This is a genomic window from Bradyrhizobium sp. BR2003, assembly GCF_009720285.1.
In the GTDB taxonomy this organism is placed as follows: Bacteria; Pseudomonadota; Alphaproteobacteria; order Rhizobiales; family Xanthobacteraceae; genus Bradyrhizobium; species Bradyrhizobium elkanii.
Map to the genome: position 1 here is coordinate 1 of NZ_SMYJ01000033.1, position 56764 is coordinate 56764.

Here is a 56764-nt window from a genome sequence, read left to right on the forward strand (position 1 = left end):
CCGCTGCTCCTCATTCGAGCGGCCAGGTCCAACGAGCGGGATAACCAGCTTGAATGCGCTTTGAGGGAGGGCTCCCCCGGCCCTCCCGTACTCGGTTAATTGCCAACCCACACGTTGCCGTTCGCGTCTAAATCGTTCTTCGGGTTGTAACCGGACTCGCGAAGATTCCGCATACGCATCGCGCGGTCGCTGACATCGCCATTCAGACTGGCGTTGGCGTTGAGCACGGCAGGACTCAGTGCGGTACCCATCACGAGGCGTTGGTGGGTCCGGTGTTGTGCTGTCCGTGCGTCGGCGAATGCCGCCGTGGAGAGCGAAGCAACTGCGATCGAAACAAGAATGATTTTCGTCATGGTCAGCTCCTGTGAAAGTAACCAGCTGAGCTTTCAATCGCTTCCAGAAAATACGTTCTCGCGCCGAATGTGAGAATCGCCACAGCCCGGCGGCGATCACGATCGATCAGACTAGCAGGCAGAAGCCAGCGCTTCTTGGACGCCCGCGCACAGCGTCGCGGGACGTCCGTGCGCAAATCGCAAACGTCAACTTGTAGTGATCCAGATGCGCCGCCGCGTTGATGGCACAAAGTGAATAGTGGCTGACCGCCGCAGTCCACGTCGGCGTTCGCATCGATGAGTCCCGGGTCGCGCTTCCGCCTTCACTCTTCGAGCTTCGGCGAGACAAGTCGATGACCCGGGACGACGTTGGAGTTGGTGACGCCCCTCACCTCGGCGTCAGCGTGATTGCTTCCGCGGTTGCGGCTTCCACCGCGCCGCGGCTGTAGAGCAGCGGCACATACTGACCCGTCGCCCACAGCGGCGCGAGGTCGCGGTAGTGGCCGCTGAAGGGATCGCCGGATTGGCCAGGCGTGTTGACGGCGCGGCTCGCATCCCAATTGCCGACATCGAGCACCATGCGGAATGAAGCGCCGGAGATCAGATGATAGTCGGAGCGGCGATAGGTGGCGGCGCGCGGCACGTTGGCGGCGCCGCCAAAGGCGAGCGGACCGACCTGCATCTGCGCCGCGGTCGCCTTGTCGGCGAGCGGCATCAGCGCGTGATTGAATTGCGCGACGTGCAGCCGGCCCCAGCGCCAGGTCGACGCATCGGGACCGAGCTTGTCGGCAACGTCGGCGACCGCCTCGCCGAGGCTGTCGCGCAGCACGCGGTCGCGCTCGGCTGAGGGATCGCTGCCGAGCGCGGCGTCGGGCTTTTCGAGATAGCCGACAATGGCGGAGATGCTGGAGGCTTCCGGCGCGATCAGCTCGGCCGCCTTCGGCGCGGTGGTCTTGAGCAACACCGGGCCGAGATGGTTTGCGATCCACACCTCGTAGACCGCGGCGGCCGCGCTGTCGGCCGCGTCGCGCGCATCCCACGCCTTGAGCAGATCGAGGCCCTTCCTGACGTTCGCATCATCCGACGTGAGCGGCTTCAGCAGCGCGACGAGGCGCCGCGCGAGCATGCCGGTGTCGTCGTTCTGCAGCGCCATCGCGTCCGCCAGCGTCACCTTGCTGTTGGCCTGCAGCACCTCGGTGATGCGCTGCCAGCGCGCGCTGTCGGCCCATTCGAAGCCGACCCTGCGCTCCGCCACCGGATAATCCGCCGGCAGGTTCATCTGGTTGGCGGTGGCGATGAAGCCCTGCTTCGGCTGATACAGCTTCGGCAGCTCGTCGAGCGACAGAAAGCCCTGCCACTCGTAGCGGCCGTCGCCGGGCACCGGCATCAGGCCGTCAAAACTGGTGCGGCGCGGCGTCTTGCCGGCGGCGACCCAGCCGATGTTGCCGCTGGTATCGGCATAGACCTGGTTCTCCGACGGCGCGCCCCAGCGCCGCATCGCGCCGAGGAAGCCATTCCAGCTTCTTGCCGTCATGTAGTCGGATGAGCCGAAATAGGCCGAGGTGCCCGGCTCGAACCAGATCGAGCGCACGGCGAACGCATGCTTCTTGTCGGCGTCGACGAAGATCACCGGGCCGTGGCGGGTAAACTTCAGCTCGAACTCGCGGTCGGCCTCGCCCTTCACCGCCTCCTTCTCATGCACGATCCTCATGTCCTCCCAGCCGGTGCCGTAAGGGTACTGGTTCGGATTGTCTGACTTGAGCTCGTAGACGTAGAGGTCTTCCTGGTCGACGTTGAAGATGGTCAGCCCGAACGCGATGGTGTCGTTGTGGCCGATCGAGATGCCCGGCAGCGCCGGCTCGCCGGCGCCGATTACGGAGATGCCGGGCGCGTTGAGGCCGACGATGTAGCGCAGCGACGGCACCGAGTGCTCGCGATGCGGATCGTTGGCGAGGATCGGACGTCCGGTCGCGGTGCGCGATGCCGCGATCACCCAGTTGTTGGAGCCGATGGTGTCGCGCTGCTGGTCGGCCTCGGCGAGGTACGTGTCGGGATCATGCGCCAGGGCCGCCTTCTGGTCCTTCGGCGCGGCGAACTTCACGGGCCGCGTGGCAAGATCGTAGGCGGCGAGCACCGCCTTCGGCACGCTGCAGGGATCGAGGCCATCGGGGATCCTGGTGGTCCAGGCCGGCTCCAGCTTGACGCGGAAGCGATCGGCATCGAGGCCGGCAGCGCAGGCCACCCGCGAGCGCTTCACCTCGGAGGCGACGTTGCGGGTCAGACCATGGCTGCGGACGCGCACGACATCCTCCGCCGACCACAGGTCAGGCATCGTGCCTGCGATCCTGAACTCGATCGGCAACGCGCGCTTGCCCGCCTGGACGTCGGCGACATAGGCATTGACGCCGGCGACGAACGCCTCCGCATAGGATTTCGCCTTCGGACCATAGGCGGCCCATTCCGCATTCATGTCGCCGCGATAGAGGAACAGGCGCAGCGCCTTGTCCTGCTCCGCATAGGCGGGCCCAAAGTCCTTCGCCAGCAGGCCGAGTCCGCGCTTGCGCCAGAGATCGATCTGCCAGAGCCGGTCACGCGCGGCGTTGAAGCCTTGCAGGAAGAACAGGTCGTGCTCGTTGCCGGCATAGATGTGCGGGATGCCCCAGACATCAACCAGGATCTGGCCCGGTGCCTTCAGCCCCACGACGTCGGTCTCGACCTCGCGCGCCGCGACGAGCGGGCTCGGCTTCTCGCGCGCGGTGGCGGGTGCGGCGAGTATTGCGGCACAGAGTGCGGCGGTGAGTAGCTTGGCGACGCGGTTGAGATCCGTGTTCATGTTGTTCTCCGATGGTTGTTATTGGTTATGAGGCGTCTTCAGCCGCAGTGGTGGTCCGCCCCCTCTCCCGCTTGCGGGTCGCGACGAGCAAAGCTCGCGCTGAGAGGGCCGGGGTGGGGGTGTCGCTGCGATGGGACTGGTCATGATGCGGGGAGAGCCCCCACCCGCATTGCATCTCCGACGCAATGCGACCTGCCCCGCAAGCGGGAGAGGTGCAGCGAGCTTGCCGCAACATCAGATCATTACTACTCCCCCTCGTCGCTCGCCAGCACGCCCTTCACGGCGCGTGCCCAGCCGGCGAGCTTGCGCTCGCGCGTCGCCTGGCTCATCGCCGGCCGGAAGCGGTGCTCGAGTCGCCAATTGTCGGCGAACTTGGCGGGCTCCGGATAGACGCCGGCGTCGAGGCCGGCGAGGTAGGCGGCCCCGAGCGCCGTGGTTTCCTGGATCATCGGGCGATCGACCGGGGCGTTGAGCAGATCGGCGAGCCGCTGCATGGTCCAGTCCGAGGCGGTCATGCCGCCATCGACGCGCAGCACGGTGTTGGCGGCGTTGGCCTCCGGCCAGTCGGTGCGCATCGCGGCCCACAGATCGAAGGTCTGGTAACAGACGCTCTCCAGCGTCGCATGCGCGAGCTCGGCCGGACCGGTGTTGCGGGTCAGCCCGAACAGCGCGCCGCGCACGCGCGGATTCCAGTACGGCGCGCCCATGCCGACAAAGGCGGGCACCAGGTACACGCTCTGCATGGAGTCGGATTTGTCGGCAAGCGGCCCGGTCTCGGCGGCGTGCTTGATGATGCCGAGCCCGTCGCGCAGCCACTGCACCGCACTGCCGGCGACGAAGATCGAACCTTCGAGCGCATAGGTGCGCTGGCCGCCGAGCTGGTAGGCGATCGTGGTGAGCAGCTTGTTCTTCGAAGCCACCGGCGTGGTGCCGGTGTTAAGCAGCGCGAAGCAGCCGGTGCCGTAGGTCGACTTCATCATGCCGGGCTCGAAGCAGGCCTGGCCGATGGTCGCGGCCTGCTGGTCGCCGGCAATCCCTGAGATCGCGATCGGCCCGCCGAACAGATCTGCGGTGCTCTCGCCGAACCGCGCGGAGGAATCCTTCACCTCGGGAAGCATCGAGCGCGGCACGCGCAGCAGCTTGACGAGGTCATCGTCCCAGGCGCCGGTGTGGATGTTGAACAACAGCGTGCGCGAGGCGTTGGTGGCGTCGGTGGCGTGGACTCTCCCGCCGGTGAGCCGCCACAAGAGATAGCAGTCGACGGTGCCGAACAGCAGTTCGCCGCGCTCGGCGCGCTCGCGCGCGCCCGGCACGTGATCGAGGATCCAGGCGACTTTTGTCCCCGAGAAATAGGGATCGATGATCAGACCGGTCTTCGCCGAAATCGCCGGCTCATGGCCGTCCGCCTTGAGTTTTGCGCAGATGTCGGCGGTGCGGCGGTCCTGCCAGACGATGGCGCGGTGCACCGCTTGTCCGGTGGCGCGGTCCCACACCACGGTGGTCTCGCGCTGGTTGGTGATGCCGATCGCGGCGATGTCCTTCGCCTTGAGGCCGGCCTTCTCAAGCGCCTCGCGGCACACCATCACGGTCGAGGTCCAGATGTCCTCCGGCTCGTGCTCGACCCAGCCGGAGGCCGGGAAATGCTGCGGAAACTCCTGCTGCGCGACGGCGGCGATGGAGATGTCGCCGCGAAACACCATGGCGCGCGACGATGTGGTGCCCTGATCGATGGCCAGCACGAAAGACATGAGCGTTTCCCTTGAGGCTTGGGTGCAGGCGCCAAGGGAGCGGATTACCACGGCGAGGTCAAGATTGGAGGCGGGCGTGGCCGGATGGTCGAGGCAAGAGTCCGCGACGGTATCAGTCCCTCATCCTGAGGTGCGAGCGGAGCGAGCCTCGAAGGATGCACGGCCCCCCAAGTCGGGCCGTCGACCCTTCGAGGGCCGCTGAGGAAGCGGCCACCTCAGGGTGACGGTAATAGAGCGAACGCAAGAGAGAGACAGCGTCCGATCACATCGGCCGGTAGGTTCTGACGTCGGCGGGGACGTTGACGCCGATCTTGATCGCACCGACCGAGCGGATGATGTCGTCGCCGAGCAGCTGGGCGAAGCAGGCGTAGCCCCAGTCGTTCATGTGCAGGCCGTCGGCAGTGACGAAATCGGTGATCGGGATCGCCTGTCTCTCGTGCCAGTCGCGCATCACCTCGAAGCGCGGGAAGATGCCGACATGGCGCAGCGCGGCGATGCGGCCGAGCAGCTTCACCATGCCGCGCGCGCTTTCGGGACGCTCGGTGACGCGCGGCGAATATTGCGGATCGACCAGCACGACGTCGGCGCCGGACGCCTGAAGGCGCGCCACGCCGTCCTCGACCTGTTTGGCGGTCTCGGCAGGATCGAGGTTGCGCAGCACCGCGTTGGTGCCGACCTGCCAGATCACCATGTCGGGATGGACGTCGATCACTTCGGTTTGCAGCCGCGCCATCATCTCGGGCGCGTCCTCGCCGCCCTTGCCGCGATTGAGCACGGTGATGTCGGCGGACGGATACTGCCGGCGCAACTGTCCGGCGAGCCGGTTCGGATAGGTGAATTCCGGCGCCGACGATCCATAGCCCTGGGTCGAGGACGAGCCGAACGCGATGATGACGACCGGCTTGCCGGCGGCGAGCTTGGCCGCGACATGCGGCAGCGAGCCGGTGCTGTTCGGTACGCCCTTGGGCTGATGACAGGGCACGCGGTGGAAGATGTCGCTGGCGGATTTCGCGGCCTGCTTCACCTTGTCGAGCGCCTTCGCCGCGACGCCGGATTGCGGCGGATTGGTCGCATCGGCCGTCGCAGCGGGCTGCGTCGCATCAGGCTTTGCAGCGTCGGTCTTGCCGCCGGACGAAAGCGCTGCATGCTGGTCGGCCTGCCCGGTCTGCGCGCGCGACGGCGCGACCGCGAGCAGTGCCAGCGCCGCAGCGGCGCACAGACTCCGCCCTGCGGAAGCGCGAAAAGGGAAGGCGAAACGCATTTACTCTGCTTCCTCTAGTTCTGCTGCACCGGGCCGAGATGGGCCGCATCGATCACGAATTTCGCCAGTGCGCGGCCGAGACAGGCATGAACCTTCTTGGCCAGATCGACACCATGCGAGGTGCTGAACAGGTCAAAATATCCGGCGTCGCTCCACTGCTTCATAATCGCGAACCGGTCGAACAGCGGAACGTCGTGCTGCTGCGCCACCACCTTCATGTTGTCGAGATATGGCGGCGCAGAGATCATCGTCTCCGTACGCGGGCTGTATTGCAAATTGACCAGCACCACGTCGGTCCCGGCGTCCCGCAACGCAACAACGCCTTCGTTGATGGCGGTACGGAAATCATCGGGATCGACCGCTCGCATAGCATCGACCGTTCCGGTCTGCCAGATAACCAAAGTAGGCTTTTTTGCTTCAACAAGCTTAACAAGAGTTCCCGCGGTCTCCTCGGCGGTGCTCTTTCCCTGTAGTTCTACGGATAAATCGATGGTCGACGACGGCAACGCTTCCTTCAGCGCCTCCTGCAGCGTGGCCGGATAGGCGCTCGCCTCGTTGCCCTGGATGGTCGAGGAGCGGCTGCCGACCACCAGCACGTTGAGCGTCCGGTTGGACTTGATGGCGTCGGTGACCTTGGGCAGCGAGCTATCGCTCGAAAGCAGATAGGCGGGCACGTCGCAAGGCGGCGGCGGTGCCGGCTCCGCCGTGTCGCCGGCGCGCGCGGGCGCCACCGCCAAACCGGCCGTCAGGCAGGCTGCGAGCAGCGTCAGGCCCAGCATCGTCCGTGCGGACTTCATGCTCCCCCTCCCGCCATATCGGCGTTGCCGGCGGCGCCTTTTTTCGAGGCGCCTTTGTCGGCGGAGTGCTTGTACCACGAAATGATCCACGCCATGCCGCACATGATGAGGATGCCGCAGACGCTGATCAAGGCGTGCAGTGCGGCACCGCCGGATACTTCGGCAAGCACGAAGTGACCGGCGAAGGCGAGGAAGACCCCGAGGCAGAATATCTCAAGCGAGTGCTGGCCACACAGGATCAAAGGTCGCAGCCAGGGCGATTTCAGCCCCGGCCAGTCCTTGGGCAGGAAGCGCACGGTGAGCGCAGCGAGCGCCAGGAAGTGCGCGAACCGCAACACGTCCAGGTCAGTCTTGTTGATCGGATACATCCATTGCTCGATCACCTTCGGCATGATGTGGCCGAGCTGCGGCACGTACCAGGTCAGCGTCACGAAGAACGCCGCGACCAGATAGACGATGCAGATCCACATCGTGATGTTCGACGACAGGATGCGCGACATCCGCCGCGCGCCGCCGAGCGCACACCAGGCGCCGAACACGAACAGCAATTGCCAGGCGAACGGATTGAACGCCCAGAAGCCGTTCGGATAGGCCGAGAGATAGAGGTCGAACTGCCAGGTCAGCGCGTAGAGCAGGACCGAGAGGCCGAGCGTGACGTCGGGCTTCCATTTCATCAGCCACAGGATCAGCGGCAGGAACAGCATCAAGACGATATAGAGCGGCAGCACGTCCATGTTGACGGGACGGAAGCGCAGCAGCAGCGCCTGCACGATGGTGACGTCGGGCTGCTTGAGGAAGTCCATGATCCCCATTTCCTCGCTGTAGAGCGGGTTCTCGAACGAGGTCGCGACATAGGAGATCTCGGCGAGGAAGATCGTGAACAGGAAGACATGCGCGACATAGATCTGCCAGACCCGGCGCAGGATGCGCGCGGTCGCGATCACGAAGCCGCCCTCCAGCATGGCGCGGCCGTAGACGAAGGCCGCGGTGTAGCCGGAGATGAAGATGAAGATCTCGGTGGCGTCGGAGAAGCCGTAATTGCGGATCGTCAGCCAGGTCAGAAGATTGGTCGGCAGATGATCGATGAAGATCAGCCACAGCGCGAGCCCGCGGAACAGATCGAGGCGGAGCTCGCGCTCGCCGGTCGCCGGCAGCGTGATCGCGGGCGCAGCAACCTTCGCCTCGGCCTCAGCCTTTACTTCGGCCTTGGTCTCAGCCACCGGCGAACCGGCTATGGGGTCGGCAATCGAGCTCATCAAACACCGTGTCGGCTGCGGACGCCCCGCACGCCGTGCTGAAAAGATAATATCGGTCCGCGAGTTGCCGACAAAGCACGGAGTGCGGCGGCATGCGGCCGCGCTTTAGAGCGGAACTATGTTGAAACCACGATGAACGGACTGCCCTTGGGCCGCCTTTTCAGGGCCCCGCAGGCGATTGGTTCCGGCGGTTCAATTGGCTATGATGGCGCCCTGTTCGAGCATGATCCGGCCGAAAACGGACCATGCGCCAGGACCATCGGATTGAGCCGCATGTACCGCGCCGTTACCCGCCAGATCGAAGTCACCGTCGAGCCGAACTTCATGCCGGAGCGCTCGTCGGTCGACCGGCGCGAATATTTCTGGTCGTACAGGATCGTGATCGTCAATTCGGGCCCGGAAACCGTGCAGCTGCGGACGCGGCACTGGATCATCACCGACGCCACCGGCCGCCGCCAGGAGGTGCGCGGCGAGGGCGTGGTCGGCGAGCAGCCGGTGCTCGCACCCGGCGAGCGCTTCGAATATACGAGCGGCGTGCCGCTGCCGACCGCCTCCGGCTTCATGACCGGCAGCTACCAGATGGTCACCGAAGCTGGCGAGCGTTTCGACATCGACGTGCCGACATTCTCGCTGGATAGCCCGGGCCCGGGCGGCAAAAGGGTGTTGAACTGACGCGCAGCAATGCACGTCATCGCCGGGCTTGACCCGGCGATCCATCGCTTCAAAAACGTTTTCCTATGATGGATGGCCGGGTCGAGCCCGGCCATGACGAAGGTCGCCTATGACTCCACGCCGGCTTCCTGCGGCGTGAACTCATAGACCGACGAGCAGAACTCGCAGGTCACGACGACCTTGCCGTCCTTGACCATCTCGGCGCGGTCGTTCGGCGCGAAGCTCTTCAGCATCGACGACACCGCATCGCGCGAGCAGGAGCACTGCGCGCGCAGCGTTTGCGGGTTGAAGACGCGCACGCCGCGCTCGTGGAACAGGCGATAGAGCAGCCGCTCGCCGGACAGATCGGGATCGATCAACTCGACATCCTCGACCGTCGAGATCAGCGACTGACCCTCGACCCACGCATCGTCATCCGGCACGGAATGCGCGGCGGTGCCTTCCGGCGCATCGCCGGGATGCAGATCGGCCTGCTTGGCGCGCTCGGGCGACTTGGGCAGGAATTGCAGCAGGATGCCGCCGGCGCGCCAGCGCAGCTTGCCACCCTCGCCGCCGCGCATCTCCTCGCCGACCGCAAGGCGCACCCGCGTCGGGATCTGCTCCGAGCGCAGGAAATATTCATGGGCTGCCTCTTCCAGGCCGCCACCGTCGAGCGCGACCAGTCCCTGGTAGCGGCTGGTGTTGGAGCCCTGATCGATGGTCATCGCAAGGTGGCCCTTGCCGAGCAGCTCGCCCGAGCTCTGACCATTCTTGAGGCGCGATGCGTCGTAGCGCGCATAGGCGCGCAGCCGATCAGGCGCCTGGAAATCGACGATCAGGAGCGAGACCGGACCTTCGGTCCGGGTCTGCAGAATGAAGCGGCCCTCGAACTTGACCGACGAGCCGAGCAGCGTGGTCAGCACAATAGCCTCGCCGAGCAGCTTGCCGACCGCGGGCGGATAATCGTGCTTGTGCAGGATCTCGTCGAGCGCGGGGCCGAGCCGGGTCAGCCGGCCGCGCAGGTCCAGCGCGCCGACCTCGAAGGCCAGCACGGCATCGTCGACAGGAATCGCTGAGGGCGCGCGAACCGGCGCCTCGGGCGTGATTTTGATGTCGGGAGATTGTGAAACCATGGCGCTCTATCTGGGGTCTCGGACCGCAAAACGAAAGGGGTTCACCGGAACGGATCTATCCGTCGTCCCTGCGAAAGCAGGGACCCATAACCACCAATGTGAGTTGCTGCATCAAGCTGGGGCCCCAGCCTTCACAACAATTGACAGCGGTGGTTATGGGTCCCGGGTCGCACTTCGCTTGCCCGGGACGACAACGCTTACTGATCTACGACTACACGACCGCGTCGAAACACCAGGCCAGGATGCCCTTCTGCGCATGCAGGCGGTTTTCCGCCTCGTCGAACACCACGGATTGCGGCCCGTCGATCACCTCGTCGGTGACCTCCTCGCCGCGATGCGCGGGCAGGCAATGCATGAACAGCGCGTCCGGCTTGGCGAGCGACATCAGCTTGGCATTGACCTGATAGGGCCGCAGCACGTTGTGGCGGTGCTCGCCCTCCTTGTCGCCCATCGACACCCAGGTGTCGGTGACGACGCAGTCGGCGCCGCGCACGGCGGCCTCCGGATCGCTGCCGAGCATGATCGGCGCGCCGGTCGCCTTGATCCAGTCGCGCATCGGCTTCTTCGGCGACAGTTCCGGCGGGGTCGCGACATTGAGCTGGAACTTGAACCGCTCGGCGGCATGCGCCCAGGAGGCCAGCACGTTGTTGTCGTCGCCGGTCCAGGCCACGGTCTTGCCCTCGATCGAGCCGCGATTTTCCTCATAGGTCATGAGGTCGGCCATCACCTGGCAGGGATGCGAACGCCGGGTCAGGCCGTTGATGACGGGGACGGTGGCGTGGGCCGCGAGCTCGAGCAGCGCGTCATGGTTGAGGATGCGGATCATGATCGCATCGACATAGCGCGACAGCACGCGCGCGGTGTCGGCGATGGTCTCACCGCGGCCGAGCTGCATCTCGGCACCGGTCAGCATGATGGATTCACCGCCGAGCTGGCGCATGCCGACGTCGAACGACACCCTTGTGCGGGTCGACGGGCGCTCGAAGATCATCGCCAGCGTCTTGCCTTCGAGCGGCTTCCTGCCCTTCTCATGCGCCTTCAGCTTCGCCTTCATGGCGGCTCCGGCGGACAGCATGTTGCGCAGCTCGCCGAGCGGCAGCTCGTTGATATCGAGGAAGTGACGGACCGGCTTGCTCATCATCCCGCCGCCTTCTTCGGCTGGACCGCCGACAGCACAGAGCACGCGCGCTCGAGCGCGGTGATCGACGTATCGATCTCGGCCTCGGTCACGATCAGCGGCGCCAGGAACCGCACCACATTGTCGCCGGCGCCGACGGTAAGCAGCTTCTCGTTGCGCAGTGCTGCGATCAGGTCGCCCGACGGCACCACCGCCTTGACGCCGATCAACAGCCCCTCGCCGCGCACCTCCGACAGCACACCGGGATAGCGGTCGACGACGGACGCGAGCTTCTGCTTGAGCAAGAGCGACATCTTCTGCACATGCTCGAAGAAGCCGGGTTTCAGCATGACGTCGAGCACGGCATTGGCGGCGGCGACCGCGAGCGGATTGCCGCCGAAGGTCGAGCCGTGCGAGCCGGGCGCCATGCCTTCGGCCGCTTTCGCGGTCGCCAGCACCGCGCCGATCGGGAAACCGCCGCCGAGCGCCTTGGCCAGCGACATCACATCCGGCGTGACGCCGGTGCGCTTGTAGGCGAACAGCTCGCCGGTGCGCCCCATGCCGGTCTGCACCTCGTCGAATGCCAGCAGCAGGCCATGCTCGTCGCACAGCGCGCGCAGCGCCTTGAAGAACGCCTGCGGCGCCGAGCGCACGCCGCCCTCGCCCTGCACCGGCTCGATCAGGATGCCGGCGGTGTGCGGACCGATCGCCTTCTTCACCGCCTCGATGTCGCCATGCGGCACCTGGTCGAAGCCGTCCATCGGCGGGCCGAAGCCCTCGAGATATTTCGCCGAGCCGGTCGCCGCCAGCGTGCCCAGCGTGCGGCCGTGGAAGGCGCCCTCGAAGGTGATGATGCGGTAGCGCTCGCCATGGCCCTTGGAGAAGTGATAGTGGCGGACCAGCTTGATCACGCCCTCCATCGCTTCCGCGCCCGAATTGCAGAAGAACACGAAGTCGGCAAAGCTCTGCTCGCACAGCCGCGCGGCAAGCGCCTCGCCATCCGGGCTCTTGAACAGGTTCGACATGTGCCAGAGCTTGGTCGCCTGTTCCTGCAGCGCCTTGACCAGATGCGGATGCGCGTGCCCGAGCGCGTTGACCGCGACGCCCGAGGTGAAATCGAGATAACGGTCGCCGTTGGTTGCGATCAGCCAGGCGCCCTCACCGCGCTCGAAGCCGAGATCGACCCTGGCGAAGACGGGGAGCAGATGCGACGTGGCAGCGTTGGTCATGGCGTTCACTGACGGTTTTTAAGCCGACAATTGCCGCGCGCCTTGACGCCAGCGCAGCAACGGCCAGCTTCGGAAAACAAAACGGCCGCCTTTGCGGGCGGCACGTGGCGGGCATTCTATGCTGCGGTCAGTAAGTGTCAATCGCCACGAAGTGGCCTTCCTGCAATGCGAAACGAGCGCAATCCGGAGCATTCCGGTGCGGTGGAAAAGCCTCATCGCAACGCTTAACTGTGTGGGAACATGTGGACGCACGGCCGCGGACTCTTGCGCCAGAGTCACGCCATATTGTAGCGTTTGGCCTGTCGGGTACGACATCTCGTGCGGCAGTACTGGACCCTCTAAGTAGCCTTCGTGTCTCGCGTAACGTTCGGGCGCAACACCGTGCCCGGCGAGGGCTAAGGGATTCTGGCCGCAGGGATATTTGTCCAGATTGGCTCGCAGCGCCGCTCCAATGATTGGCCGGCGCTACGCGAAGGGAAGAATGCGATGACTGTATTGACCTGGTCCGACGATCGCGTCGAGCAGCTAAAGAAGCTCTGGGAGTCCGGCCTGTCGGCCAGCCAGATCGCGGCGGAACTTGGCAATGTGACGCGAAACGCCGTGATCGGCAAAGTGCATCGGCTCGGCCTCTCCGGCCGCGCCAAGGCACCCTCGACGGCCGCGCCGCGGCAGCGCAAGGCCCGCCCTGCCCAGCACATGATGCGGGTGGCGCGGCCGGTGTCGCGCGGCAACACCGCGCTGGCGCACTCCTTCGAGGTCGAGATGGAGCCCGATCCGATCTCCTACGACAATGTGGTGCCGATGAGCCAGCGGCTGTCGCTGCTCGAGCTCAACGAGGCCACCTGTCACTGGCCGGTCGGCGATCCCTCGAGCCCGGAATTCTTCTTCTGCGGCGGCAAGGCGCTCGCCGGCCTGCCCTATTGCGCGCATCACTCGCGCGTCGCCTACCAGCCCGCCGCCGACCGCCGCCGGCCGTCGGCGAAACCGCAGATCAAGTGAGCACTCGGGAAACTACGGAAGACCTGAAAAACAAATCCCCGCGAAAGCGGGGATTTTTTTGTGGCTCGTAGCCCGGATGCATTACCCGCGTCGCCCCGGCGAAAGTCGGGACCCATACGCCGCGGCCGGCGCAATCGGCAAGCGGCCAGACGGCTTTCTAACAACACCCATTGGTGGTTATGGGTCCGGCTTTCGCCGGGACGACGCCATGTCACGGCTTGTGATGGCCACGCGCCCGTTACGGCTGCGGCTCGGCCTTGGCAAAGCGGTCGTCGAGCGCGTAGCCCGCGCCGCGCACGGTGCGGATCGGATCCTGCTCGCGGCCGGGATTGAGCAGCTTGCGCAGGCGGCCGATATGCACGTCGACGGTGCGCTCATCTATGTAGATGTCGCGGCCCCAGACGCTGTCGAGCAGCTGCTCGCGGCTGAACACGCGGCCGGGATGCTCGAGGAAGAATTCGAGCAGGCGATACTCGGTCGGCCCGAGATCGATCGGACGGCCCGAGCGCGCCACGCGGCGCTTCTCGCGGTCAAGCTCGATGTCGCCATAGGTCAGCACGGTCGCAAGCCGCTCCGGGCTCGCGCGGCGCAACAGGCCCTTCACCCGCGCCAGCAGTTCCGGCACCGAGAACGGCTTGACGATGTAATCGTCGGCGCCGGTAGCAAGCCCGCGCACGCGCTCGCTTTCCTCGCCGCGCGCGGTCAGCATGATGATCGGAAGCTGCTTGGTCTCGGGCCGCGCCCGCAGGCGGCGGCACAGCTCGATGCCGGACAGGCCCGGCAGCATCCAGTCGAGGACCACGAGGTCGGGAACGCGCTCCTTCAGCCTCGTGTCGGCATCGTCGCCGCGCCCCACCGTCTCGACATCGTAGCCTTCCGCATCGAGGTTGTAGCGCAACAGCGTCGTCAGCGCTTCCTCGTCTTCGACTACCAGAATGCGTGCGCTCATCGGTTTAAGTTCTTTCTCTGTGGTGATCCGTTGCCCAGACGCAAACCGAAACGCTTACTTCCTCGAGCATAGTCCCCGCGGAAACGATTTGTCGCGAGGATCATCCGTTTCGCTCTTGCCGGTTCCGCGCTTGCCGATCATGCCTCAGTTGCCCGGCACCGTGGTGGCAAAAGTGGTCATGTCCCCCTTCGGGCGCTTGTCGGTGATCTGCTGGCCCTCGATCATGTAGAACACGGTCTCGGCGATATTGGTGGCGTGATCGCCGATCCGCTCGATGTTCTTGGCGCAGAACATCAGATGGATGCAGAACGAGATGTTGCGCGGATCTTCCATCATGTAGGTGAGCAGTTCGCGGAACAGCGAGGTGCAGATCGCATCGACCTCCTCGTCGCCCTTCCAGACGTTCATCGCCGCCGGCAGGTCGTGCGCGGCGTAGGCGTCGAGCACCGACTTGACCTGCGACAGCACGAGGTCGGTCATGTGCTCGAGGCCGCGGATCAGCTTCAGCGGCTGGAAATCGCTCTCCAGCGCCGCGACGCGCTTGCCCATGTTCTTGGCGAGGTCGCCGATCCGCTCGAGGTCGGTCGCGACGCGCATCGCGCTGACGATCTCGCGCAGGTCGATCGCCATCGGCTGGCGGCGCGCGATCGTCAGCACCGCGCGCTCTTCGATGTTGCGCTGCAGATTGTCGATCTCGATGTCGGCGGCGACCACGCGCTTGCCGAGCGCGACGTCGCGACGGATCAGCGCGTCGACCGACTCGGTAATCATCCGCTCGACCAAGCCGCCCATCTCGGCGACCAGGCGGGTCAACTCCTGCAGGTCGCTGTCGAATGCCTTGGCGGTATGTTCAGAAGCCATCGCTTGTCTCCCTCAACCATGATCCCGGGGATCATGGTTTCGTGTCCTGAATTTTAGCATGATCCGATCGGAAAACCGGTTCCCACTTTTCGGATCAAGCTCTAGCCGAACCGGCCGGTGATGTAGTCCTGGGTGCGCCGATCGCTCGGTGAGGTGAAGATCTTGTTGGTGTCGTCGAACTCGATCAGCTCACCGAGATACATGAAGGCGGTCTTGTCGGAGACGCGCGCCGCCTGCTGCATGTTGTGAGTGACGATCGCGATCGTGTAGTCCTCGGAGAGCTCCTGGATCAGCTCCTCGACCTTGGCGGTCGAGATCGGGTCGAGCGCCGAGCACGGCTCGTCGAACAGGATCACCTCGGGGCGCACCGCCACGGTGCGCGCGATGCACAGGCGCTGCTGCTGGCCGCCGGAGAGCGACAGGCCGGAGGCATTCAGCTTGTCCTTGACCTCGTTCCACAGCGCGCCGCCGCGCAACGCCTTCTCGACCCGGTCGTCCATCTCGGACTTCGAGATCTTCTCGTAGAGGCGGATGCCGAAGGCGATGTTCTCGTAGATCGTCATCGGGAACGGCGTCGGCTTCTGGAACACCATGCCGACCCGCGCGCGCAGCAAGTTGAGGTCGAGCTTGGGGTCGAGAATGTTGGTCTGGTCCAGCATCAGCTGGCCGACCGCGCGCTGGCCCGGATAGAGGTCGTACATCCGGTTGAAGATGCGCAGCAGGGTCGACTTGCCGCAGCCGGACGGGCCGATGAACGCCGTGACGCGGTTGGTGCCGAGCGTCAGGTTGATGTTCTTCAGCGCATGGTGTTCGCCGTAGTAGAAGTTGAGGTTGCGCACCGTGACTTTCGGCGGCGCTTCAGGCAGCGGAACCTGGGGAACGTGGCCCGCGGCAGTCGTGGAGACGGAAAGCTCGGTCATTTTGCGGCCCTTTCGGCACCAAGGATACGCGCGCCGATATTCAACGCGAGCACGGTGAATGTGATGAGCAGCGCACCGCTCCACGCCAGCTCTTTCCAGTAGGCGTAGGGGCTCTGCACGAAGTTGTTGATGGTCACCGGCAGGTTGGCCATCGTCTTGGTCAGGTCCAGGCTGAAGAACTGGTTCGACAGCGCGGTGAACAGCAGCGGCGCGGTCTCACCGGCGACGCGGGCGGTCGCCAGCAGCACGCCGGTGATCAGGCCGCTGCGCGCAGCACGATAAGCGATCCGCTTGATCACCAGCGAACGCGGCAGGCCGAGCGCGGAGGCGGCCTCGCGCAGCGGATTGGGCACCAGGAGCAGCATGTCCTCGGTGGTGCGCAGCACGACCGGGATGACGATCACCGCGAGCGCGAGGCTGCCTGCGATCGCCGAGAAGCCGCGCATCGGCACCACCACCGCGCCATAGATGAACAGGCCGATGATGATCGAGGGCGCGCTGAGCAGGATGTCGTTGATGAAGCGGATCACCGAAGTCAGCTTGTCGTTCTTGCCGTATTCGGCAAGGTAGGTGCCGGCGAACAGGCCGAGCGGCGCGCCGATGCCGACGCCGATCACGGTCATGATGAGCGAGCCGACGATGGCGTTGAGCAGGCCGCCTTCGGTCGAGCCGGGCGGCGGCGTGTTCTGGGTGAACAGCTGTACGCTGAGGCCGGCAATGCCGTTATAGAGCAGCGTGATCAGGATCAGCGCCAGCCAGGTGACGCCGAACAGCGCCGCGCCGACACAGAGTGCGCGAATGACGATGTCGCTGCGGCGGCGGGATTTGTAGATCGGGTTCATGGCGTTACTTCCCCGCCTTCTTTTCAAGCCGCATCAGCATCAGCCGCGCGCCTGCGAGCACGAAGAAGGTCAGCACGAACAACAGCAGACCGAGCAGGATCAGGCCGGACTGGTGCAGGCCGTCGCTCTCGGCGAATTCGCTAGCGATCGCCGCCGAGATCGTGGTGCCCGGCGCGAAGATCGACGACGAGATCCGGAACGAATTGCCGATGATGAAGGTCACCGCCATGGTCTCGCCGAGGGCACGGCCGAGCGCCAGCATGATGCCGCCGATCACGCCGACGCGGGTGTAGGGGATCACGACGTTGCGGACGACTTCCCAGGTGGTGCAGCCCATGCCGTAGGCGGCTTCCTTCAGCACCGACGGCACGGTCTTGAACACGTCGACCGAGATCGCGGTGATGAAGGGCAGCACCATGATCGCAAGGATCAGCGCGGCGTTGAACAGGCTGAGATAGGACGGCGGGCCGGCGAACACCGCACCCAGCACCGGAACGCCTTCGAACATCCGGATCATGAAGGGCTGGAATGTGTTGGCCAGGAACGGGCCCAGCACGAAGAAGCCCCACATGCCGTAGATGATCGAGGGAATGCCGGCGAGCAGCTCGATCGCGATGCCGATCGGGCGGCGCAGCACTTGCGGGCAGAGCTCGGTGAGGAACACGGCGATGCCGATGCCGACCGGAATGGCGATCAGCATCGCGATGACCGAGGTGATCAGCGTGCCGTAGATCGGGCCGAGCGCGCCTAACACCGGCGGATCGGCCGACGGCGCCCAGCGCTGCGTCCACAGGAAGGCGAAGCCGTATTCCTTCATCGCCGGCCAGGCGCCGACGATCAGCGACAGGATGATGCCGCCGAGGATCAACAGGACCGAAATCGCCGAGATGCGGGTGATCCAATAGAAAGTGAGATCACCGAGCTTGAACGCGCTGAGGGCCTTGGCGCGATCGTAAGGTCCCGCGGCTTCCATCACATCGCTCTGAACAGCCATGTCTGCCACGCCAATCCCCTCTTTGGTATGCAAAAGCCACGCAAACCGCTACGCCCCGAAGCGATCTTCACTGACGCATTTGGCCGGGCGTCGTCGTCCAGCCACGCCCCTTGAGGCGCGAACCCCGGACTCGATCCCGCGCTTGTTGCCGCGGTGATGGAGACCAGGTCTTGGTCGCTCAACCTGTGCCGCGATCGAGTCGGCACAGGTCCTGTCGCAGCGTCGGACTTAGCTCTTGATGTCCGAGGACCAGGTCTTCTCGATCAGCTTGACGACCGAGTCCGGCATCGGGATGTAGTCGAGCTCTTCGGCCGCCTTGTCGCCCTTCTCGAAGGCGTACTTGAAGAACTTGAGCGCTTCCTGCGAGGCCGCCTTGTCGGTCGAGTCCTTGTGCATCAGGATGAAGGTCGCCGCCGTGATCGGCCAGGAGGCCTCGCCCGGCTGGTCGGTCAGGATCACGTAGTAGCCGGGAGCCTTGGCCCAGTCGGCGTTCGACGCGGCGGCCTGGAAGGCAGCGATGGTCGGCTGCACGGTCTTGCCGGCCTTGTTGACCAGCGCGGTGTAGGTCAGCTTGTTCTGCTTGGCGTAGGCGTATTCGACATAGCCGATCGCGTTCTTGGTCTGGCTGATGTTGCCGGCAACGCCTTCGTTGCCCTTGGCGCCGACGCCGACCGGCCATTCGACCGCGGTGCCGGAACCGACCTTGGACTTCCAGTCGGCATTCGACTTGGAGAGATAGTCGGTGAAGTTGAAGGTGGTGCCCGAACCGTCCGAACGGCGCACGACGGTGATCGCGTCGGCCGGCAGGGTCAGCTTCGGATTGAGCTTGGCGATCGCCGCATCATTCCACTTGGTGATCTTGCCGAGATAGATGTCGCCGAGCACTTCGCCGGAGAGCACGAGATCGCCCGGCTTGATGCCTTCGAGGTTCACGACCGGGACGATCGCGCCCATCACCATCGGCCACTGGACGAGGCCGTCCTTCTCGAGTTGCTCGTGCTTGAGCGGCGCGTCGGTGGCGCCGAAGGTCACGGTCTTGGCCTGGATCTGCTTGATCCCGGCGCCGGAGCCGATCGACTGGTAGTTCAGACCGTTGCCGGTCTCCTTCTTGTAGGCGTCAGCCCACTTCGAATAGATCGGGAACGGAAACGTCGCGCCCGCGCCGGTAATATCGGCAGCGAAGGCCGACGTCGAAGCGGCGATCATGCCGGCTGCGACGATTGCTTTGATGAAATTCATGGGGTGGTCTCCATCCTGTGAGCGAAGCGCCGAATGCGCCCGATCGCGCTCACGCCGGTCCATCTAGGAGCGGTCGGTGCTGCTTTTACGAAGGTTGGATGACAGTTGGATGACAGAGCTAAGCAGCTGAAAACGCTTAGCTTTGGGTTGGTAACGGGGTCTTCGGCCGGGGAAAACAGGCGGTAAAAGTGGCGCCGTTCTTCGGCACGCTCTCGATCAAAAGACGCCCGCGATGACGGTTAAGAATATGTTTCACCAGCGATAATCCGAGGCCCGTTCCGCCCTGGTTACGGCTGTCGCCGACGTCGACCCGGTAGAAGCGCTCGGTCAGCCGCGGCAGGTGCTCCGGGGCGATGCCGGGGCCGAAATCCCGTACCATGACACGGATTTCGGGGGCCCCCTCGCCCGATGCGCCCGAAACGGCCTGATTCAGCGACACTATGACGCGGCCCCCGGAGGCGCCGTATTTGAGGGCGTTCTCAATCAGGTTCTCGAACAGGCGAAGCAGTTCCTCGCGGTCGCCGGCGATCATGACCGGGGCCTGGGGCAGGTCGACCTCGATCTCGACCTGGCGCTCGCTGGCCAGGGCCTCGAGCCCGTCCGCGACCTGGCGGATGATCGGCACGATATCGATCGAGGCCTCGGGCCGCACATGGGCCGACAGCTCGACCCGCGACAGCGACAGCAAATCGTCGATCAGCCGCGCCATGCGGGTCGCCTGGGTGTGCATGATGCCGAGGAAGCGCTCGCGCGCCCGCGCGTCCTCGCGCGCCGGCCCCTGCAGCGTGTCGATGAAGCCGGACAAGGCGGCGAGCGGCGTGCGCAGCTCATGGCTGGCATTGGCGACGAAGTCGGCGCGCATCTCCTCGACCCGGCGCAGCGGCGTCAGGTCGTGGAAGGTCATCAGCATGCACTTCTCGGTGCCGCCGAACTGGGTAGGAACCGGCACCGGCGTGATCACCAGTTCCATCCAGCGATCGACCGGAACGTGGTCGGTGTAGGTGGCGCGGCGCGGCTCGGTGGTCGCGATCGCCTCGCGCAGCGCGGTGATGATCTCCGGCGAGCGCAAGGCAAATTGCGCCAGTTCGTTCTTGCGCAGCGCCGGCGCGAGCTGCGCCGCGGCGGTGTTGAGATGGATGACGCGGCCGGCGCGATCGAGCAGCACGGCCGGGTCCGGCATGCCCGCGACGACCGCGCTGACCGCGGCGGCCTCGACCGGATTGACGCCGCGGACATCCTCGCGCGAGGTTCCGGCATCATGCAGCCGCCATGGCACCAGCGCCGCGGCCGCGATGCAGACGAACACCGCGCAGGCGCGCACCAGCGACAATTCGCCGAGCGCGACCACCACGCTCAAGGCCAGCGCTGCGGCAAGCAGGATCAGCGCAGAGTGGCGCAACCGGTCGGGCCAGGGCGAGAAGATGGAGGAATGCGAATCGTCAATTGCCATCGCGGCGGCTTTCATCCCGTCGGTTCATGTCTCGCCCAGGTGCAGTCACATCGACCTTCCCTCGGGAGGCATCGGGCCGCTTCATCAGACCCCGGAGTCACCGCGCTTGCGAACCAGAACCGCCTCATGGTGCGGCTCGGCGCGGGGACCCGAATCAGCCTGCGGCAGCCGTTTGAGTCGGGCGCCTACGATAACCTCCCGAAACGTCAGCAAGATTACAGATATGACGAACGGCGCAATATAGTAGAGCAGCCGGAACAGCAGCATACCGCCGAGCAGGTCCTCGCGGTCCATCTGCCAGAGGCCGACCAGCATGGCGGCGTCGAACACCCCGAGGCCGCCGGGAGAGTGGCTGGCGAAGCCGAGCAGGGTCGCCGACACGAAGATGACCGCGACCACGACGAAGCCGAGATTCGGCTCGTCCGGCACCAGCACGTACATCGCCAGCGCGCAGAAGCCGAGGTCGAGGATGCCGATCGCGATCTGCAGCAGCGTCAGCGGGCCGCCCGGCAGGGTCACCGTCCAGGGGCCGCGGCCGACCACCCGCGGCTGGGTCCAGACCCAGACCACATAGGCGACCAGCGCGGTGATGATCGCGAATGCCAGCGCCCGGTTGAGCCAGGGCGGCAGCTGGTCGATGTTGGCGGCGGCCTCCGGGTGGTAGGCGATGCCGAGCCCGAGCACCGCGGCATTGCCGAGCCAGAAGGTGAGGCCGGCGAGAAAGCAGATCTTGGCGACGTCGATCGCGTTCAACCCCCACGCCGAATAGATCCGGTAGCGCACCGCGCCGCCGGTGAAAACGCTGGCGCCGACATTGTGGCCGATCGAGTAGGAGGTGAAGGCCGCCAGCGCGTTGATGCGGTAGGGTACATGGGCGTGGCCGATCGCGCGCACCGCGAACAGATCGTAGAAGGTCAACGTGAAGTAGCCCGCCGCGACGAACAGTCCCGCCAGGGCAATCTGCCGCGGCTCGGTGCTCTTGATGGCCTCGAGCACCTCGTTGGTGTCGATGCCGCGCAGCATGTGATACAGGACGTAGCAGGCGATGCCGATGACGGCGATGCTGATGACAACACCCAGCCGATGCAGGATTTGCTTCTGGCGCAGAAACGCCATCGCCCTGCGTATTGCTTCCAGCATCTAGACCTCGAATTGCGATCCCGCGACGACGGCTCCCGGGCGAACTCCGCCGGCGCTTCGCTGTGCCCTGGCCCGTGTAGCGCGTTTTAAACCGGAGTGGAATTCGTCAAAAGACAATAAAACGCGCATCTTCAAGATATTAGGGATGATTCATGACAGCGGATGCACAAATATGCGCGTTTCCCGCCGCCTTCGACAAGACTTGACATGCGCGTGCGGCAGTTAGCCCGCCGAACGGTCCGCAAGGCCATCCGGAAAACTACGGTGAAGCACCGGCCCGGACGAATGGAAATGATCTTCCGCTACCCGGCCGACACGCGCTCCGCTGATCATCGATCCCGCGCGGCCGTGACCGCGGCGACGATCTCGGCGGCATCGGGAAAATGTCCCTTGGCGCGCCTGGCGACGACCTCGTCGCCAAGCTTGACCTCGAAGATGCCGCCCTTGCCGGGGATCAGCGTCGCATCGACGCCAAGGCGCTCGCGCAACAGCGCCGCGGCCTCTTTCGCACGCCTCTCATAGCCGCACGGCCGGCAAAAGGTGATCGAGACATTCCTCATGTCACGCCCTCCGTGCTCTCATGCGGCATGGCGCTGCGCGGAGGCGGCCTCGACGCCGGCGATCCAGCCGGCCACAGAGCGGCCGATCGCCTCGGGATGATCCTCCTGCAGATAGTGCGCGCCGGCGCCGAGTTGAATGACTGCGCAATGCCTGAGCGTCTTGGCGAATTCGGCGGCAAAGCCGGTGACACCAGCGCCCCGGGCGTGCCCACGAACAGCAGCTTCGGATAGGTCGCTGCCGCGAGCGTCGCATGCGCCACCGTGAGCGCCTCGGCGACGTCGGCCGGCTCGCCCGCGATCGGTAGTTCGCGCGGCAGCATCAGGGTCGGCTTGCGGCTCTCACGCGTCGCAAACGGCGCGCGGTAGGCGGCCATCTCCTCCTCGCTGAGCGTGCGCAGGATCGAGCCGGGCAGCACGCGTTCGATGAACGCGTTGTTGTCGAGGACCATCGCCTCGCCCACGCCCGGCGTGCGGAATTTCCGGAACGTCTCCCGCGCGGCGTCGTGCTGGTGGAAGTCCGACCAATCGCGCATCGGGCGGATGAACTCCATGAAGGCGAGCCCGCGCACCAGTTGCGGGCGGCGTGCCGCGAGATGGAAGGCGAGCGCCGTGCCCCAATCCTGGGCGACGAGGTAGGCCGAGGCGATGCCGAGCTCGTCGATCAGCGCGTCGAGATAGTCCGCCTGGTCGAAGAAGCGATAGCCGATGTCGGGCTTGCCGGACTGGCCGTAGCCGATCAGGTCGGGCGCGATGCAGTGCCCGACGGGGGCGACCAGCGGCATGATGTTGCGCCAGATGTAGGACGACGTCGGATTACCGTGCAGGAACAGCACGTGCGGCGCGTCGCTGCGGCCGGTCTCGCGATAGGCCATCGTAGACCCGAGCACGGCGCGATGATGCAGGCTGATATCGGCGGATATGGTCATGGCAACTCCTTGAACACGGTTTGGAATGCGATCGTCTTGAAACGCGTCAGCGCCGCTTCGCTGCGTTCGACCTTCATGCGCAGCATCGCGCCCTGCCAGGATGCGAGCAGGAAATCGGCCAGCTGATCGGGATCGAAGTCGGAGGCGATCTCGCCGGTGGCCTGAGCCTCGGCGATGCAGGCGGCAAACGGCGCGCGCCATCCCCGGAAGATGTCGTCGAGCTGCTCGCGCAGCATCTCGCTCGAGCCCGACGCCTCGAGGCTGAAATCGCCGATCAGGCAGCCGCGGGTGAAGCCGTCATGCGCGAGCTTGCCGGTGATCAGATCGAGATAGCTTCTCAGCCTTTCGCGCGGCGTCAGCGTCGTGTCGCCGAGCGCTTCCGCGACCAGGCCGCGCACATAGAGGAAGTAGCGGTCGAGCACCTCGGACGCGAACAGCTCCTTCGAGCGGAAATGGTTGGTGAAGGAGCCCTGCGGCGCGCCGGCGGCGGCGGTGACGTCGCGCACGCTGGTGCCGTGATAGCCGGTGCGGAACATCGCCTTCAGGCCGGCGTCGAGGATGGCATCGCGGAGAGAGGGTTTTGGCATGGACAGGATTTAATACGTACGTACGTATTAATGTCAAGCGCTAAAATGAACGCGGCTCGCCCTGCGCTTGGCGACGCCGCTCGGGCCTGTCGGATCAAGAGGTTGCGGTCAGCTCGCGGGCTTGCTCCGCGAAACCACCCAGTCGCGCAGCCAGGAGCCGATCGCGCAGCCGACGAGATAGAGCGCGAACATGACCAGGAAGAGATCGAGCCAGTAGCCGAACCGGCCGGGCACGATCCGTGCGAACGACGTCGCCACCAGCACGGCGGCGAGCAGCGCCAGCCAGCGCATCCAGACCTTCGAGACGCCCTTCGCCCGATGCACCACCGCGATCCAGCCCATGCAGAAGCCGAGCAGCGCCGCGCCGAGCAGCCAACCCCAGAAGAATGTCGCGAGCACGGTCATCGCTACTTCACCACGAATTCGATGCGGCGGTTCTGCGCCTTGCCGTCTTCACTTTCGTTGCCGGCCAGCGGCTGCGCACTGCCATAGCCGATCGGCGTGAAGCGGCTGGCAGGCAGACCGGCGCGCACGAGGTAATCCACCACGGCTTGGGCGCGCCGCTCCGACAGCGTCTGGTTGGCGGCCTCCTCGCCGTCGCTGTCGGTATGGCCGGCGATCTCGATCGTCGCATTGGGGCAGCGCAGCGCGGTCTCGATCAGGCGGTCGAGCAGGCCCGCGGAATCCGGCACGATGTCGGCCTTCCCCGATTCGAAGCGGATCTTGCCCTTGGAGAGGATTTCGGAAAACAGCTGCTGGCACACCGTGGGATCGACCGGTGCCGCCGCCGGCTTGACCGTGACCTCGGCCTTGTACTGCCAGCCCTGCGGAAAATCCTTGCCGAGCCCGTCGCGGATCTGGCCGGCGGCGGCATCGTAGAGCGCGTCGCCCGACAGCTTCACCTCGCGGTCCGAGACCACCAGCGTTCCGGTCGACAGCCGCGACAGTGCGCCGAGCGCCGGCACCACCGCGGCGGCGAAACCCGACGGCGCGCCGATGCTGGCCTTGAGATTGTCGACCACCTTCTCGCTGAAGAACTTGCGGCCGGCCGCCGCGACCAGCGCGGCATGCACGTTGTTGTCGGGGACGTAGCCGGTCAGCGTCAGCGTCACCGCGACCGGGTCCTTGTAGGCCTGGAACACGTAAGGCGGCGCCTTGATGTCGTTGGCGGCGATCGAATAGCCTTCCGGCAGGTTCTTCAGCGCCGCCGCGACCGCTTCGCGCCCGCCGAGCTCGCGCGCCATGCCGGCGAGGGCAACCTTGTTGTCGGTCAGCGTGATCTTGCCTTCCTTCAGCTTGCCGATCTGGTCGAGCAACAGCAGCGCCGCCGCATCGAACCGCGACGGCGCGCCGCGGGCCAGCACCATCTGATCCACCACCTCGACACCGCCGAGGCTGGCCTTCGCGGCCTCGGTCAACTTGCCCTTGCTCGACGGCAGCGGCGCATTGCCACTGAGCGTGACCCGCACCACATCGCGTTCGGCGGACCAGACAAAGGGCTTGGCTTCGGGAACAAGGCGGGTCTCGTCGTTGACCAGCCGCACGCCGGGCACGGCTTCGACCGACGCCACCGCACTGAGGCGGCCGTCTTCGGAGAAGGCGTTGGCCGCGAACGTCACATCGCGGCCGTCGACGCTGATGCGGCGCTTGTCGAGAACGGTGTCCTTCAGTGCGGCATTCGAGCGCGCGGCAAGGTCCGCTTCGACCGTTGCGGTGCTCGTCCAGGCCGCAATACCCCAAAGCACGACCAGTGGAATCACCCCCGGCCACCACTTGCTACTCCACTTGAAAAGTCCGTGCATTCAGCGTCCTGCGGGGTCGGGAACCAGAGAGAAAACAAACCCTTGGCTGACTGTCAAACCCCAAATGACGCGCCATGGCGGGGGCGCCATGTCGGACCGGGATAACAGTTTCTTCAGTGGTCTTTCGCTAAGTTTGCCGCGGAATGCAAATCGGCCGGCCCGCGCCCTCATGAAACAACTCCGCAACACCGTGATCCGTGCCGGCATGGAGGCGTTGTATTTCTCGGGTGCGCATATCCTGCTGCGGCCGATCTTCGCCGGCGTCGGCGCCATCTTCATGTTGCATCACGTCCGCCCGCGGCGCGGCGACGCGTTCCAGCCGAACCATCATCTCGAGGTCACGCCGGACTTCCTGCGCGCGATGCTGACGCATCTGCGCGCGCTCGACGTCGACGTGATCAGCATCGACGAGGCGCATCGCCGTCTCGCCGAACGGAATTTCGCACGGCGTTTCGCCTGCTTTACCTTCGACGACGGCTATCGCGACAACCGCGATTTCGCGCTGCCTGTGATGCGCGAGTTCGGCGCCCCGTTCACGGTCTATGTCGCGAGCGATTTCGCCGAAGGCTGCGGCAGATTGTGGTGGATCGCGCTGGAACGGGTGATCGCGGCGGCGTCCACGATCGAGGTGCCGATCGACGGCGCCATGACGCGGATCGACACCGCGACACCGCAGGCCAAGCGTACTGCTTTCGGCCGCATGCACGACTGGCTGCGTTCACTGCCCGGCGAGCAGGAGATGCAGGCCGAAATCTCCGCGCTGTGCGCCCGTCACGGCGTTGACGAAACCGGCATCGCGCGCGAGCTCTGCATGACCTGGGACGAGTTGCGCGGCTTTGCCGACGATCCGCTGGTGACGATCGGCGCGCACACCATCACCCATTGCAATCTCGCCAAGCAGAGCGAGACCATCGCATCGTTCGAGCTCGCGACCAGCCGGGCGCGGATCGAGGATGCGCTGCAGCGGCCGGCGCTGCATCTCGCCTATCCCTATGGCGACCGGATCGCCGCCGGGCAGCGTGAATTCGCCCTCGCCCGGTCGATCGGCTTTCGGACCGCGGTGACGACGCGGCCGGGCATGCTGTTTCCGGAAAGCGCCGACCATCTGACCGCCTTGCAGCGGGTCTCGCTGAACGGCAATTACCAGGACGCGCGCCTGCTACCGGTGCTGACATCAGGCGCCGCCACCGCGGTGTGGAACGGCTTTCGCCGCATCGACGCGGCATAAGCCACTCCTCGTAGATGGGGTCACGGGCCGACGGATGGAGCCGGTCGCCGCTACGGCGCAATTGGACAGCGCGCTTGCGACCGGCTTGGCCGAGAGGCGGTCGTCCCTCAAACTGATGGTGTCAACGGAGTCGGGCAAGACCCGCTCCAAGCATCATTAAGGGACGACCATGTATCACTATGCAGGAATCGACGTGTCTTTGGAATGCTCTACGATTTGCGTTGTTGATGGCGCGGGCAAGATTTTGCGGGAGGCGAAGGTTGCCAGCGAGCCGGCGGCCCTGATCGCCTGGTTCCGATCGCTGGGCGTGAGCCTCGAGCGGATCGGGCTGGAAGCAGGACCGCTGTCGCAATGGCTCTATGGGGCGCTGCGTGATGCGGGCCTTGCGGTGGAATTGTTGGAGACGCGGCATGTCCGCGACGCCTTCAAGGCGATGCCGGTGAAGTCGGACCGCAATGATGCCCGCGGCATCGCCCAGCTGATGCGGCTGGGCTGGTTCCGGCCGGTGCACTGCAAGTCGATCGAAGCACAGGAGACCCGCGCGATCCTGACGGCGCGCAAGCTGCTGCAGTCGAAACTGCGCGATGTCGAGAACAGCGTGCGCGGCGTGCTGCGAGGCTTTGGCCTGAAGGTAGGCAAGACCACCGAGCGCAGCTTCGCCGGCCGCATCAGGGAGCTCGTCGCCGGCCATCCCGGGCTTGAACTGGTGGCGAAGGCGCTGCTCGAGGCCCATGCCGTGGTGCTGCGCGAGTTCAATGGTCTGGATAAACACACCCAGAAGCTCGCCAGATCGCATCCTCCAGCCCGACTTCTCATGACCACGCCGGCAGTCGGCCCGATCGTGGCTCTCACCTATGCCGCGGCGATCGATGATCCGACCAGGTTCCGCTCATCGAAGGCAACCGGCGCGCATTTTGGGCTGACCCCGAAGAAGTACCAATCAGGACAAACTGACTACAGCGGTCGCATCAGCAAGATCGGCGATGCTTCGGTCCGCGAAGCGCTATACCAGGCCGCTCATGTCATGCTGACCAAACCGCTCAAGGGCTGCTCGGCTCTGAAGAGCTGGGCGATGCGGATCGCCAGGCGCGCAGGCATGAGCAAGGCCAAGGTGGCCCTGGCGCGCAAGCTTGCCGTGATCCTGCATCGCATGCTCACCGACGCAAAACCGTTCAATCCGATGGCCAAGGGTGCCGTCATCTAAGCAAGAAGCATCAGCCGAATCCGGGCGGGCCACAACACCAGGCCTTCCCTGAGCGAAGTCCCTTGCCGGGACGACGGATCCGGTCAGGCCGCCATCCGGGAAGTTGGCTCACAACCACGCTTCCGTAGATTGGCCGGCCGGCTCCTCTCATGCACCCCATCAGGCGACGGCCATCGCGCGCCGATCCCGTACAGAAGCAAGTGCCCGGCAAGCGGATGACGCAAAAAGGGATTGACTAACCCAGGCCCGTGACAGAAGCCCGGATGAAGCGCAGCGCAATCCGGGGCAGTCATATCCGCGGATAGCACTTTCCCGGATTTCGCTGCGCTCCATCCGGGCTACGGATACCTCCCTTCCCGCTCCTTGACTCGATCCGCTGCCGCGCCCAGAACCATGGCAACGCAATGGAGGAGCGCATGTTCAAGGATCTGTTCTCGCTGAAGGGCCGTGTCGCATTGGTGACCGGAGGATCGCGCGGCATCGGCAAGATGATCGCGGCCGGCTTTCTCGCGCAGGGGGCCGCCAGGGTCTATATCACCGCGCGCAAGGCCGGGCCGTGCGAGGCGACCGCGCAGGAGCTGTCCGCCGCCTATGACGGCGAATGCATCGCGCTGCCGATCGACATCTCGACCGTCGAGGGCTGCGAGAAGCTCGCGGGCGAAATCATCAAGCGCGAGCCGAAGCTCGACATTCTCGTCAACAATGCCGGCGCGGCCTGGGGCGCGGATTTCGACGAATTTCCGGAGAGCGGCTGGGACAAGGTGATGGACCTCAACGTCAAGTCGATCTTCTTCCTGACCAAGGCGCTGGCCAAGCCGCTGCGCGCGGCGGCGACGCACGACAGGCCGGGCAAGGTGATCAACATCGCCTCGATCGACGGCATCTTCGTCAACCCGATGGAGACCTATTCCTATGCCGCCAGCAAGGCTGCGGTGATCCATCTGACGCGCCGCATGGCGACCCGCCTGATCAAGGACAACATCAACGTCACCGCGATCGCGCCCGGCGCATTCAAGTCGGACATGAACCGCGCTGCGCGCGACCACGCCGACGAAGTCGCCAAGCGCGTGCCGTCACGTCGCGTCGGCAGCGACGAGGACATGGCGGGTACCGCGATCTACCTCGCCTCGCGCGCCGGCGACTATGTGGTGGGCACGACCATCGCGGTCGATGGCGGCGTGGTCTATGCGACCGCGGGGCTGGAAATCGCGGGGTAGCCCGCGAGGACGTCAGACAAAAGTGATTTCATCGCGGACTGGCTGCACCTCTCCCGCTTGCCGGTGAGGTCGCATCGCATCGAAGGTGCGACGCGGATGGGGGGTTCTCTCAACGAAATGACTAGCGGAGAAAGCCCCCACCCCAACCCTCCCCCGCGATCGGGAGAGGGAGCGCAGCCAGTTCGCGGGTGGCGTCTGTCCCCATCGTTGCGCGCGGGGTGATCGCCCGTCTCCAAAGGGAGCAAAAGAAAAGGGGCAAGCCAGGACCTTCTCGGCTTACCCCTTTTCGGCCCCTCCGGGAGGAGAGGAACTGCTAGCTGACGATCAGCTCTCGATCCTCACATATTCGAAGTCGCCGGGCTTGTTATCGATGCCGACCTTGGGCGGCGAGATCCAGGAGGCGAACTGGCCGGGTTCGGTCACCGGCTTCATCAGCGAGGCGATGAAGTCGCCGTCCGCGGTCGATGGCAGCCAGTCGTTCTTGCGCTTGGCCCAGGTGGCGTCGTCGATCAAGAGGCCATCGGGCGTCGCATGGACGTCCTTGAACTCGCCGATCTGGCGGTGGAAGGCGGTGTTCGGCACCGCCAGCTTGTAGTCGATGCCCGCGGTCGAGATCACCTTGTTCCAGCGCAGCATGCCCTTGACGCAATCCTGCGTGTAGTCGTCGCGCAGCCGCATGTTGAGCGCGGTCAGCGCCGGCTCGTCGACCATCTTGATCTGGCCGTCCACCATCTTCATGACCGGATAGGTCGAGCTCTTGAGCTGGTGATCGTCGTCGATCGTGGTCTCCTTGTAGCGACCCTTGATGCCGGCGTTGAAGGCATTGGCCGCGTTGGTCGACACTTCCGAGCCGAACAGGTCGAGCGACAGCGAATAGTGCAGGTTCAGCTTCTTCTGGATGGTCGGCAGGTCGATCACGCCAAGCGCGCGGACCCTGGCGATGTCGTTCGGATCGGTGATGCCGGCTTCCTTCATCGCATCGCAGGTGCGCTGCACGACACGGGTGATGCCGGTCTCGCCGACGAACATGTGGTGGGCTTCCTCGGTCAGCATGAAGCGGCAGGTGCGCGACAGCGGATCGAAGCCCGACTGCGCCAGCGAGTGCAGCTGCATCTTGCCGTCGCGGTCGGTGAAGTAGGTGAACATGAAGAACGACAGCCAGTCCGGCGTCGCCTCGTTGAAGGCCCCCAACATGCGTGGGCTATCCGCGTCGCCCGAGCGGCGGCGCAACAAATCATCCGCCTCCTCGCGGCCGTCGCGGCCGAAATACTTCTGCAGCAGATAAACCATCGCCCAGAGATGGCGGCCTTCCTCGACATTGACCTGGAACAGGTTGCGCATGTCGTAGAGCGACGGCGCGGTCTTGCCGAGATGGCGCTGCTGCTCGACCGAGGCCGGCTCGGTGTCGCCCTGGATCACGATCAGGCGGCGCAGCATCGCGCGATGCTCGCCGGGGACTTCCTGCCAGGCCGGCTTGCCGTAGTCTTCGCCGAACGGGATGACGCGGTTCTCTTCCTGCGGCGCGAGGAGAATGCCCCAGCGATATTCGGGCATCCGCACGTAATCGAACTTGGCCCAGCCGCGCGGATCGACCGAATAGGCGGTGCGCAGATAGACCAGCGATTCCTGGAAGCCGTCCGGACCCATGTCGCTCCACCAGTCCATGTAGCCGGGGTGCCAGCCCTCCAGCGCCTTGAGCACCTGGCGGTCCTCGGCCAGATTCACGTTGTTTGGAATCTTGGTCGAGTAATCGACATTCATGATGTTCATGTTCATGGCCGTGCTCCCTCAGACTCGCGTCATGTCGAATTGCGCCTTCTGGCCGGTGCCGTAGCGGCGCAGCGCGCCGTCCTCACCGACCGCGTTCGGCCGCTGGAAGATCCAGTTCTGCCACGCGGTGAGGCGGGAGAAGATCTTCGATTCCATGGTCTCGGGACCGACGAAGCGCAGATTGGCTTCCATGCCGGTGAGGCCGTCGGGCGAGAACGAGGTGCGTTCCTCGAAGAACACGCGGACCTCGTCGTCCCAGTCGATGTCGTCAAGCGCGAAGGTGACGAGACCGAGCTCCTCGGCCTCCTCCGCGTCGAGCGCCTTGCCGATCGCGCCTTGCGCGCGCTCGAGATCCGACGGGTCGGCCTGGAAGCGCGATTGCAGCCGGGTCAGGCCGTGGCTCATCGGATAGGGCCCGAAATTCATCGCCGTCAGCTCGATCGCCGGCGGCGGACGGTTGTCGCCCTGCTTCTGGCCGATCAGCATGTAGGAGCGGTCGGCGGCGAACACGAGTTCGGCCAGCGTGCCGACAAAGCAGGAGCCGGGCTCGACCAGCGTCACCAGCGTGCGCGAGGTGACGTCGATGCGCTTGAGCACGCGCTTCCAGTAATGCCTGATCTCGTTGACCAGCCAGTGCGCCTTGTTGGCCTCCAGGAACGCGTCATAGGACACGACGTTGGCGCGGTCGCCATGGCTCTTGAACACCAGCATCGCGATCTCGAGCTCGTTGATGCGCAGATGCAGGATCGCGTCATCAAGCTCGCGCGCGACCTGCAGCGGCCAGAACGCAGCGCCCTGCGCGATCATGCCGTCGATGTCGGCGGGCGCTGCGGTCTCCGGCGCCTTGATCGAAATGTTGGCAATGCGCGCCGCGCGATCGATGTCGACGCTGACGAAGCCGTAGCGGATGGCGCTGTCGTCGATGGTGCGCGTCAGCGGCGCCAACGCGATGCCTTTGCCGGCACCGTTGCGCTTCGACCTGGCGGCGAATTCCTTGACGCGCTCGGCCAGCTTGCCCTCGAGCTTGGAGTTCGGCGCGATCTCGTCGACCAGGCGCCAGGAGACGGCGCGCTTGCCCTTGATGCCTTCCTCGATGGTGCAGAAGAAATCGGCATGGTCGCGGCGCACCTTGCGCTTGTCGACGACGCGCGTGAGCCCGCCGGTGCCCGGCAGCACCGCGAGCAGCGGCACTTCCGGCAGCGCGACGGCGGCGGCGCCGTCGTCGGCCATCATGATGTGGTCGGTGGCGAGCGCCAGCTCATAGCCGCCGCCGGCCGCAGTGCCGTTGACGACAGTGATGAAGCTCTGACCGGAATTCTCGCTGGAGTCTTCCAGGCCGTTGCGGGTCTCGTTGGTGAATTTGCAGAAGTTGACCTTGTGGGCGTGGGTCGAGCCCGCCAGCATGCGGATGTTGGCGCCGGCGCAGAACACCCGGTTCTTGCCCGAGCGCATCACCACGACCTTCACCTCGGGATGCTCGAAGCGCAGCCGCTGCACGGCGTCCGCAAGCTCGATGTCGACGCCGAGATCATAGGAATTCAGCTTGAGCTGGTAGCCCTCGAACAGGCCGGCATTCTCGTCGACGTCCATGGTCAGCGTCGCGACATCGCCGGCGACGTCGAGCTTCCAGTGCCGGTAGCGCGACGGGTCGGTCTGGAAGTCGATGTACTTCGCCCCGCCTGCAAGGACGCGATCGTCACCAGCCATGGGCCACCCCTATCTGTTGTCTTGCCGTTGTTCGTTTTGAAGGTTCGTCGTCGAGGTCTTTATGCACAATAATGCATGTTTTCGATCTGGTCTAGTTTAAAACGCAAAAACATGCATTTTGTTTCATGTTTGCAAAATTCACTCGCTCGGCCAACGACCTGGTACCGGCACCAAAGGTCAGGCGGCCAGTGCCGGGTCGTCGCGCAGCGCCGCTTTGGCAAATTCGGTGACCGCCTCGAGCGTCACCGCGGGCGCCTCGCGATGCGGCGAGTGGCCGGCGCCAGCGATGGCCACGACGTCGACCGGGCAGTAGCACTCCTCCCGGGCGATCTCGACCTGGCGCATCGTGCCGTACTGGTCGGCCGCGCCCTGCACGATCAGCACCGGCACGCGGATATAGGCGAGATAGTCGGAGATATCCCAGTCGCGGAATGCCGGATCGAGCCAGGCGCCGTTCCAGCCATAAAAGGCGTTGTCGACGTCCTTGTGCCAGCGCCCCAGCTTCTCCTTCAGATTGGTGGTCTCATACGCCGTCTTGATCTCGGCGATCGACGTCACCGAAATGTCCTCGACGATGAAGTGCGGCGCCAGCAGCGCAAGGCCGTGCAGGCGATGATCCTGATGCGCGCCGGCATAGATCGCGGCGATCGACGCCCCGTCGGAATGGCCGAGCAGCAAGCCGCGGCGGAAGCCGATCCGATCGAGCAGCTTCGGCAGTACGTCGAGCGCCTCGCGATGCATGTAGTCGACCGGACGCGGCAGCTTCGCCGGCGTTGATGCGCCATAACCCGCGCGCGAATAGGCGAACACGCCGGCGCCGGTCGCCGCCTGCAGCTTCTCGGGGAAGTCGCCCCACAGCCCGACCGAGCCGAGGCCTTCGTGCAACATCACGATGGTCGGCGCTGTCTCGGGCATTGGGCCGATCATGCGGTATTCGAGATCGGCGCCGTCGATGCTGAGGAAGCCTGTGGGATTCAAGTTCGTCATGGTCGTCGTCCCGGCGAAGGCCGGGACCCAGACGCCGCGGCCGTTGTTCTGAGAGAAGCTGTTCGACGGCTTTTGCGCAACAACGCAGGCCTGTGGTTATGGGTCTCTGCTTTCGCAAGGACGACGGCTGAAAACGCTATTGCGCGCCGTCCCGCAACTTGAATCGCTGGATTTTCCCGGTCGCGGTCTTCGGCAGATTGTCGACCACATCGATCCAGCGCGGATATTTCCACGGGCCGATCTTCTGCTTGACGTGTTCCTTCAGCGCCTCGTGCAGGCCGGCCGCGGAGCTTTCAGGCCGCAGCACCACATAGGCCTTCGGCTTCAGCAGGCCTTCCGGATCGGCCTCCGGCACGACGGCGGCTTCCAGCACCGCGGGATGGGTGATCAGCGCGCTCTCGACCTCGAATGGCGAGACCCAGATGCCCGAGACCTTGAACATGTCGTCGGCGCGGCCGCAGAAAGTGTAGCGGCCGTCGGCATCGCGCGTGTATTTGTCGCCGGTGCGGGTCCAGGCGCCCTCGAAGGTGGCGCGGCTCTTGGCCCGCTGATTCCAGTAGCTCTCGCCGGCCGAGGGCGCATCGACCAGCAGCTCGCCGACCTCGCCGTCCGCGACGTCGGCACCAAGCTCGTTGACCAGCCGCACCTTGTAGCCGGGCACCGGACGGCCGGACGAGCCGTATTTGATGTCGCCGGGCGCGTTCGACAGGAAGATGTGCAAGAGCTCGGTCGAGCCGACGCCGTCGAGAATGTCGACGCCGAACCGCGTCTTCCAGGCATTGCCGACCGATTCCGGCAATGCCTCGCCCGCCGAGGTGCAGACGCGCAGGCGATTGCCGCCGGACTGCGCCTTCATCGCTTCGTCGTTGAGCATCGCCGCGAACAGGGTCGGCACGCCGAAGAAGATGCTGGGATGATATTTGTTCAGCAGCGCGAACATCACCGCCGGCGTCGGCCGCTCGGAGTTCAGTACCGTGGTGGCGCCGACCGACATCGGGAAGGTCAGCGCATTGCCGAGCCCGTAGGCGAAGAACAGCTTTGCCGCCGAGAGGCCGACATCATCCTCGCGGATCCCGAGCACCTGTTTGGCGTAGGTCTCCGCGGTCGCCGCGAGATTGGAATGCAGATGGCGCACGCCCTTCGGCATGCCGGTCGAGCCCGACGAATAGAGCCAGAATGCCGGCTCGTCGGCATGGGTCGGCGCGGTCGCGAACACGTCGCTCTCGCGCGCGATCTCGTCCGATAGCCTCTTGTGACCATGCGCGTCCTTGCCGGAGACCACGACATGCTCGAGATCGGGCATGCGCGCGATGATGTCCTTCACGACCGGCAGCAGCGCCTCCGACACGAACAGCACGCGGGCCCGGCAATCACCGAGGATGTAGCCATACTGCTCCGCGGTCAGCAGCGTGTTGAGCGGCACCGGCACCACGCCGGCGCGGATCGCGCCGAGGAACACGATCGGGAAGTCGACCGTGTCCAGCATGATCATGGCGACCCGCTCTTCGCGGCGGACGCCGAGCCGGCGCAGCATATTGCCGACGCGGCGGGTCTGCTGCTGCAACTGGCCATAGGTGATTTGCGACACCGTATCGTCGAACACGACCTTGTCGCCGCGGCCTTCATCGACATTGCGGTCGAGCAGCCAGGAGACCGCGTTGTAAGTCATGCTCCGCTCCCCGGACCCGGACGTGCCACGCTTCCCTCTCCTGTGAATTTAAGAATTATAATTCATACAAAGCCACTACGTTGGCTTGCTGTCAATCCTTATCGGCACTATGTTTCCTAGAAACTCGGTCTGATTCAGTCAGGACCGCGTGTCGCACAGGGATCATGACCGCAGCCAACGACCCGGAAACCGACTTCCTCGAACAGCTCGGCCAGCGCGTGCGCACCATGCGCGCGCTGCGCGGCATGTCGCGCAAGGTGCTCGCCAAGGTTTCCGGCATTTCCGAACGCTACATCGCGCAGCTCGAAAGCGGCAAAGGCAACGTCTCGATCGTGCTGCTGCGCCGTGTCGCAGGCGCGATGGGTGCGCATCTTGAGGACCTGATCCCCTCCAGCGAGCCCGTGCCGGACTGGGCCGTCATCCGCGATCTCCTGCGCAAGGCGTCGCCGAACCAGATCGCGCAGGCCAAGGACATGCTCGCCGGCAGCAGCCCGCTGGCGCCGCGCCGCGCCTCCTTCTCCGGGATCGCGCTGATCGGCCTGCGCGGCGCCGGCAAGACCACGCTCGGGCGGATGCTGGCGAAGAAGATCGGCTGGAGCTTTGTCGAGCTCAACAAGGAGATCGAGGCGCAGAACGGCCTCTCGGTTGCCGAGATCATCGCGCTGTACGGCCAGGAAGGCTTTCGTCGCATGGAGCAGGCCGCGCTGACGCAGCTGCTGGCGCGGAAGGAATTGATGGTGCTGGCGACTGGCGGCGGCATCGTCTCCGAGGCGCTGACCTTCGACCTGATCCTGTCGTCGTTCTACACGATCTGGCTGAAGGCCGAGCCGGAAGAGCACATGGCGCGCGTGCGCCGCCAGGGCGATCTGCGCCCGATGGCCGACGACCGCTCGGCGATGGCCGAATTGCGCAACATCCTGGTCAGCCGCGAGCCGCTCTACGCCCGTGCTTCTGCCGTGGTCGACACCGCCGGCCTCTCCGTCGACGCAGCCGCCGCGCGGCTGATCGATTCGGTGCGGCCGGTGCTGCAGAACGAGGCGCGCAGCTTCGGCCTGCGCAGCGTGGCGTTGTAACGCCGCTCGTAACGTTCAATCCGTCGAACCGCAGTCTCGCTGCACCTCTCCCGCTTGCGGGGGAGGTCGGAACGCATCGATAGATGCGATCCGGGTGGGGGCTCTCTCCACGATATGACTCGCGGAGAGAGCCCCCACCCTAGCCCTCCCCCGCACGCGGGAGAGGGAATCGCAATTCCGATGCCGCAACTGCTCGACCAAACTCGCGCCGCTACAGCAGCCGGCTCTTCACATCCCTTGCCCCCTCCCGCAGCAGCGGCAGGAAGCGGTCGATCAATTCCTTGGCCGGCACGCGATCGACATGCGCGCCCATGTTGATGGCGGCGACGATGGTGCCGTCGTAGCGGTGCACCGGCACCGAGATGGAGCGGAAATGCGGCTCAGCCTCGCGGTCGACCAGTGAGTAGCCCTGCGCGCGATCGGCGATGATGGTGGTGAGCAGCTTCTTCGGATCGGTGACGGTCTGCGGCGTCACCGGATCGCGGCGCATCGTCTTCAGCCGCGCCGCGAGCTCGGCGTCGGTGAGCCGGCCGAGCATCGCACGGCCGACCGAGGTGCAGAAGGCCGGCAGCCGGTAGCCGATGTCGAGACCGGCGGAAAACACCCGCGTCGGGCTCGAGCGCGCCACGAACACGACGTCGTCGCCGTCGAGCAGTGCGAGCGAGGCGATCTCCTGCGCTGCCGTCGCGATGCGATCGAGCACCGGCTGCAGCACCGTCACCACCTGGTTGGATTGCAAGAACGAGCCCGCCAGCGTCAGCACATGCGGCGTCAAGGTGAACAGCTTGCCGTCGGTGGCAACGAAGCCGCCATGCGCGAGCGTGAACAGGATGCGGCGCGCGGTGGCGCGCGGCAGGTCGGCGGCACGCGCCAGATCGCTCAGCGTTGCCGGGCCAGACACGGTGCCGAACACCTGCAGCAGGCGCAGGCCGCGATCGAGCGCCTCGACGAAATCGGTGGCGCGCTCGTCCTGACCGGTCCGTTTCAGCTTGGGCATGAGGCTCGGCTTTTGAACGGTTCAAAAATTGCGCTTGCTGTCCAAAATAGGCATGGCATAATTCGCACATTCGTTCAATAGGCGAACAAATCCAAATTCGGGAGACGCCGCCATGATGAGCCAGGAAGCGAACGATCTGATCACCCGCACCGGCCGCAAGGACCCGTGCGGCAAGCTGATGCGGAGTTACTGGCAGCCGGCGGCACTGGTCGACGAGCTGGAAGGACCGCGCCCGGTTCGGCCGGTGCGGCTGCTCGGCGAGAACCTGGTTGTGTTCCGCGGCGAGGACGGAAGCTACGGACTGATCGATCGCCACTGCGCGCATCGCGGCGCCGACCTCGCCTTCGGCCGGCTCGAGAATGGCGGGCTGCGCTGCGCCTTCCATGGCTGGCTGTTCGATACGAGCGGCCAGTGCATCGAGACTCCGGCGGAGCCGGCCGGCTCGCAGCTCTGCAAGGGCATCAAACAGCGCTCCTATCCCGTGGTCGAGAAGAGCGGCATCCTGTGGGCTTATCTGGGCGAAGGCGCCCCGCCCGCGTTTCCGGAGCTCGACTGCTTCGTCGCGCCCGGCAGCCACACGTTCGCGTTCAAGGGCCACATGAACTGCAACTGGCTACAGGCGCTCGAGGTCGGCATCGATCCGGCGCACGCCTCCTATCTGCATCGCTTCTTCGAGGACGAGGACACCTCGGCCGCTTACGGCAAGCAATTCCGCGGTGCCTCGGCCGGCAGCGACATGCCGATGACCAAGATCCTGCGCGAATATGACCGGCCGATCATCAATGTCGAGCACACCGAATATGGCCTGCGCCTGATTGCGCTGCGCGAGCTCGACGCGGAGCGCACCCATGTGCGCGTCACCAACCAGCTGTTCCCGCACGGCTTCGTCATCCCGATGTCGACGGAGATGACGATCACGCAGTGGCACGTGCCGGTCGATGACGAGAACTGCTACTGGTATGCGATCTTCACGAGCTACGCGGCGCCTGTCGACAAGCAGAAGATGCGCGACCAGCGGCTCGAGCTCTATACGCTGCCCGACTACAAGTCGCGCAAGAACAAGAGCAACGATTACGGCTTCGACCCGCACGAGCAGGCGACCGAGACCTATACCGGCATGGGCACCGACATCAACGTGCATGACCAGTGGGCGGTGGAATCGATGGGGGCGATCCAGGACCGCACCAACGAGCATCTCGGCCAGAGCGACAAAGCAATCGTGCAGTACCGTCGCCTGCTGCGACAGGAGATCGAGAAGGTTGCAGGCGGCGAGAAGCCGATGCTGTTCCTCGACGAGGCCTCCGCACGCAGCATCCAAGGCCCGGCCACGATGGACGGCATCGGGCCGACCCAGGGCTGGGAGCTCTACTGGATGGAGGTCGACGTCAAGCGCCGCCGCGGCGCGCCATGGGCCGCCCCCGTGCCGCGCGAGATCGCCGGCAAGGTGCAGCATCTGACGGCGGCGGAGTGATGATGGTTTCGGTGACGCAGCACGATATCCTTCACCTCGCCCCGCTTGCGGGGAGAGGTCGGATCGCGTCAGCGATCCGGGTGAGGGGGTACAGGTCTATCGATAGATCGAAACGGCGGAGAGAGCCCCTCGCCCCGGCCCTCTCAGGGCGAGCTTTGCTCGTCCCGGCCCCGCGAAGAGCGGGACGTAACAAAGGAGCGACGCGGTGAGTTTCGTCGAGCGTCACGGCCTGTGGTCGGATGAACAGAAGGAGGCCGCACAACGCCTCCGCCGCATCGTCGAGGAGAAGAACCTCGAAGTCATCCGCCTGTCGTTCCCCGACCAGCACGGCATCCTGCGCGGCAAGACGCTGATCGCCGGCGAAGCGGTGCGCTCGCTGGCGGGCGGCTGCTCGATCACCACGACGATGCTCGCCAAGGACACCTCGCACAAGACGGTGTTTCCGGTGTTCACATCCGGCGGCGGCTTCGGCATGAAGGAGATGGAGGGCGCGGCCGACGTGCTGATGGTCGCCGACCCCACCACGTTCCGCGTGCTGCCCTGGGCGCAAAACACCGGCTGGCTGCTCTGCGACCTCTATTTCAGCGACGGCCGGCCGGTGCCGTTCGCGACCCGCAACCTCTATCGCAAGGTGCTCGATCAACTCGCCGGCCGCGGCTACGATTTCGTCGCCGGCCTCGAGGTCGAATTCCATCTGTTCAAGCTCGACGACGCCCATATGGCGCCGGAGGATGCCGGCCAGCCCGGACGGCCGCCGTCGGTCAGCCTGCTGTCGCACGGCTATCAGTATCTCACCGAGCAGCGCTACGACCTGATGGAGCCGGCACTCGAGATCATCCGCCGCGACATCATCGCGCTCGACCTGCCGCTGCGCTCGGTCGAGGTCGAGTTCGGCCCGAGCCAGTGCGAATTCACCTTCGCGCCGACGGTCGGGCTCGCGCCCGCCGACACCATGGTGCTGTTTCGTTCGGCGGTGAAACAGATCGCGCGCCGCCACGGCTATCATGCGACCTTCATGTGCCGGCCGAAACTGCCGAACGTGTTCGCGAGCGGCTGGCACCTGCACCAGTCGCTGGTGTCGCGCGGGAGTGGCGAGAACGCCTTCATGGCCAAGGAGACGGGCGAGCCGCTCAGCGCACTCGGCCGCGCCTGGCTGGCGGGCCTGATCACGCACGCACGGGCCTCGACCGTGTTCACGACGCCGACTATCAACGGCTACAAACGCTACCGCTCCTATTCGCTGGCGCCGGACCGCGCGATCTGGGGCCGCGACAATCGCGGCGTGATGATCCGCGTGCTCGGCGGCACGAATGATCCGGCAACGCGGCTGGAGAACCGGATCGGCGAGCCGGCGGCGAATCCGTATCTCTATATGACTTCGCAAATTCTTTCCGGCCTCGATGGCGTCGACCGCAAGCTCGACCCTGGCCCGTCCGCCGACACGCCCTACGAGACCAAGGCCGCGCTGCTGCCGAAATCGCTGCGCGAGGCCGTGTTCGCGCTCGACGACGATCCGTTCTTCCGTCAGGCGCTGGGGCCGGAGTTCGTGGACTATTACGTCTTCATCAAGAACGCGGAGATCGAACGCTTCCAGGCCGAAGTGTCGGACTGGGAGCACCGCGAATATTTCGAGATGTTTTGAATGAGGGTATTGTCGTTCCGGGGCGATGCAAAGCATCGAACCCGGAACCTCGAGATTCCGGGTTCGCGCTCCGCCGCCCCGGAATGACGGAGACCGCTAAATCCCGAGATACTTGTGCTGCAGGTCCGGCTCGGCGAGCAGCTGTTCGCTGGTGCCGCTCCATACCGTGCGGCCGCGCTCGATGATGTAGTGGCGGTCGGCGATGCGGGCGAGGTTTCCGACGTTCTTGTCGATCACCAGCACAGACTGCCCGCGTCCCTTCAGCATCGACAGGCAGCTCCAGATCTCGTCGCGGATCAGAGGCGCAAGGCCTTCGGTCGCCTCGTCGAGGATCAGCAATTTCGGATTGGTCATCAGCGCGCGGCCGATCGCAAGCATCTGCTGCTCGCCGCCGGACAACGTGACGCCCATATTGCCTGACCGTTCGGCGAGCCGCGGAAACAGCGCATGGATCTTGTCGATGGTCCACGGATCGGAGGCACCGAGGCGATTGCCTGACGCGGCGACGAGATTTTCGCGCACCGTGAGGTTCGGGAAGATCTGGCGGCCTTCCGGCACCAGGCCGATGCCGAGCTTTGCGATCTTGTAGGACGGCAGGCCGCGCACCGCCTCGCCGGCGAAGCGGATGGCGCCTGATCGCGCCGGCGTCAGGCCCATGATCGAGCGGATCGTCGTGGTCTTGCCCATGCCGTTGCGGCCCATCAGTGCGACCATCTCGCCCGACTTGATCTTGAGCGACAGGCCGAACAGCACCTGGCTCAAGCCATAGCAAGTCACGATGCCATCCACTTCAAGCAGTGTTTCAGCCATGGCGCGTCACCGCGTGCTGTTCGCCGAGATAGGCGCGCTTGACCTCTTCGTGCTTGCGGATCGCGTCCGGCACGTCGCAGGCGATGACGCGGCCATAGACCAGCACGGTGATGCGGTCGGCCAGCGCAAACACCGCCTCCATGTCGTGCTCGACCAGCACGATGGTGACTTCCTTGCGCAGCTCCTTCAGCAGCGCGACCATCCGCGCCGATTCGGTGACGCCGAGCCCGGCCATCGGCTCGTCCAGCAGCAACAGCTGCGGCCTGGTGGCAAGCGCGACCGCGAGCTCGAGCTCGCGCTGCTCGCCATGGCTCAATTGCGAGACCACGATATCGGCGCGCGCGCCGAGGCCGACGCGATCGAGCGCCGCGCGCGCGGATTCGCGCAAATGCCGCTCCTTGCGCGCATTGCCCCAGAAGCGGAACGAGTGGCCGTCATGCGCCTGCGCCGCCAGCGCGACATTGTCGATCGCGGAGAAGTCCTTGAGCAGCGAGGTGATCTGGAACGAGCGCGCCAGCCCGAGCCGGCTGCGCTTGTAGGACGGCAGGTTCGTGACGTCGCGGCCGGCAAAGCGGATGGTGCCGGAGTTCGGCATCACCTGCCCGGTGAGCTGGCTGATCAGCGTGGTCTTGCCGGCGCCGTTGGGGCCGATGATCGCGTGCAGCTCACCCGGCACCACCTGCATCGAGAGGTTGTCGGTCGCGGTGATGCCGCCGAAGCGGCGGACCAGATTGTCGACGCGGAGCAAGGGATCAGGCAAGGAATCAACCACGGCGCATCCTCCCGAGCAGGCCCATGATGCCGCCGCGCGCGAACAGCACGATCAGAAGCAGCACCGGACCGAGGATCAGCCCCGAATATTCGGTGAACTGCGACAGCAGCTCCTCGAGCAGGAGATAGACGATCGCGCCGATGACGGGACCGAACAGCGAGCCCATGCCGCCGAGGATCACCATCACCATGAGGTCGCCGGAGCGGGTCCAGTACATCACCGCGGGGCTGACGAAATCGGTGTTGTTGGCAAGCAGCGCGCCGGCGAGGCCACAGATCGTGCCTGATATCACGAAACAGACCAGTCGGTAGCGGTTGGCATGGAAGCCGATTGCCTGCATGCGCTGCTCGTTGGAGCGGACGCCCTGCACCACGAGACCGAAGCGCGAATTGACGATGCGCCAGATCAGATAGAGGCCGCCGAACAGGCAGGCCAGGCAGAGGTAGTAGAACTGGTTGCGATCCGACAGGTTGATCAGACCGGCGAAATCGCTGCGCTTGTAGACGGTGAGCCCGTCGTCGCCGCCGTAGCGCGACAGCGCCGAGGCGATGTAGTAGGCCATCTGCGCAAAGGCCAGCGTGATCATGATGAAGTAGACGCCGCGGGTGCGCAGCGAGAGCGAGCCGATCAGCAGCGCAAACAGCGCCGAGACGGCGAGCGCCACCGGCCACTGGATGAAGCCGGAGCCGATGCCCTCGGCGGCGAGGATGCCGACGGCATAGCCGCCGATGCCGAGATAGGCGGCATGGCCGAAGCTCATCATGCCGCCATAGCCCATGATCAGATTGAGGCTCGCGGCGGCGAGCGCGAAGATCACGATCCGGGTGAACAGGGTGAGGATGAAGATATTGCCGGTGGCCGCCGAATAGAGCGGCAGCAGGATCAGGGCGGCACACAGCAGCGCCGCGACCGCATTGGAGACGTTGAGCTTTCCCGTCATCGTTTGGCCGCCGGGAACAGCCCCTCGGGCCGCAGCACAAGGATGATGGCCATCAGGAGGTAGATCAGCATCGAGGACAGCGCCGGCGCCGCAGTGGACGCCGCCGCCCCGCTCAGCACCTTGCGCAGCAGGTCGGGCAGGAAGGCGCGGCCCATCGTGTCGATGATGCCGACGAAGATCGCGGCCATGAACGCGCCGCGAATCGAGCCGATGCCGCCGATCACGATGATGACGAAGGCCAGGATCAGGATGTTCTCGCCCATGCCGATCTGCACGGTGAGGATCGGCGCCTGCATCAGCCCGGCGAGCCCGGCGAGCGCCGCGCCAAGGCCGAACACCAGCGTGAACAGCAGCTTGATATTGATGCCGAGCGCCCCGATCATCTCGCGGTTGGAGGCGCCGGCGCGGATCAGCATGCCGATGCGGGTGCGCATCACGACGAGATAGAGCATCGCTGCGACCGCCAGCGCGACCACGATGATCATGAGGCGGTAGGCCGGATAGTAAACGCCGGGAATGATCTGCACCGGCACGGTGAGCCAGGCCGGCAGCGGCAGCGCGAGGCCGGCCGGGCCCCAGATCAGCCGGACGGCATCGTTGAAAAACAGGATCAGGCCGAACGTCGCCAGCACCTGGTCGAGATGGTCGCGGCCATAGAGATGCCTGAGCGCGACATATTCCAGCACGATGCCGAGCAACAGCGTGGCACCCAGCGCCATCAGCGCGCCGAGCACGAAGCTGCCGGTCCAGGCCACGAAGGTCGCCGCGAAATAGGCGCCCATCATGTAAAGCGAGCCGTGGGCCAGATTGACGAAGTCCATGATGCCGAACACCAGCGTCAGTCCGGCCGCCAGCAGGAACAGCAGGAGGCCGAATTGCAGGCCGTTCAGCAGTTGTTCGACGACGAGATACATCGTGAGGCTACGTCACCTTTAAATGAAACAGCGGCAGCGCGAGCACGCCGCCGCATTTGCACGTTGCGGGTTCTCCCTCGCCCCGCTCTTGCGGGGCCGGGACGAGCAAAGCTCGCCCTGAGAGGATTGGGGTGAGGGGCCATCTCCACGAATCGAGCTCGCGGAAAGAGCCCCTCACCCAATCGCTTCGCGATTGACCTCTCCCCGCAAGAGCGGGGCGAGGTGAATGGAAAGCAAGGCTTGGGCCAAGATCGCCCAAGAGTTATTTCATCGGACACTTGTCGTGGAAGCGATCCTGGTCGTCCTTGACGATGGTCGCGACCGTCTTCAGCGACAGCTGGCCCTCGGCGTCCTTGACCACGTCCTGCAGGTAGAAGTTCTGGATCGGAATGTGGTTGTTGCCGTACTTGAACGGTCCGCGCACCGATTTGAAGTTCACCTTCTCCATCTCGGCCTTCATCGCGTCCTTCTTCGTCAGGTCGCCCTTCACCGCGACCACGGCGCTGTTGATGAGGTTGGCAGCGTCGTAAGACTGCGCGCCGTAGAAGGTCGGGCGCAGGCCCGGATACTTCTTGCGGTAGTCGGCGACGAACTTCTTGTTTTCCTCGTTGGGCAGGTCGTTGACCCATTGCTGCGCGCCGGGAACGCCGAGCGCATTGTCCTTTTGCAGCGGCAGCGACAATTCGTCTATCGTGAAGGCGGTGTAGAGCGGAATCTGCTGCTTGATGCCGGCCTGCGCATACTGGTTCAGGAACTGCACGCCGGCCGCACCCGGATAGAACACGAAGATCGACTCGGCCTTCGAGTTCTTCGCCTTGGTGAGCTCGGCGGAGAAGTCGAGCTGGCTCGGCCACACCGTATATTCCTCGCCGACCACCTGGCCCTTGAACGTGCTCTTGACGCCGGCCAGCATGTCCTTGCCCGCGGCATAGTTCGGGCCGATCAGGAACACCGACTTGACGCCCTTCTGGTTCATGTAGGTGCCGACCGCCTGCGGGGTCTGGTCGTTCTGCCATGAGGTCGAGAACACGTAAGGCGAGCACAGTTCGCCGGCGAGCTGCGACGGACCGGCATTGGCCGAGATCAGGAAGGTCTTCGAATCGACCGCGGTCTTCAGCGAAGCCAGCAGCACGTTCGACCAGATGTAGCCGACGATGAAGTCGACCTTGTCGGACTGCACCAGCTTCTCGGTCTTCTGCTTGCCGACATCGGGCTTCTGCTGGTCGTCCTCGTAGATCACCTCGACCGGCTTGCCGTCGATCTTGCGGCCGAGATGGTCGAGTGCGAGCTCGAAGGAATTGCGCATGTCGTTGCCGATCACGGCGGTCGGACCGCTGAAGGTCGAGACGAAGCCGATCTTGACGCTGTCAGCCGCTATCGCAGGCTGCGCCAGCGCCACAGCCATGGCGCCTGCCAGCCAAAATGCCTTTTTCATATTCACTCCCCTCCTCAACCAAAGATCCCGCCAGGCTCGATCACGAGGGCCCGGGGGTCACGCTTTGCGCGCGTCGTTCTGTGACGTATTTTGTGCGCGATATCGCAAGTCTGCAGCAAGCATGAACCGACGGCGCTGACTTAGAACCTTCGGCGCATACCCCAGCACCTTGCATCATAATTCGTCCAAATCGACCATGGCAAGAAATATAATGCCGGTTGCGTGGGCAACGATTGTCGCAGGCGCCGGCCGTTTGCACCGACCCACGCCCGCACTGCGGCAGGCTTTAACGATCCGGTAAAGCACCCGGAAACCACAGGCCGGCAAGCGCCTGCTGGCTTCATGGTCCGGAAAGCATCCCTGGCCGACGCTGCCGCCAAAGGGGTGCGTCACATGCTGAATTACATCTTCGGCTTCAATGCCCGGATGGGCCGACTGGCTTTCTTCTTCTGCACCCTGGTGGTGGGCTTCGGCTTTGTGATGCTGGTCTACGGCGTCACGGGCAACGCACCGGCGAGCGGCCGGATGGACGTGCTGCTGGCGCAGGCATCGAGCAACCCCGTGCTGGTCATTGCCTTCTACGGCATGCTCGTCATCTGCTTCATGCTGCAATCGATGCGGGTGCGCGACATGGGATGGGATCCGGTCTGCGTGATGGCGGCATGGATCGCCCTCCTCGTGCTCGACAAGGCCATCGCCGGACGATTTCCCGAATATGCGCTGACCTTTCAGCACACCGAAACGGTGGTCGGCGCCGCCGTCAATGGCGCGATGAACATCGTCCTGCTGGTCTGGCGGAGCGGCGGCTATTTCGAGGAACCGCCGCCATTGCCGAGCAACGGCAGTGGCGACGGCCTGTTCCAACGAAACAGCGCACCGGCCGCAGGCGGCAGCCGTATCGCGCGGATCGCCAACGGCGAATTCGGTGGAAAGACGCGCTAGTCTAGCGCGCGCTCTCTCCATCGTCGTCCCTGCGAAAGCAGGGACCCATAGGCTTAAGTTGTCGAAGCAAGCTGTGGCCCCAGCACCGCACATCAATCGCCATTCGTGGTTATGGGTCCAAGCTCGGAGGCCGGGACGACACTGAGTTTGTGGCGTGGTCGCTGCGCCAAGCGGTGATCGGCGGTCAGCCTTGATCCACCGCCCATTCGGCGCCGTCGATCGCATAGGGCGCGTGGCGGAAATCCCTGATCGTCGCGACCTTGTCGGCCGACCAGTCGAGCAGCATGAACGATCTCGGCGGCGCGCCCAAAGCGTTCGGTTCGAACACCAGGATCGCGGGGCGTCCCTCGACCTGTCCGGTCACCAGGTGCCAGTCGTCGATCTTCGAATAATTGCCGAAGTAGCGCGACACCTCGGCCTTGCCGTTCAGCCGTGTCCGGTTGACGAGCTCGAGCCTGATGTCATCGGCAATCATGGCGCGGATGGCGTCGAAGTCGCGGGCGTTGAAGCGGCTGACATAGGCATTGAGCCTGACGCGGTCGGCCGGCGACAGGCCGGGCCGCGGCGCATCGTCCGGTTCGCTGGCAAACTCGCGCAACTGCGTGCGTCCACGGTGCAGCGCGGCTTTCACCGCGGGCAGGCTGAAATCCATGATGCCGCAGATCTCCTGCAAGGAGCAGCCGAGCACATCCATCAGGATCACGCTGGAACGCTGCGCCACCGGCAGGCGCATGAAGGTGCGCAGGCCGGTCGCGGCGATCTCGCGGCGGCTGACGTCATTGAGCTCTCCGGCCATCATGTCCACCTCCTCCGGCGCGTGGAGCGCTTCCTGGCGGCTGCGCCGCCTGAGGAAATCGAGCGCGGTGTTGTGCGCGATCCGGAACAGCCAGGCTTGCGGATTCTGGATCGGCGCGGCGGACCCGAAGGCTTCCACCGCCTTGATCAGCGCGTCCTGCAACACATCCTCGCCGTCGATGACGGATCCGACCATGCGGGCGCAGTAGCGATGCAGCCTTGGCCGCATCGCCGCCAGGAGCGCGTCGACGTCGGTCGCGGCCGGCGCTTGGTGTGGTGACGTCATAATGGCTCCGCCAGATCGGTGCACTGCCCGCCGGTTCAACCCGTGTCGGTTCACGGCTCATCCAGCATACGATAATTCCCGACAATCACCGCACTGCGAACCAGTGGCGGCTCGGCGCAACGATCGCGGATGCCGTCCTGGAACGCCTGGAACGCGGCCAGTTTCGGGATCGGGCTCGAGCCGTCTTCGGCCGCGGTCTCGACCATGTGGATGAAGGTATCGTCCTCCAGCCGCAGGGTCAGATAGCGCACGCCGTCCGGTTTGGCCGCCTTCAGCTCGGCGAACACGGCCGACACCAGCGCGGCATTCTTCTCCGCCATCTCCGGCTTCGCCTTGTACCTGATCAGGGTCCGTCTCATCGCAGCCTCCTTGGCCTGGTTCTGCGGCCTGAACCGACCGCGTCAGACCCAAGGACGTTCGCGAACCGCCAAAGGATGCGGTCCGGCAAAAATAAATTTCGGCCGCATCCTTTGCCCGTCCCGCTTCGTCCTTGCCGGCGAAGCGCGCCGCAACCTCGCGGCGCGGCAACGGAGAACGACCATGCAGACCCCTCAGCAGCGCGCCGAACAGCGCTGGGTGCTCGGCCTCACCGCGCTGGCATCCTTCATGATGGCGCTGGACGCCATGATCATGACCACGGCCTTCGCGACCATCCGCACCGATTTCGGAAGCCGGGTGGAAACGCTGCAGTGGACCGTCAACGCCTTCAATCTGACCTTCGCGGTGCTGCTGCTGACCGGCGCGGCGCTCGGCGACCGGTTCGGGCGGCGCAGGATGTTCGTATCCGGGATCGGCCTGTTCGTCGTGGCGTCCGCGGCCTGCGCGCTGGCCGGCAACGCCGCGGCCCTGATCGCCGCCCGTGCCCTGCAGGGCGCGGGCGCGGCACTGGTGATGCCGCCGGCGATGGCGATCCTGAGCGGCGCCTTCGGCCGCGAGGAACGCGCCCGCGCGCTCGGCATTTTCAGCGGCATCACCGGATGCGCGCTGATCATCGGCCCCGCGATCGGCGGCTTCATCACCGAGCATCTCGGCTGGCGCTGGATCTTCTGGATCAACCTGCCGATCGGCCTCGTCGCGATCGCCCTCGTGATCGCCCGCCTGCGCGAAAGCTTTGGGCCGACTGCGCCGCTCGACATCGCCGGCCTCGCGCTGGTCGCGCTCGCGGCGCTGGCGCTGGTCTGGGGCCTGCTGCGCGGCAACGGCGTCGGCTGGGCCAGCACGGAAGTCTCGGGCGCGCTGATCGCCGGCGTCGCGCTGGCGGCGATGTTCGTGCTGTGGGAGCTGCGCGCGACAAGCCCGATGGTGCCGATGCGGCTGTTCGCGGCACGGCCGTTTGCATCCGGCATGGCCGCAAGCGTGCTGTTCTACGCCGCGATGTATGGCGTGCTGTTCCTGCTGCCGCAGTTCCTGCAGATCGCGCTCGGCTTCGACGCCTTCGGCGCCGGGCTTCGTTTGCTGCCGTGGACGGCGACGCTGTTCGTCACCGCGCCGATCGCCGGCGCCGCCGTCAACCGGTTCGGCGAGCGCACGCTGGTTGTCACTGGCCTCTTGATGCAGGCGATCGGGCTCGGCTGGATCAGCGAGATCGTGAGTCCCACAGTGCCCTATTCGGCGCTGGTCGCGCCGCTGGTGCTCGCCGGCGTCGGCGTGTCGATGGCGATGCCGGCCGCGCAGAATGCGGTGCTGGGCGCGGTCGCCGTCACCGACATCGGCAAGGCGTCGGGCGTCTTCAACATGGGCCGCTTCCTCGGCGGCATGTTCGGCATCGCGGCGCTGGTGGCGAGCTTTGCCGCCAATGGCGCGGCCGATTCATCCGGACATTTCGCAAACGGCTTCGCGTCGGCGATGAGCCTTGCCGCAACGCTGTCGTTCGCCGGCGCGGTCGCGGGACTGTTCCTGCCGATGCGGCGGCGGGCCGTCGTCGCGGCCGCGCCGCAGGATGCGTGAAGCTTGCGGCGATTGGGTTTTGCTATCGGGCGATCGGGCATTTCGTGTTGGAATGAGGCTGCGAATGAATACATAATCAAACGACGAAGCCGTTCGAAACCGAGAGCGACATCTGATGACGCAAGCGCCGGCCAAACCTCATCGCGTGGTGATCGTCGGCGCCGGCTTCGGCGGCTTGGAAGCCGCCTTCGGTCTCGCGGGCGCGCCGGTCGAGATCACCCTGATCGACCGCCGCAACCACCATTTGTTCCAGCCGCTGCTCTATCAGGTCGCGACCGCTTCGCTTGCCACCAGCGAGATCGCCTGGCCGATCCGCTATCTGCTGCGCGACCGGCCCGAGGTGACGACGCTGTTCGCCAATGTCTGCGGCGTCGACGCCGCGGCGAAGCAGGTGCAGCTCGACGACGGCGGCAGCATTCCCTACGACACGCTGGTCCTCGCCACCGGCGCGCGCCACGCCTATTTCGGCCATGACGAATGGGAGCCGTTCGCGCCCGGCCTGAAGACGCTGGAGGACGCGACCACGCTGCGGCGGCGCATCCTGGTCGCCTTCGAACGCGCCGAGCGCGAGACCGATCCGGACAAGCGCGCGGCGCTGCTGACCTTCGTCATCATCGGCGCCGGGCCGACCGGCGTCGAGATGGCCGGCACCATCGCCGACCTCGCCAAGGACACGCTGCCGCAAGATTTCCGTCACATCGACACGCGCAAGGCGCGCGTGGTGCTGATCGAGGCCGGCCCGCGCGTGCTGGCAGGATTTCCCGACGATCTCTCGGCCTATGCGCAGGCGTCGCTGGAAAAGCTCGGCGTCGAGGTGATGCTGGGCGAGCCGGTCACCGAATGCTCGGCCGACGGCGTGGTGTTCGGCGGCAAGCGGCTGGAGGCGCGCACCATCGTGTGGGCCGCCGGCGTGCGCGCCTCACGCGCCGCCGAGTGGCTGAACGCGCCGGCCGATCGCGCCCATCGGCTGCAGGTCGAGCCCGATCTCACCGTGCCGGGCCACCCCGATGTCTTCGCGATCGGCGACACCGTCACGATCAAGGGCCCCGACGGCAATCCGGTGCCCGGCATCGCGCCGGCCGCCAAGCAGGAGGGGCGCTACGTCGCCGCACTGATCAAGGCCCGGCTGGACGGCAAGACGTTGCCGCCGTTCCGTTACAAGCATGCCGGCAGCCTCGCCCAGATCGGCAAGAAGAAGGCGGTGATCGATTTCGGCTGGCTCAAGCTGCGCGGCTCGCTGGCATGGTGGATCTGGGGTCTCGCCCACATCTACTTCCTGATCGGCGTGCGCCATCGGATCGCGGTGGCGATGAACTGGCTCTGGATCCACACCCGCGACCAGCGCGCCGCGCGGCTGATCACGCAAGGCAGCAGCAAGGTGGCGCAGTAGGCGACTCGGCACTGCGCCATCCTGTTATCCGTCGTCCTTGAGGAGCGCGAAGCGCGTCTCGAAGGATCGACGGCCCCGCTAGTGGCCGTACATCCTTCGAGGCTCGCTCAGCGCCGCAATTGCGCCACATGGCTCGCACCTCCGGCGACAAAGGCAAAGCCTTTGCGCGGGGATGACGAATAACAATCTGTCTTGGCCTCTCAGCGCTGTACGCATTCTCACCCCATCACCTGATGCGGCGAGCGGCCGAACGCGGTCTTGAAGGCGCGGCTGAAATGCGAGACGTCGCTGAAGCCGAAGCTCAGCGCGGCATCGGTGACATGGCTGAAGCGCCGCTCGGCCAGCGCCTGATAGGCGCCGGCGAGGCGCTGCTGCCACAACCAGCGGATCGGCGTCGTGCCTTCACGCGCGAACAGGCGATTGAGCGTGCGCGGCGCCATGTTCTGCGCGTTGGCGATCGCATCGAGATCGAGCCCGGGATCGTCGAGATTGGCCAGCATGTAGGCCTTGACCCGCATGAGCCTTTCGTCGCCGCGCTGGGGCGCTTCGTCCGTCAGCTCGGTCTGCAGCGTCGTCGCGAAAATATCGAGCGCCGCCGCGCCTAGCCGTATCGCCGCGGGTCCCGCCGCGTCATCGAGCCGCGTCAGACGGCGGATCAGCGATCCCGCCAGCGCTCCCACTTTCGACGCGTTGCCGACCCGCCGCGCCGTCAGGCGCTGCGCGTCCGGCAGGCGCGCGAGCAGCAGCGGCCGCGGGATCGACACCATGATCGCGCGCGCGCTCGGGGCGAATTCGAGCGTGAACGGCTGCGCCTGGTCATGCAGCATCAGATCGCCCCGGCGCATGCGCACGTCGCGGCCGCCTTGTGCAAAGCCGACCTCGCCGCGCAGCGTGAGCCACAGCATGAAATAGTCGCGCGGATCCCTGCGGACGTCGCTCGCGCCGCGCATCACCCGGATGCGGTCGGCGGCCGGCGTCGACGACCAGATGTCGTTGATCGCAAGCGGGCCGAGATGGCGGATCGAGATCGAGGCCTGGAACGCCTCATCGGCGACGCGGCGGCATTCGGTCAGCGAGAATTCGCGGCAGGTGACGTGATGCCAGCGGTCGAAACTGTCACCCGGCGCAACAAGCGTTTGCGCGACGACTGTGTGATCTGGGGTCTGCATCGGACCTTGCTCCCGCCCAACCCGGCAGCGGGATATTCTGCGTCCAGCCCTCCGTCCTGGCAAGCAGAGGCCAGCGACTGGCCGGCGCAGCCAAGAACGATCGCGGGAACCGGCGTAGAATTTGTCGCTCACCAGGAGGAGACACCAAATGGGCTACCAATGCGAAATCATCGATCCCGTCCGTACGGTCATGATCGTCGTCGACATGCAGAACGATTTCGTGGCCGAGGGCGCCAAGCTGCGTTCGGCCCAGGCCGCCGCCATGGTGCCGCGGCTGGCGCAGACCCTGAAGGCCTGCCGCGACAAGGGCATCCGCGTCGTCTACACCGCGCATGTGCATCGCCGCGACGGCAGCGACATGGGGCTCTATGACGATCTCTATTCGCCGATCGCCGACCGGTCGTCGCTGGTCGACGGCACCGAGGGCGTCGAGATCTTCAACGACCTCGCGCCAGCCCCCGGCGAGCACGTCATCAAGAAGCACCGCTACAGCGCGTTCTTCGCCACCGATCTCGATCTCATCCTGCGCGAATGGGGCATCACGACGGTGATCATCTCGGGGACCACGACCGAGAACTGCTGCCATGCCACGGCGCGCGACGCCATGTTCCACAATTACAAGGTCGTCTTCCTGTCGGACGCGACGGGCACGTTCGACTATCCGGATGTCGGCCAGGGCGCGCTGTCCGCCGAGGAGGTACACCGCGCCACGCTGACGATCCTCGCATTCTCAACCGCGCATGTGATGACGGCGGCCGAGATGCTGGGACGGGTAAAAGTGGCGAGCAACAAGGCGGCGTAGCGAAATAGCATCCCGACGCTGTATCCGCCGAGAAACTCACTGCTTCACCCTCCCCTGGAGGGGGAGGGTCGGTTCACAGCGAGCGAAGCGAGGTGTGAGCCGGGGTGGGGTGATCTCTCCACGCAGGTACTGTTCGATTGGAGGGACCTTCACCCCGCCTCGGTTCGCATTTCATGCGAACCGATCCCAGAGCGAGCTTCGCTCGTCTCGACCCCTCCAGGGGAGGATGTGATCGTGCACCAATGCTACTTCACCAGTGAGCAGCCGCCGTCGGCCAGCGGGCGGAACGCCTGATCGGCCGGGATGGTCGCGATCAGCTTGTAATAGTCGTAGGGGTATTTCGACTCGTCCGGCTTCTTCACCTCGAACAGATACATCGGGTGGACGACGCGGCCGTCCTGGCGGATCGTGGTGTCGCCGAACAGTCTGTCCTTCCCCTTGAAGGTCTTCATCTGCGGCACCACCGCCTTGGCGTCGTCGCTGCCGGTGGCGGCGACGGCGTTGAGGTAGGCGAGCGTCGAGGCATAGACGCCGGCCTGGTTGCCGCTCGGCATCTTGCCGTTCATGCCGGGACGCGCGGCAAAGCGTTTGGCGAACGCGCGGGTGTCGTCGTTCATGTCCCAGTAGAAGGCTTCCAGCAGCTGCAGCCCCTGCGCGACCTTCAGGCCCATGCCGTGGATGTCGTTCACGAACAGCAGGAACGCCACCATGGTCTGGCCGCCCTGCTGGATGCCGAACTCGGCCGCCTGCTTTACTGCGTTGATGGTGTCGCCGCCGGCATTGGCAAGCCCGATGACTTTTGCTTTCGAGCTCTGCGCCTGGAGCAGGAAAGACGCGAAGTCCGACGTGCCGAGCGGATGCTTGCTGGAGCCCAGCACCTTGCCGCCGTGCTTCTCGATGTAGTTCGTCGCTTCAGCTTCAATGCCTTTGCCGAGTGCATAATCGACGGTCACGAAATACCAATCCTTGCCGCCGCGCTGCATCATCGCGGCCGCGGTGGTGTTGCCGGTGGCCCAGGCGTCATTGACCCATTGAATGGTGTTCGGCGAGCAGGCCTTGCCGGTGAGATCGGAGCTCGCGGTCGACGACGCCAGGAACGTCATCCGGCTATCGCGCAGGATGGTGTTGATGGCGAGCCCGACCGCCGAGTTCGGCACGTCGACGATGGCATCGACGCCTTCGACATCGAGCCATTTGCGCGCGATCGCGGATCCCACGTCGGCCTTGTTCTGGTGATCGGCATAGACGATCTCGACCTTGATGCCCTTGCCGCCGCCATTGAAATCCTCCGCGGCCATCCGCGCGGCTTCCACCGAACCCATGCCGTTGGTGTCCTGGAAGATGCCGGAAATGTCGTTGAGCACGCCGACGCGGACCACGTCGCCGGAAATCTCCGCCCGTGCGCTCCCCGCGGCGCAGGCCAATGCCAGCGCAAGTCCAATCCTCAATCGCCCAACCCCGAAGCCCCTCATCATCTCCCCTCCCATGTTTCCTCAATCGACCTTTTGCTGGTCTTGAGGGTCTCGTCAGGCCGGCGTGATCTCGACCGGCAGGCTGCTGAGCCCGCGCAGCGTGTTGTTGAACAGGCGCTTCGGCTCGCCTGATATTTCGATCCTGGCGACACGACGCGCCAGCGCCGCCAGCATCACCTCGCCTTCGAGACGGGCGACGAGCTGGCCGACGCACATATGGATGCCCGAACCGTAGCCGACATGACCGGACGTGCGGCGCGTGATGTCGTAGCTGTCGGGCGCTTCCCAGCGGCGCGGATCGCGATTGGCCGCAGCCAGGAACATCAGCACCTTCTCGCCTTCGCCGATGCTGGCCCCACTGAGCTCGACGTCGCGGGTCGTGGTGCGGAAGAAAGTCTGGACCGGACTTTCGAACCGCACGGCCTCCTCGAAGGCGTTGCGCGCCAGCGTCGGATCGTTGCGCAGTTTCTGGAACTGGTCGGGAAAGCGGGCAAGGCAGTAGACGGCGGCGCCGATGCCGTTGACGGTCGTGTCGAGACCGGCCGACAGCAGCGAGCGCACCAGCAGCGGCGCCTCGGTCGCGGTAATGGCGCCGGTATCGACATGGGCGTGGATGCAGGCACCGATGCCGCCCGGGGTGAGATTGTCGCGCTGGCATTGCTCGGCAACATAGGCCTGATGTGGCGCCGAGCGCTCGATCGCCTCCTTGCGGAGCTCGTTCGGCGGGCCGAAGGCATTGAACACCAGACTGGCGTAGGGCAGCAGATGCTCGCGGCCCTCCGGCCTCAGGCCGAGCGCATCCGGGAAGATCGACAACGGATAGGCTTCCGCAAGGTCCGCGATCGCGTCGAACCGGCGCTTCTCCAGCAGCGCGTCGAGGCGGGCCTCCGCGGCGGCGGCAAATTGCCCGCGAAGCTGCTTCATCACGGTCGCCGACAACACCGTGCTCAGCACGGCGCGGGTCCGGGTATGGGCGGGCGGGTCGGCCTCCAGGATCAGGCTCGGCGGCCGCCACGGCTTCTCCTTGGAAAAGTCGCTGAGGCCGACGCCGCGGCTGGAGCAGAAGGTCGCGGGATCGTTCAGCACCGCATGGACCTCGGCGTAGCGCGCCACGCCATAGACATTCCACTTGTCGAGATAGACCACCGGCCCGGCCTCGCGCAGCCGCTCATGGGTCGGGAATGGATCGGCGAAGAACTCGAGCGCGAACGGATCGACGTCGAGATGCGGGACGGACGCAGCTTCGGTTGCAGTCATCGGGATCTCCCGAGGTTTGATCTTGTCAACACGGGCCGCATATCTATTGCTCCCGAACGGTTTCGCAGCGATGATTTGACAGATGAGCAGCCAGCCCCTCCCCCGAAAGCCTCGCCGGCCGAGACCGGCCGATCCCGCAGACGCCAGCGACGGCCCGCTGCTGGACCTCAATCGCTATGTGCCGGCGTTCATCACCTTCATCGGCAACAAGCTGTCGAACAGCGCCACCGCATTTTACCAGAAGAATTTCGGCGTCAACGTCACCGAGTGGCGGATCATCTCGCAACTGGCGATCGAGCCGGGCATTCCCGCCTCCCGGATCTGCCAGGTGATCGGCTTCGACAAGGGGCCGGTCAGCCGCAACCTCGCGGCGTTGCAGAAGCGCGGCCTGCTGACCATCCGCACCGCGCCGGACGACGGTCGCACCCATTCGATCACGCTGACCGCGCGCGGCCGCGCCATCCACGACAAGGTCATCGTCGCAGCGCTGGAGCGCGAGCGGCGGCTGCTGGCGTGCCTGAAAAAGGACGAGCGCGAGGTGCTGATCGAGTTGCTGCGCCGGCTGCACGAGAATCTCGGCGCCGTCACCGGGCAAAGCACGACCTGACGGGACGGCGCGACCGCCGGCGGCGCCCTGCGCCACCACGATATTCGCCCGGACTTCCATGCGTGCCGCTCGCGCGCTGCTGCGCAACATCGTCCTCCCAAACGCGTGGCCGTTGACCGGCCCTATGGGCGGAAACTCGCACAGCTTAGTTGCCATGGCAACTAAAAATCCGTGATGCACTGCGTCGTCGGGTCGCAAGCGAAGGGACGTGACGCCGCCATCAGGTCAGGCGAGCACACTCCTCAGGCTCCCTCCCCCTTGCGGCGGAGGGCTGGGGAGAGGGGGTTCAACTCGAGCCGTTGCGCAACGCCACATCAACGTCTTGGCTCACCGACCAACGCGTGTCCTCGTGTTCGATCGGCAGCGGAGCAAGCGGTACCCTCTCCCTAACCCTCCCCCGCAAGGGGGGAGGGAACCTTCCGCTGGTGCCTTCCTTACGTCCGCCTTTTCTACCGCAATCTCAGCCCGCGCAGGCGATCGGCTCGGCCGAGGCGTCGGCCTCCAATATCGCCACCGCTGCGGCGCGGCGCGTCAGCACGGCGCGCTGGTTGATGTAGCCCTTGTCGGTGATCTCCCCGCCATCGACCGAGGCGGGCTCGGCCAGCAGCAGTGCGCGGGTGGCGTGGCCCGAGGAA

50 protein-coding genes and 1 pseudogene (1 of these 51 cut by a window edge) are annotated in these 56764 nt (G+C 65.4%); 13 read left to right on the forward strand and 38 right to left on the reverse strand.

The features are described 5' to 3' along the window. Positions 1 to 95 precede the first annotated feature (95 nt). The 6 genes from E2I15_RS28205 to E2I15_RS28230 all read right to left on the reverse strand — a co-directional run bounded on the left by E2I15_RS28205 (position 96) and on the right by E2I15_RS28230 (position 8227). Complete coding sequence (locus tag E2I15_RS28205; protein ID WP_137476625.1) at positions 96 to 353, reverse strand: hypothetical protein; 258 nt, start codon at positions 351 to 353, stop codon at positions 96 to 98. Between the two features lie 367 nt (positions 354 to 720). Beyond that, positions 721 to 3165: a penicillin acylase family protein gene (locus E2I15_RS28210; protein WP_137476624.1), complete on the reverse strand. Its 2445-nt coding sequence runs from the start codon at positions 3163 to 3165 to the stop codon at positions 721 to 723. A 245-nt stretch (positions 3166 to 3410) separates the two neighbouring features. Next, positions 3411 to 4913, reverse strand: a complete 1503-nt coding sequence (gene glpK, locus E2I15_RS28215; protein WP_137476623.1) for a glycerol kinase GlpK — start codon at positions 4911 to 4913, stop codon at positions 3411 to 3413. Positions 4914 to 5175: 262 nt separating this feature from the next. Then, positions 5176 to 6174, reverse strand: coding sequence for an SGNH/GDSL hydrolase family protein (locus E2I15_RS28220; RefSeq protein WP_137476622.1), 999 nt, complete (start codon positions 6172 to 6174; stop codon positions 5176 to 5178). 14 nt (positions 6175 to 6188) lie between these two features. Then, entirely contained in the window at positions 6189 to 6971 is a 783-nt protein-coding gene (locus E2I15_RS28225; protein WP_137476621.1) for an SGNH/GDSL hydrolase family protein, read from the reverse strand. Beyond that, positions 6968 to 8227: an OpgC domain-containing protein gene (locus tag E2I15_RS28230; protein ID WP_137476620.1), complete on the reverse strand. Its 1260-nt coding sequence runs from the start codon at positions 8225 to 8227 to the stop codon at positions 6968 to 6970. Before E2I15_RS28230 ends, E2I15_RS28225 begins: the two co-directional genes overlap by 4 nt. Positions 8228 to 8500: 273 nt before the next feature. On the opposite strand from E2I15_RS28230, the gene apaG reads away from it, so the two are divergent. After that, a complete protein-coding gene (gene apaG / locus E2I15_RS28235) occupies positions 8501 to 8899 on the forward strand; it encodes a Co2+/Mg2+ efflux facilitator ApaG/CorD (RefSeq protein WP_137476619.1) in 399 nt (132 codons plus the stop codon). Between the two features lie 107 nt (positions 8900 to 9006). Here the strand turns inward: apaG and E2I15_RS28240 are convergent, their stop codons facing one another. The 3 genes from E2I15_RS28240 to E2I15_RS28250 form a co-directional block, all read right to left on the reverse strand. Then, positions 9007 to 10011, reverse strand: a complete 1005-nt coding sequence (locus tag E2I15_RS28240) for an Hsp33 family molecular chaperone (RefSeq protein WP_137476618.1) — start codon at positions 10009 to 10011, stop codon at positions 9007 to 9009. Between the two features lie 211 nt (positions 10012 to 10222). Further along, entirely contained in the window at positions 10223 to 11149 is a 927-nt protein-coding gene (gene argF, locus E2I15_RS28245; protein WP_137476617.1) for an ornithine carbamoyltransferase, read from the reverse strand. After that, complete coding sequence (locus tag E2I15_RS28250; RefSeq protein ID WP_155262610.1) at positions 11149 to 12357, reverse strand: aspartate aminotransferase family protein; 1209 nt, start codon at positions 12355 to 12357, stop codon at positions 11149 to 11151. Before E2I15_RS28250 ends, argF begins: the two co-directional genes overlap by 1 nt. Before the next feature lie 486 nt (positions 12358 to 12843). Between E2I15_RS28250 and E2I15_RS28255 the strand changes: the two genes are divergently transcribed. Further along, the gene (locus E2I15_RS28255; protein ID WP_137476615.1) at positions 12844 to 13356 is read left to right on the forward strand and encodes a GcrA family cell cycle regulator; all 513 of its coding nucleotides are present in this window, start codon (positions 12844 to 12846) and stop codon (positions 13354 to 13356) included. A gap of 238 nt (positions 13357 to 13594) precedes the next feature. Here the strand turns inward: E2I15_RS28255 and phoB are convergent, their stop codons facing one another. From phoB to E2I15_RS28320, 13 genes and pseudogenes are all read right to left on the reverse strand, one after another. Further along, positions 13595 to 14305 carry a phosphate regulon transcriptional regulator PhoB gene (gene phoB, locus E2I15_RS28260; RefSeq protein WP_016844067.1) on the reverse strand — a complete coding sequence of 237 codons (711 nt, stop codon included), beginning with the start codon at positions 14303 to 14305 and terminating at the stop codon, positions 13595 to 13597. Positions 14306 to 14449: 144 nt separating this feature from the next. Further along, a complete protein-coding gene (phoU, locus tag E2I15_RS28265; RefSeq protein WP_016844066.1) occupies positions 14450 to 15166 on the reverse strand; it encodes a phosphate signaling complex protein PhoU in 717 nt (238 codons plus the stop codon). 101 nt (positions 15167 to 15267) lie between these two features. Continuing rightward, positions 15268 to 16086, reverse strand: a complete 819-nt coding sequence (gene pstB / locus E2I15_RS28270; RefSeq protein WP_016844065.1) for a phosphate ABC transporter ATP-binding protein PstB — start codon at positions 16084 to 16086, stop codon at positions 15268 to 15270. Then, positions 16083 to 16928, reverse strand: coding sequence for a phosphate ABC transporter permease PstA (gene pstA, locus E2I15_RS28275; protein WP_137476614.1), 846 nt, complete (start codon positions 16926 to 16928; stop codon positions 16083 to 16085). The genes pstB and pstA overlap by 4 nt, the downstream gene beginning before the upstream one ends. A gap of 4 nt (positions 16929 to 16932) precedes the next feature. Beyond that, positions 16933 to 17922, reverse strand: coding sequence for a phosphate ABC transporter permease subunit PstC (pstC, locus tag E2I15_RS28280; RefSeq protein WP_155262611.1), 990 nt, complete (start codon positions 17920 to 17922; stop codon positions 16933 to 16935). Positions 17923 to 18150: 228 nt separating this feature from the next. Beyond that, positions 18151 to 19161: a phosphate ABC transporter substrate-binding protein PstS gene (gene pstS, locus E2I15_RS28285; protein WP_137476612.1), complete on the reverse strand. Its 1011-nt coding sequence runs from the start codon at positions 19159 to 19161 to the stop codon at positions 18151 to 18153. A gap of 136 nt (positions 19162 to 19297) precedes the next feature. Then, positions 19298 to 20611: an ATP-binding protein gene (locus E2I15_RS28290; RefSeq protein WP_137476611.1), complete on the reverse strand. Its 1314-nt coding sequence runs from the start codon at positions 20609 to 20611 to the stop codon at positions 19298 to 19300. 84 nt (positions 20612 to 20695) lie between these two features. Next, positions 20696 to 21751: a putative bifunctional lysylphosphatidylglycerol flippase/synthetase gene (locus tag E2I15_RS28295; protein WP_026192163.1), complete on the reverse strand. Its 1056-nt coding sequence runs from the start codon at positions 21749 to 21751 to the stop codon at positions 20696 to 20698. A 329-nt stretch (positions 21752 to 22080) separates the two neighbouring features. Then, complete coding sequence (locus E2I15_RS28300) at positions 22081 to 22311, reverse strand: SelT/SelW/SelH family protein (RefSeq protein ID WP_137476610.1); 231 nt, start codon at positions 22309 to 22311, stop codon at positions 22081 to 22083. Positions 22312 to 22329: 18 nt separating this feature from the next. Next, positions 22330 to 23237 (reverse strand): annotated as a pseudogene (locus E2I15_RS28305) (haloalkane dehalogenase). Next, positions 23234 to 23824, reverse strand: a complete 591-nt coding sequence (locus tag E2I15_RS28310; RefSeq protein ID WP_137476609.1) for a TetR/AcrR family transcriptional regulator — start codon at positions 23822 to 23824, stop codon at positions 23234 to 23236. Before E2I15_RS28310 ends, E2I15_RS28305 begins: the two are co-directional and overlap by 4 nt. Positions 23825 to 23932: 108 nt before the next feature. Further along, positions 23933 to 24229, reverse strand: coding sequence for a hypothetical protein (locus E2I15_RS28315; protein ID WP_137476608.1), 297 nt, complete (start codon positions 24227 to 24229; stop codon positions 23933 to 23935). 2 nt (positions 24230 to 24231) lie between these two features. After that, positions 24232 to 25626: an OmpA family protein gene (locus tag E2I15_RS28320; protein WP_137476607.1), complete on the reverse strand. Its 1395-nt coding sequence runs from the start codon at positions 25624 to 25626 to the stop codon at positions 24232 to 24234. Between the two features lie 169 nt (positions 25627 to 25795). Between E2I15_RS28320 and E2I15_RS28325 the strand changes: the two genes are divergently transcribed. The 3 genes from E2I15_RS28325 (at position 25796) to E2I15_RS28335 (ending at position 29275) form a co-directional block, all read left to right on the forward strand. Further along, positions 25796 to 26854 (forward strand): polysaccharide deacetylase family protein, encoded by a 1059-nt coding sequence (locus E2I15_RS28325; RefSeq protein ID WP_137476606.1) that lies wholly within the window; start codon positions 25796 to 25798, stop codon positions 26852 to 26854. A gap of 169 nt (positions 26855 to 27023) precedes the next feature. After that, complete coding sequence (locus E2I15_RS28330) at positions 27024 to 28058, forward strand: IS110 family RNA-guided transposase (protein WP_155262156.1); 1035 nt, start codon at positions 27024 to 27026, stop codon at positions 28056 to 28058. Positions 28059 to 28474: 416 nt separating this feature from the next. Beyond that, positions 28475 to 29275 carry an SDR family NAD(P)-dependent oxidoreductase gene (locus E2I15_RS28335; RefSeq protein WP_137481159.1) on the forward strand — a complete coding sequence of 267 codons (801 nt, stop codon included), beginning with the start codon at positions 28475 to 28477 and terminating at the stop codon, positions 29273 to 29275. Between the two features lie 324 nt (positions 29276 to 29599). Here the strand turns inward: E2I15_RS28335 and boxB are convergent, their stop codons facing one another. The 4 genes from boxB to E2I15_RS28355 all read right to left on the reverse strand — a co-directional run bounded on the left by boxB (position 29600) and on the right by E2I15_RS28355 (position 35408). Next, complete coding sequence (boxB, locus tag E2I15_RS28340) at positions 29600 to 31051, reverse strand: benzoyl-CoA 2,3-epoxidase subunit BoxB (protein WP_137481161.1); 1452 nt, start codon at positions 31049 to 31051, stop codon at positions 29600 to 29602. Positions 31052 to 31063: 12 nt separating this feature from the next. Beyond that, positions 31064 to 32752, reverse strand: a complete 1689-nt coding sequence (boxC, locus tag E2I15_RS28345) for a 2,3-epoxybenzoyl-CoA dihydrolase (protein ID WP_137481163.1) — start codon at positions 32750 to 32752, stop codon at positions 31064 to 31066. Positions 32753 to 32929: 177 nt separating this feature from the next. Further along, the gene (locus tag E2I15_RS28350) at positions 32930 to 33739 is read right to left on the reverse strand and encodes an alpha/beta fold hydrolase (RefSeq protein WP_137481166.1); all 810 of its coding nucleotides are present in this window, start codon (positions 33737 to 33739) and stop codon (positions 32930 to 32932) included. A 136-nt stretch (positions 33740 to 33875) separates the two neighbouring features. Further along, positions 33876 to 35408, reverse strand: a complete 1533-nt coding sequence (locus E2I15_RS28355) for a benzoate-CoA ligase family protein (RefSeq protein WP_137481168.1) — start codon at positions 35406 to 35408, stop codon at positions 33876 to 33878. Between the two features lie 164 nt (positions 35409 to 35572). Between E2I15_RS28355 and E2I15_RS28360 the strand changes: the two genes are divergently transcribed. Further along, positions 35573 to 36481: a helix-turn-helix transcriptional regulator gene (locus E2I15_RS28360; protein ID WP_016841102.1), complete on the forward strand. Its 909-nt coding sequence runs from the start codon at positions 35573 to 35575 to the stop codon at positions 36479 to 36481. A gap of 211 nt (positions 36482 to 36692) precedes the next feature. Here E2I15_RS28360 and E2I15_RS28365 read toward each other — a convergent pair whose 3' ends face one another. Continuing rightward, entirely contained in the window at positions 36693 to 37478 is a 786-nt protein-coding gene (locus E2I15_RS28365; protein WP_137481170.1) for an IclR family transcriptional regulator domain-containing protein, read from the reverse strand. Positions 37479 to 37590: 112 nt separating this feature from the next. On the opposite strand from E2I15_RS28365, the gene E2I15_RS28370 reads away from it, so the two are divergent. Together E2I15_RS28370 and E2I15_RS28375 are read left to right on the forward strand one after the other, a co-directional pair. Next, the gene (locus E2I15_RS28370) at positions 37591 to 38949 is read left to right on the forward strand and encodes an aromatic ring-hydroxylating dioxygenase subunit alpha (protein WP_137481172.1); all 1359 of its coding nucleotides are present in this window, start codon (positions 37591 to 37593) and stop codon (positions 38947 to 38949) included. A gap of 205 nt (positions 38950 to 39154) precedes the next feature. Beyond that, positions 39155 to 40591 (forward strand): glutamine synthetase family protein, encoded by a 1437-nt coding sequence (locus E2I15_RS28375; protein WP_137481174.1) that lies wholly within the window; start codon positions 39155 to 39157, stop codon positions 40589 to 40591. A 96-nt stretch (positions 40592 to 40687) separates the two neighbouring features. Here the strand turns inward: E2I15_RS28375 and E2I15_RS28380 are convergent, their stop codons facing one another. The 5 genes from E2I15_RS28380 to E2I15_RS28400 all read right to left on the reverse strand — a co-directional run bounded on the left by E2I15_RS28380 (position 40688) and on the right by E2I15_RS28400 (position 45462). After that, positions 40688 to 41401 (reverse strand): ABC transporter ATP-binding protein, encoded by a 714-nt coding sequence (locus E2I15_RS28380; RefSeq protein WP_137481176.1) that lies wholly within the window; start codon positions 41399 to 41401, stop codon positions 40688 to 40690. Then, the gene (locus E2I15_RS28385; RefSeq protein ID WP_137481436.1) at positions 41394 to 42161 is read right to left on the reverse strand and encodes an ABC transporter ATP-binding protein; all 768 of its coding nucleotides are present in this window, start codon (positions 42159 to 42161) and stop codon (positions 41394 to 41396) included. Before E2I15_RS28385 ends, E2I15_RS28380 begins: the two co-directional genes overlap by 8 nt. Before the next feature lie 4 nt (positions 42162 to 42165). Next, the gene (locus E2I15_RS28390; protein WP_137481178.1) at positions 42166 to 43113 is read right to left on the reverse strand and encodes a branched-chain amino acid ABC transporter permease; all 948 of its coding nucleotides are present in this window, start codon (positions 43111 to 43113) and stop codon (positions 42166 to 42168) included. Further along, on the reverse strand, positions 43110 to 44027 hold the full coding sequence (locus E2I15_RS28395) for a branched-chain amino acid ABC transporter permease (RefSeq protein WP_018269575.1): 918 nt from the start codon (positions 44025 to 44027) through the stop codon (positions 43110 to 43112). Before E2I15_RS28395 ends, E2I15_RS28390 begins: the two co-directional genes overlap by 4 nt. Before the next feature lie 262 nt (positions 44028 to 44289). Continuing rightward, a complete protein-coding gene (locus tag E2I15_RS28400) occupies positions 44290 to 45462 on the reverse strand; it encodes an ABC transporter substrate-binding protein (RefSeq protein ID WP_137481180.1) in 1173 nt (390 codons plus the stop codon). Between the two features lie 222 nt (positions 45463 to 45684). Between E2I15_RS28400 and E2I15_RS28405 the strand changes: the two genes are divergently transcribed. Further along, positions 45685 to 46404: a PrgI family protein gene (locus E2I15_RS28405; protein ID WP_137481182.1), complete on the forward strand. Its 720-nt coding sequence runs from the start codon at positions 45685 to 45687 to the stop codon at positions 46402 to 46404. Positions 46405 to 46588: 184 nt separating this feature from the next. Here E2I15_RS28405 and E2I15_RS28410 read toward each other — a convergent pair whose 3' ends face one another. Next, complete coding sequence (locus E2I15_RS28410) at positions 46589 to 47485, reverse strand: sigma-70 family RNA polymerase sigma factor (protein ID WP_137481185.1); 897 nt, start codon at positions 47483 to 47485, stop codon at positions 46589 to 46591. Between the two features lie 50 nt (positions 47486 to 47535). Then, positions 47536 to 47844, reverse strand: coding sequence for a hypothetical protein (locus E2I15_RS28415; RefSeq protein WP_137481187.1), 309 nt, complete (start codon positions 47842 to 47844; stop codon positions 47536 to 47538). 181 nt (positions 47845 to 48025) lie between these two features. On the opposite strand from E2I15_RS28415, the gene E2I15_RS28420 reads away from it, so the two are divergent. Further along, the gene (locus E2I15_RS28420) at positions 48026 to 49432 is read left to right on the forward strand and encodes an MFS transporter (RefSeq protein ID WP_137481189.1); all 1407 of its coding nucleotides are present in this window, start codon (positions 48026 to 48028) and stop codon (positions 49430 to 49432) included. 115 nt (positions 49433 to 49547) lie between these two features. Then, the gene (locus E2I15_RS28425) at positions 49548 to 50822 is read left to right on the forward strand and encodes an NAD(P)/FAD-dependent oxidoreductase (protein ID WP_137481191.1); all 1275 of its coding nucleotides are present in this window, start codon (positions 49548 to 49550) and stop codon (positions 50820 to 50822) included. 218 nt (positions 50823 to 51040) lie between these two features. On the opposite strand, the gene E2I15_RS28430 is transcribed toward E2I15_RS28425, so the two are convergent. Then, positions 51041 to 51991: an AraC-like ligand-binding domain-containing protein gene (locus E2I15_RS28430; RefSeq protein ID WP_137481193.1), complete on the reverse strand. Its 951-nt coding sequence runs from the start codon at positions 51989 to 51991 to the stop codon at positions 51041 to 51043. Positions 51992 to 52139: 148 nt separating this feature from the next. Between E2I15_RS28430 and E2I15_RS28435 the strand changes: the two genes are divergently transcribed. Further along, complete coding sequence (locus E2I15_RS28435; protein WP_137481195.1) at positions 52140 to 52793, forward strand: cysteine hydrolase family protein; 654 nt, start codon at positions 52140 to 52142, stop codon at positions 52791 to 52793. A 245-nt stretch (positions 52794 to 53038) separates the two neighbouring features. Here the strand turns inward: E2I15_RS28435 and E2I15_RS28440 are convergent, their stop codons facing one another. Both E2I15_RS28440 and E2I15_RS28445 read right to left on the reverse strand, forming a co-directional pair. Continuing rightward, positions 53039 to 54265 carry an ABC transporter substrate-binding protein gene (locus tag E2I15_RS28440; RefSeq protein WP_137481438.1) on the reverse strand — a complete coding sequence of 409 codons (1227 nt, stop codon included), beginning with the start codon at positions 54263 to 54265 and terminating at the stop codon, positions 53039 to 53041. A 54-nt stretch (positions 54266 to 54319) separates the two neighbouring features. Next, a complete protein-coding gene (locus tag E2I15_RS28445; RefSeq protein WP_137481197.1) occupies positions 54320 to 55522 on the reverse strand; it encodes a cytochrome P450 in 1203 nt (400 codons plus the stop codon). 82 nt (positions 55523 to 55604) lie between these two features. Here E2I15_RS28445 and E2I15_RS28450 point away from each other — a divergent pair, with 82 nt between their 5' ends. Then, complete coding sequence (locus E2I15_RS28450) at positions 55605 to 56129, forward strand: MarR family winged helix-turn-helix transcriptional regulator (protein WP_137481199.1); 525 nt, start codon at positions 55605 to 55607, stop codon at positions 56127 to 56129. Positions 56130 to 56589: 460 nt separating this feature from the next. On the opposite strand, the gene E2I15_RS28455 is transcribed toward E2I15_RS28450, so the two are convergent. Continuing rightward, a protein-coding gene (locus E2I15_RS28455; RefSeq protein WP_422109866.1) for a feruloyl-CoA synthase crosses the window boundary here: on the reverse strand, positions 56590 to 56764 show its end. 1688 nt of this gene lie beyond the right edge of the window; the window shows 175 of its 1863 coding nt (coding positions 1689-1863); its start codon lies off the right edge, out of view — the gene reads right to left on this strand; it ends in the stop codon at positions 56590 to 56592.

Excerpts from the sequence above, each read along its gene's own strand:
- E2I15_RS28205 (WP_137476625.1), bottom strand. The coding sequence starts at position 353 with ATGACGAAAATCATTCTTGTTTCGATCGCAGTTGCTTCGCTCTCCACG.
- E2I15_RS28210 (WP_137476624.1), bottom strand. The coding sequence starts at position 3,165 with ATGAACACGGATCTCAACCGCGTCGCCAAGCTACTCACCGCCGCACTC.
- glpK (WP_137476623.1), bottom strand. The coding sequence starts at position 4,913 with ATGTCTTTCGTGCTGGCCATCGATCAGGGCACCACATCGTCGCGCGCC.
- E2I15_RS28220 (WP_137476622.1), bottom strand. The coding sequence starts at position 6,174 with ATGCGTTTCGCCTTCCCTTTTCGCGCTTCCGCAGGGCGGAGTCTGTGC.
- E2I15_RS28225 (WP_137476621.1), bottom strand. The coding sequence starts at position 6,971 with ATGAAGTCCGCACGGACGATGCTGGGCCTGACGCTGCTCGCAGCCTGC.
- E2I15_RS28230 (WP_137476620.1), bottom strand. The coding sequence starts at position 8,227 with ATGAGCTCGATTGCCGACCCCATAGCCGGTTCGCCGGTGGCTGAGACC.
- apaG (WP_137476619.1), top strand. The coding sequence starts at position 8,501 with ATGTACCGCGCCGTTACCCGCCAGATCGAAGTCACCGTCGAGCCGAAC.
- E2I15_RS28240 (WP_137476618.1), bottom strand. The coding sequence starts at position 10,011 with ATGGTTTCACAATCTCCCGACATCAAAATCACGCCCGAGGCGCCGGTT.
- argF (WP_137476617.1), bottom strand. The coding sequence starts at position 11,149 with ATGAGCAAGCCGGTCCGTCACTTCCTCGATATCAACGAGCTGCCGCTC.
- E2I15_RS28250 (WP_155262610.1), bottom strand. The coding sequence starts at position 12,357 with ATGACCAACGCTGCCACGTCGCATCTGCTCCCCGTCTTCGCCAGGGTC.
- E2I15_RS28255 (WP_137476615.1), top strand. The coding sequence starts at position 12,844 with ATGACTGTATTGACCTGGTCCGACGATCGCGTCGAGCAGCTAAAGAAG.
- phoB (WP_016844067.1), bottom strand. The coding sequence starts at position 14,305 with ATGAGCGCACGCATTCTGGTAGTCGAAGACGAGGAAGCGCTGACGACG.
- phoU (WP_016844066.1), bottom strand. The coding sequence starts at position 15,166 with ATGGCTTCTGAACATACCGCCAAGGCATTCGACAGCGACCTGCAGGAG.
- pstB (WP_016844065.1), bottom strand. The coding sequence starts at position 16,086 with ATGACCGAGCTTTCCGTCTCCACGACTGCCGCGGGCCACGTTCCCCAG.
- pstA (WP_137476614.1), bottom strand. The coding sequence starts at position 16,928 with ATGAACCCGATCTACAAATCCCGCCGCCGCAGCGACATCGTCATTCGC.
- pstC (WP_155262611.1), bottom strand. The coding sequence starts at position 17,922 with ATGGCTGTTCAGAGCGATGTGATGGAAGCCGCGGGACCTTACGATCGC.
- pstS (WP_137476612.1), bottom strand. The coding sequence starts at position 19,161 with ATGAATTTCATCAAAGCAATCGTCGCAGCCGGCATGATCGCCGCTTCG.
- E2I15_RS28290 (WP_137476611.1), bottom strand. The coding sequence starts at position 20,611 with ATGGCAATTGACGATTCGCATTCCTCCATCTTCTCGCCCTGGCCCGAC.
- E2I15_RS28295 (WP_026192163.1), bottom strand. The coding sequence starts at position 21,751 with ATGCTGGAAGCAATACGCAGGGCGATGGCGTTTCTGCGCCAGAAGCAA.
- E2I15_RS28300 (WP_137476610.1), bottom strand. The coding sequence starts at position 22,311 with ATGAGGAATGTCTCGATCACCTTTTGCCGGCCGTGCGGCTATGAGAGG.
- E2I15_RS28310 (WP_137476609.1), bottom strand. The coding sequence starts at position 23,824 with ATGCCAAAACCCTCTCTCCGCGATGCCATCCTCGACGCCGGCCTGAAG.
- E2I15_RS28315 (WP_137476608.1), bottom strand. The coding sequence starts at position 24,229 with ATGACCGTGCTCGCGACATTCTTCTGGGGTTGGCTGCTCGGCGCGGCG.
- E2I15_RS28320 (WP_137476607.1), bottom strand. The coding sequence starts at position 25,626 with ATGCACGGACTTTTCAAGTGGAGTAGCAAGTGGTGGCCGGGGGTGATT.
- E2I15_RS28325 (WP_137476606.1), top strand. The coding sequence starts at position 25,796 with ATGAAACAACTCCGCAACACCGTGATCCGTGCCGGCATGGAGGCGTTG.
- E2I15_RS28330 (WP_155262156.1), top strand. The coding sequence starts at position 27,024 with ATGTATCACTATGCAGGAATCGACGTGTCTTTGGAATGCTCTACGATT.
- E2I15_RS28335 (WP_137481159.1), top strand. The coding sequence starts at position 28,475 with ATGTTCAAGGATCTGTTCTCGCTGAAGGGCCGTGTCGCATTGGTGACC.
- boxB (WP_137481161.1), bottom strand. The coding sequence starts at position 31,051 with ATGAACATGAACATCATGAATGTCGATTACTCGACCAAGATTCCAAAC.
- boxC (WP_137481163.1), bottom strand. The coding sequence starts at position 32,752 with ATGGCTGGTGACGATCGCGTCCTTGCAGGCGGGGCGAAGTACATCGAC.
- E2I15_RS28350 (WP_137481166.1), bottom strand. The coding sequence starts at position 33,739 with ATGACGAACTTGAATCCCACAGGCTTCCTCAGCATCGACGGCGCCGAT.
- E2I15_RS28355 (WP_137481168.1), bottom strand. The coding sequence starts at position 35,408 with ATGACTTACAACGCGGTCTCCTGGCTGCTCGACCGCAATGTCGATGAA.
- E2I15_RS28360 (WP_016841102.1), top strand. The coding sequence starts at position 35,573 with ATGACCGCAGCCAACGACCCGGAAACCGACTTCCTCGAACAGCTCGGC.
- E2I15_RS28365 (WP_137481170.1), bottom strand. The coding sequence starts at position 37,478 with ATGCCCAAGCTGAAACGGACCGGTCAGGACGAGCGCGCCACCGATTTC.
- E2I15_RS28370 (WP_137481172.1), top strand. The coding sequence starts at position 37,591 with ATGATGAGCCAGGAAGCGAACGATCTGATCACCCGCACCGGCCGCAAG.
- E2I15_RS28380 (WP_137481176.1), bottom strand. The coding sequence starts at position 41,401 with ATGGCTGAAACACTGCTTGAAGTGGATGGCATCGTGACTTGCTATGGC.
- E2I15_RS28390 (WP_137481178.1), bottom strand. The coding sequence starts at position 43,113 with ATGACGGGAAAGCTCAACGTCTCCAATGCGGTCGCGGCGCTGCTGTGT.
- E2I15_RS28395 (WP_018269575.1), bottom strand. The coding sequence starts at position 44,027 with ATGTATCTCGTCGTCGAACAACTGCTGAACGGCCTGCAATTCGGCCTC.
- E2I15_RS28400 (WP_137481180.1), bottom strand. The coding sequence starts at position 45,462 with ATGAAAAAGGCATTTTGGCTGGCAGGCGCCATGGCTGTGGCGCTGGCG.
- E2I15_RS28410 (WP_137481185.1), bottom strand. The coding sequence starts at position 47,485 with ATGACGTCACCACACCAAGCGCCGGCCGCGACCGACGTCGACGCGCTC.
- E2I15_RS28415 (WP_137481187.1), bottom strand. The coding sequence starts at position 47,844 with ATGAGACGGACCCTGATCAGGTACAAGGCGAAGCCGGAGATGGCGGAG.
- E2I15_RS28420 (WP_137481189.1), top strand. The coding sequence starts at position 48,026 with ATGCAGACCCCTCAGCAGCGCGCCGAACAGCGCTGGGTGCTCGGCCTC.
- E2I15_RS28425 (WP_137481191.1), top strand. The coding sequence starts at position 49,548 with ATGACGCAAGCGCCGGCCAAACCTCATCGCGTGGTGATCGTCGGCGCC.
- E2I15_RS28430 (WP_137481193.1), bottom strand. The coding sequence starts at position 51,991 with ATGCAGACCCCAGATCACACAGTCGTCGCGCAAACGCTTGTTGCGCCG.
- E2I15_RS28435 (WP_137481195.1), top strand. The coding sequence starts at position 52,140 with ATGGGCTACCAATGCGAAATCATCGATCCCGTCCGTACGGTCATGATC.
- E2I15_RS28440 (WP_137481438.1), bottom strand. The coding sequence starts at position 54,265 with ATGAGGGGCTTCGGGGTTGGGCGATTGAGGATTGGACTTGCGCTGGCA.
- E2I15_RS28445 (WP_137481197.1), bottom strand. The coding sequence starts at position 55,522 with ATGACTGCAACCGAAGCTGCGTCCGTCCCGCATCTCGACGTCGATCCG.
- E2I15_RS28450 (WP_137481199.1), top strand. The coding sequence starts at position 55,605 with ATGAGCAGCCAGCCCCTCCCCCGAAAGCCTCGCCGGCCGAGACCGGCC.